At 70.4% G+C, this 57,671-nt stretch carries 44 protein-coding genes and 2 pseudogenes (1 of these 46 only partly in view); 22 read left to right on the top strand and 24 right to left on the bottom strand.

Going from position 1 to position 57,671, the window contains the following annotated elements; translation table 11 throughout:
- Positions 1-360 precede the first annotated feature (360 nt).
- Positions 361-1,119 (bottom strand): DUF6928 family protein, encoded by a 759-nt coding sequence (locus ABT114_RS24335; protein ID WP_351144959.1) that lies wholly within the window; start codon positions 1,117-1,119, stop codon positions 361-363.
- Positions 1,120-1,359: 240 nt separating this feature from the next.
- On the opposite strand from ABT114_RS24335, the gene rlmN reads away from it, so the two are divergent.
- The 5 genes from rlmN to ABT114_RS24310 all read left to right on the top strand — a co-directional run bounded on the left by rlmN (position 1,360) and on the right by ABT114_RS24310 (position 7,267).
- Positions 1,360-2,466 (top strand): dual-specificity RNA methyltransferase RlmN, encoded by a 1,107-nt coding sequence (gene rlmN / locus ABT114_RS24330; protein ID WP_351144958.1) that lies wholly within the window; start codon positions 1,360-1,362, stop codon positions 2,464-2,466.
- A gap of 221 nt (positions 2,467-2,687) precedes the next feature.
- On the top strand, positions 2,688-3,773 hold the full coding sequence (locus ABT114_RS24325) for a thiamine ABC transporter substrate-binding protein (protein WP_351144957.1): 1,086 nt from the start codon (positions 2,688-2,690) through the stop codon (positions 3,771-3,773).
- Positions 3,749-5,422, top strand: a complete 1,674-nt coding sequence (locus ABT114_RS24320; RefSeq protein WP_351144956.1) for an ABC transporter permease — start codon at positions 3,749-3,751, stop codon at positions 5,420-5,422. Before ABT114_RS24325 ends, ABT114_RS24320 begins: the two co-directional genes overlap by 25 nt.
- A complete protein-coding gene (locus ABT114_RS24315; protein WP_351144955.1) occupies positions 5,422-6,441 on the top strand; it encodes an ABC transporter ATP-binding protein in 1,020 nt (339 codons plus the stop codon). Before ABT114_RS24320 ends, ABT114_RS24315 begins: the two co-directional genes overlap by 1 nt.
- Positions 6,442-6,466: 25 nt before the next feature.
- A complete protein-coding gene (locus ABT114_RS24310) occupies positions 6,467-7,267 on the top strand; it encodes a maleylpyruvate isomerase family mycothiol-dependent enzyme (RefSeq protein ID WP_351144954.1) in 801 nt (266 codons plus the stop codon).
- A 62-nt stretch (positions 7,268-7,329) separates the two neighbouring features.
- On the opposite strand, the gene ABT114_RS24305 is transcribed toward ABT114_RS24310, so the two are convergent.
- The 7 genes from ABT114_RS24305 to ABT114_RS24275 all read right to left on the bottom strand — a co-directional run bounded on the left by ABT114_RS24305 (position 7,330) and on the right by ABT114_RS24275 (position 14,180).
- Positions 7,330-8,013, bottom strand: a complete 684-nt coding sequence (locus ABT114_RS24305) for an LAETG motif-containing sortase-dependent surface protein (protein WP_351144953.1) — start codon at positions 8,011-8,013, stop codon at positions 7,330-7,332.
- Positions 8,014-8,173: 160 nt separating this feature from the next.
- Positions 8,174-9,301, bottom strand: a complete 1,128-nt coding sequence (locus ABT114_RS24300; protein WP_351144952.1) for an LOG family protein — start codon at positions 9,299-9,301, stop codon at positions 8,174-8,176.
- Between the two features lie 46 nt (positions 9,302-9,347).
- Complete coding sequence (locus ABT114_RS24295) at positions 9,348-9,755, bottom strand: VOC family protein (protein ID WP_351144951.1); 408 nt, start codon at positions 9,753-9,755, stop codon at positions 9,348-9,350.
- Between the two features lie 77 nt (positions 9,756-9,832).
- A complete protein-coding gene (locus tag ABT114_RS24290; RefSeq protein ID WP_351144950.1) occupies positions 9,833-11,335 on the bottom strand; it encodes a hypothetical protein in 1,503 nt (500 codons plus the stop codon).
- Complete coding sequence (locus ABT114_RS24285) at positions 11,317-12,057, bottom strand: ABC transporter ATP-binding protein (protein WP_351144949.1); 741 nt, start codon at positions 12,055-12,057, stop codon at positions 11,317-11,319. Before ABT114_RS24285 ends, ABT114_RS24290 begins: the two co-directional genes overlap by 19 nt.
- Before the next feature lie 237 nt (positions 12,058-12,294).
- Complete coding sequence (locus ABT114_RS24280; RefSeq protein ID WP_351144948.1) at positions 12,295-13,677, bottom strand: aspartate aminotransferase family protein; 1,383 nt, start codon at positions 13,675-13,677, stop codon at positions 12,295-12,297.
- Complete coding sequence (locus tag ABT114_RS24275) at positions 13,662-14,180, bottom strand: Lrp/AsnC family transcriptional regulator (protein WP_351144947.1); 519 nt, start codon at positions 14,178-14,180, stop codon at positions 13,662-13,664. Before ABT114_RS24275 ends, ABT114_RS24280 begins: the two co-directional genes overlap by 16 nt.
- A gap of 176 nt (positions 14,181-14,356) precedes the next feature.
- Between ABT114_RS24275 and ABT114_RS24270 the strand changes: the two genes are divergently transcribed.
- Both ABT114_RS24270 and ABT114_RS24265 read left to right on the top strand, forming a co-directional pair.
- The gene (locus ABT114_RS24270) at positions 14,357-15,796 is read left to right on the top strand and encodes a gamma-aminobutyraldehyde dehydrogenase (protein ID WP_351144946.1); all 1,440 of its coding nucleotides are present in this window, start codon (positions 14,357-14,359) and stop codon (positions 15,794-15,796) included.
- A gap of 162 nt (positions 15,797-15,958) precedes the next feature.
- Entirely contained in the window at positions 15,959-17,140 is a 1,182-nt protein-coding gene (locus ABT114_RS24265; RefSeq protein ID WP_351144945.1) for an ABC transporter substrate-binding protein, read from the top strand.
- 225 nt (positions 17,141-17,365) lie between these two features.
- Here the strand turns inward: ABT114_RS24265 and ABT114_RS24260 are convergent, their stop codons facing one another.
- Positions 17,366-18,001 carry a TetR/AcrR family transcriptional regulator gene (locus ABT114_RS24260; protein WP_351144944.1) on the bottom strand — a complete coding sequence of 212 codons (636 nt, stop codon included), beginning with the start codon at positions 17,999-18,001 and terminating at the stop codon, positions 17,366-17,368.
- Positions 18,002-18,161: 160 nt separating this feature from the next.
- On the opposite strand from ABT114_RS24260, the gene ABT114_RS24255 reads away from it, so the two are divergent.
- Positions 18,162-19,718: an MFS transporter gene (locus tag ABT114_RS24255; protein WP_351144943.1), complete on the top strand. Its 1,557-nt coding sequence runs from the start codon at positions 18,162-18,164 to the stop codon at positions 19,716-19,718.
- Between the two features lie 87 nt (positions 19,719-19,805).
- Here ABT114_RS24255 and ABT114_RS24250 read toward each other — a convergent pair whose 3' ends face one another.
- From ABT114_RS24250 to ABT114_RS24235, 4 genes are read right to left on the bottom strand one after another with little or no spacing between them, the layout of a single operon-like run.
- Positions 19,806-20,675, bottom strand: coding sequence for a carbohydrate ABC transporter permease (locus tag ABT114_RS24250; protein WP_351144942.1), 870 nt, complete (start codon positions 20,673-20,675; stop codon positions 19,806-19,808).
- Positions 20,672-21,640 (bottom strand): carbohydrate ABC transporter permease, encoded by a 969-nt coding sequence (locus tag ABT114_RS24245; RefSeq protein ID WP_351144941.1) that lies wholly within the window; start codon positions 21,638-21,640, stop codon positions 20,672-20,674. Before ABT114_RS24245 ends, ABT114_RS24250 begins: the two co-directional genes overlap by 4 nt.
- Positions 21,634-23,040 (bottom strand): ABC transporter substrate-binding protein, encoded by a 1,407-nt coding sequence (locus tag ABT114_RS24240; RefSeq protein ID WP_351144940.1) that lies wholly within the window; start codon positions 23,038-23,040, stop codon positions 21,634-21,636. The genes ABT114_RS24245 and ABT114_RS24240 overlap by 7 nt, the downstream gene beginning before the upstream one ends.
- Positions 23,037-24,038 carry a GNAT family N-acetyltransferase gene (locus tag ABT114_RS24235; RefSeq protein ID WP_351144939.1) on the bottom strand — a complete coding sequence of 334 codons (1,002 nt, stop codon included), beginning with the start codon at positions 24,036-24,038 and terminating at the stop codon, positions 23,037-23,039. The genes ABT114_RS24240 and ABT114_RS24235 overlap by 4 nt, the downstream gene beginning before the upstream one ends.
- Before the next feature lie 232 nt (positions 24,039-24,270).
- Here ABT114_RS24235 and ABT114_RS24230 point away from each other — a divergent pair, with 232 nt between their 5' ends.
- Positions 24,271-24,798, top strand: coding sequence for a hypothetical protein (locus ABT114_RS24230; RefSeq protein ID WP_351144938.1), 528 nt, complete (start codon positions 24,271-24,273; stop codon positions 24,796-24,798).
- Here ABT114_RS24230 and ABT114_RS24225 read toward each other — a convergent pair.
- Positions 24,791-25,945, bottom strand: a complete 1,155-nt coding sequence (locus ABT114_RS24225) for a serine hydrolase domain-containing protein (RefSeq protein ID WP_351144937.1) — start codon at positions 25,943-25,945, stop codon at positions 24,791-24,793. The two genes, ABT114_RS24230 and ABT114_RS24225, sit on opposite strands and share 8 nt — an antisense overlap.
- 261 nt (positions 25,946-26,206) lie before the next feature.
- Here ABT114_RS24225 and ABT114_RS24220 point away from each other — a divergent pair, with 261 nt between their 5' ends.
- Positions 26,207-27,877, top strand: coding sequence for an RNA polymerase sigma factor (locus tag ABT114_RS24220; protein ID WP_351144936.1), 1,671 nt, complete (start codon positions 26,207-26,209; stop codon positions 27,875-27,877).
- A gap of 270 nt (positions 27,878-28,147) precedes the next feature.
- Here the strand turns inward: ABT114_RS24220 and ABT114_RS24215 are convergent, their stop codons facing one another.
- From ABT114_RS24215 to ABT114_RS24200, 4 genes and pseudogenes are all read right to left on the bottom strand, one after another.
- Positions 28,148-28,918 carry a D-Ala-D-Ala carboxypeptidase family metallohydrolase gene (locus ABT114_RS24215; RefSeq protein ID WP_351144935.1) on the bottom strand — a complete coding sequence of 257 codons (771 nt, stop codon included), beginning with the start codon at positions 28,916-28,918 and terminating at the stop codon, positions 28,148-28,150.
- Positions 28,919-29,067: 149 nt separating this feature from the next.
- Positions 29,068-30,387 carry a GH25 family lysozyme gene (locus tag ABT114_RS24210; RefSeq protein ID WP_351144934.1) on the bottom strand — a complete coding sequence of 440 codons (1,320 nt, stop codon included), beginning with the start codon at positions 30,385-30,387 and terminating at the stop codon, positions 29,068-29,070.
- A 197-nt stretch (positions 30,388-30,584) separates the two neighbouring features.
- On the bottom strand, positions 30,585-31,274 hold the full coding sequence (locus tag ABT114_RS24205; RefSeq protein WP_351144933.1) for a glycerophosphodiester phosphodiesterase: 690 nt from the start codon (positions 31,272-31,274) through the stop codon (positions 30,585-30,587).
- A 19-nt stretch (positions 31,275-31,293) separates the two neighbouring features.
- Positions 31,294-32,465: pseudogene (locus tag ABT114_RS24200) on the bottom strand (adenosine deaminase).
- 56 nt (positions 32,466-32,521) lie between these two features.
- Here ABT114_RS24200 and ABT114_RS24195 point away from each other — a divergent pair.
- Complete coding sequence (locus ABT114_RS24195) at positions 32,522-33,514, top strand: DUF4190 domain-containing protein (protein ID WP_351144932.1); 993 nt, start codon at positions 32,522-32,524, stop codon at positions 33,512-33,514.
- 142 nt (positions 33,515-33,656) lie between these two features.
- Here ABT114_RS24195 and ybiA read toward each other — a convergent pair whose 3' ends face one another.
- On the bottom strand, positions 33,657-34,259 hold the full coding sequence (ybiA, locus tag ABT114_RS24190; RefSeq protein WP_351144931.1) for a riboflavin biosynthesis intermediates N-glycosidase: 603 nt from the start codon (positions 34,257-34,259) through the stop codon (positions 33,657-33,659).
- A gap of 211 nt (positions 34,260-34,470) precedes the next feature.
- Here ybiA and ABT114_RS24185 point away from each other — a divergent pair, with 211 nt between their 5' ends.
- The 7 genes from ABT114_RS24185 (at position 34,471) to ABT114_RS24155 (ending at position 42,233) form a co-directional block, all read left to right on the top strand.
- Positions 34,471-36,012 (top strand): gamma-aminobutyraldehyde dehydrogenase, encoded by a 1,542-nt coding sequence (locus tag ABT114_RS24185; protein ID WP_351144930.1) that lies wholly within the window; start codon positions 34,471-34,473, stop codon positions 36,010-36,012.
- A 59-nt stretch (positions 36,013-36,071) separates the two neighbouring features.
- Positions 36,072-37,319, top strand: coding sequence for a polyamine ABC transporter substrate-binding protein (locus ABT114_RS24180; RefSeq protein WP_351144929.1), 1,248 nt, complete (start codon positions 36,072-36,074; stop codon positions 37,317-37,319).
- 5 nt (positions 37,320-37,324) lie between these two features.
- On the top strand, positions 37,325-38,476 hold the full coding sequence (locus ABT114_RS24175; RefSeq protein WP_502988375.1) for an ABC transporter ATP-binding protein: 1,152 nt from the start codon (positions 37,325-37,327) through the stop codon (positions 38,474-38,476).
- Entirely contained in the window at positions 38,476-39,405 is a 930-nt protein-coding gene (locus ABT114_RS24170; protein ID WP_351144927.1) for an ABC transporter permease, read from the top strand. Before ABT114_RS24175 ends, ABT114_RS24170 begins: the two co-directional genes overlap by 1 nt.
- Positions 39,406-40,206: an ABC transporter permease gene (locus tag ABT114_RS24165; RefSeq protein ID WP_351144926.1), complete on the top strand. Its 801-nt coding sequence runs from the start codon at positions 39,406-39,408 to the stop codon at positions 40,204-40,206. It abuts the gene before it with no gap.
- A 35-nt stretch (positions 40,207-40,241) separates the two neighbouring features.
- Positions 40,242-41,660, top strand: coding sequence for an NAD(P)/FAD-dependent oxidoreductase (locus ABT114_RS24160; protein ID WP_351144925.1), 1,419 nt, complete (start codon positions 40,242-40,244; stop codon positions 41,658-41,660).
- Positions 41,661-41,777: 117 nt separating this feature from the next.
- Complete coding sequence (locus ABT114_RS24155) at positions 41,778-42,233, top strand: bifunctional DNA primase/polymerase (RefSeq protein WP_351144924.1); 456 nt, start codon at positions 41,778-41,780, stop codon at positions 42,231-42,233.
- On the opposite strand, the gene ABT114_RS24150 is transcribed toward ABT114_RS24155, so the two are convergent.
- The 4 genes and pseudogenes from ABT114_RS24150 to gabT form a co-directional block, all read right to left on the bottom strand.
- Positions 42,157-42,900 carry a phosphatase PAP2 family protein gene (locus tag ABT114_RS24150; protein WP_502988374.1) on the bottom strand — a complete coding sequence of 248 codons (744 nt, stop codon included), beginning with the start codon at positions 42,898-42,900 and terminating at the stop codon, positions 42,157-42,159. The two genes, ABT114_RS24155 and ABT114_RS24150, sit on opposite strands and share 77 nt — an antisense overlap.
- Positions 42,901-42,957: 57 nt before the next feature.
- Positions 42,958-44,682 (bottom strand): glycosyltransferase, encoded by a 1,725-nt coding sequence (locus ABT114_RS24145; RefSeq protein ID WP_351144923.1) that lies wholly within the window; start codon positions 44,680-44,682, stop codon positions 42,958-42,960.
- A 196-nt stretch (positions 44,683-44,878) separates the two neighbouring features.
- A pseudogene (locus ABT114_RS24140) lies at positions 44,879-45,076 on the bottom strand (phosphatase PAP2 family protein); the annotation flags it as partial.
- Positions 45,077-45,226: 150 nt separating this feature from the next.
- Positions 45,227-46,561 carry a 4-aminobutyrate--2-oxoglutarate transaminase gene (gene gabT, locus ABT114_RS24135; protein ID WP_351144922.1) on the bottom strand — a complete coding sequence of 445 codons (1,335 nt, stop codon included), beginning with the start codon at positions 46,559-46,561 and terminating at the stop codon, positions 45,227-45,229.
- 266 nt (positions 46,562-46,827) lie between these two features.
- On the opposite strand from gabT, the gene ABT114_RS24130 reads away from it, so the two are divergent.
- From ABT114_RS24130 to ABT114_RS24120, 3 genes are all read left to right on the top strand, one after another.
- Positions 46,828-49,284, top strand: a complete 2,457-nt coding sequence (locus ABT114_RS24130) for an ATP/GTP-binding protein (RefSeq protein WP_351144921.1) — start codon at positions 46,828-46,830, stop codon at positions 49,282-49,284.
- A 151-nt stretch (positions 49,285-49,435) separates the two neighbouring features.
- On the top strand, positions 49,436-51,115 hold the full coding sequence (locus ABT114_RS24125; RefSeq protein ID WP_351144920.1) for a PucR family transcriptional regulator: 1,680 nt from the start codon (positions 49,436-49,438) through the stop codon (positions 51,113-51,115).
- 169 nt (positions 51,116-51,284) lie between these two features.
- Entirely contained in the window at positions 51,285-52,730 is a 1,446-nt protein-coding gene (locus ABT114_RS24120; RefSeq protein ID WP_351145035.1) for an aldehyde dehydrogenase family protein, read from the top strand.
- 87 nt (positions 52,731-52,817) lie between these two features.
- Here the strand turns inward: ABT114_RS24120 and ABT114_RS24115 are convergent, their stop codons facing one another.
- Positions 52,818-55,682, bottom strand: a complete 2,865-nt coding sequence (locus ABT114_RS24115; RefSeq protein ID WP_351144919.1) for a glycoside hydrolase family 3 C-terminal domain-containing protein — start codon at positions 55,680-55,682, stop codon at positions 52,818-52,820.
- Positions 55,683-56,051: 369 nt separating this feature from the next.
- Between ABT114_RS24115 and ABT114_RS24110 the strand changes: the two genes are divergently transcribed.
- A protein-coding gene (locus ABT114_RS24110) for an extracellular solute-binding protein (protein ID WP_351144918.1) crosses the window boundary here: on the top strand, positions 56,052-57,671 show its 5' portion. It continues 60 nt past the right edge of the window; 1,620 of the gene's 1,680 nt are visible here — the first part of the coding sequence; its start codon is at positions 56,052-56,054; its stop codon lies off the right edge, out of view.

The following is a 57,671-nucleotide window of genomic DNA, read 5'->3' as shown; positions in this document are numbered from 1 at the left end:
TGGCCCGTCAAATCGCCGACTACGAACGCCGGCTACGACGCGAAGCTCACGCCCGGAACACGGCAGCGAAGCGAGCTGCACAGCAGCGCGGTACCGCACCCCCAGCGACCGCCCCCGTCCGCCGTCCCGAAGCGACCGGAATGGCCGTTACTGACCGAACGAGCTAAAGCTACGGATAAGGCACTCCCATGCCACAAGCGCTGGCAGGACACAGCAGCCATGAGTGTCCAACTGCGTGACAACGCCGACGAACCCCGGCGAACAAGCACGGATGCCTGCAGACCATCAACACAGGTGAGAGGCGCTCCAGCCCAAGGCAGCGCCCCCACCCAAGTTGCTTCGGGACGAAGAGGTCGTGGGCTACAGGCCGTCGCGCTCGATCAGCGAGCCATCGGGGCCCAGCGTGTAGAAGCGCGGCGGTCCCATGGTTTCCATGATCCTCCGCAACTTCGCTTCTTCCTCCGCAGGGTCAGGCCCGTGGGGGTCCCGCACGTGGAATCCGTGGAGGTCGATGGCGTATGCGTCGATGTCGTCAGGTTCGGGGCGGCCCTCCTGGACGAAGCCGCAGAGCGCACGCAGGGCGTCTTCGCCCAGGTCCAGCGGGTGAAAGGGCAGGGGGTACGGCTCTTCTTCCTGATCGGGCCAGGGGATGATGTCCGCAGGACGGTCCCCGGCCCAGTAGGGCAGCTCGAAGGGGAGCGGTTCGCCGATGTTCTCGATGATGCCGCTGTCCGGCGACAGACTCAGCGAGCGGACCAGGCGCCCGTCCTCCCACACAGCGAACGCGAGCCAGTCGACGACACTGTGCATGGCGTGCAGGACGAGCCGTCGGCCGGCGCTTGCCGCGACGAGGTGCTCGGGAAGCTGGGACGGGAAGTCGATCATCACCCGTTGGTCGCAGACGATCTCCAGACCCGGCCAGCTTGCGGCGTACGCCCTGTCTTTCGGGGGGTACAAGCCGCTGCCCAGTGCCGAGCCCGCGAGCTGCTCGATCTCCCAGCCTGGGTAAAGGCGCCGCATCATCTCGGACGTCCGCGGCAGGTCCGCCGCCTTCACCTGTCTCAGCAGACCCGGCACCTCGCCGTCGGCATAGATGAGCAGTCCCGTCTTGGCTCCCACAGCCCCTCCCCGATGTGTCGCGCTCGATGGCCGTCGCACCATAGCCACCGGCACTGACATCGCCCCTGACGCACTGACATCGCCCCTGACATCGCCAGGGGGGGTCCGACCGAGTGCCGCCCCGGGCCGTCCCTGGGCTGTACGAGGTCGACCGACGGTGACAGTCGGCGCCCACGGGTGACCACCCCCACCCCGCTCTGGCCTGGGCCACCCGAGTCGATCTGCGACACTGGACGTGTTATGCCTGCACCCGGAGAACTCACTTTCGTCGCCCCGCGCGGAGCCAAGAAGCCGCCGCGGCACCTTGCCGACCTAACGCCCGCGGAGCGCAAGGACGCCGTGGCCGAGATCGGTGAGAAGCCGTTTCGTGCCAAGCAGCTCTCGCAGCACTACTTCGCGCGGTACGCGCACGACCCGGAGGAGTGGACCGACATCCCCGCCGGCTCGCGCGGCAGGCTGCAGGAGGCGCTGCTTCCCGAGCTGATGACGGTCGTACGGCATCTGTCGACCGACGAGGGCACCACGCGCAAGACGCTGTGGCGGCTGTTCGACGGGACGCTCGTCGAGTCGGTGCTCATGCGGTACCCGGACCGGGTCACCATGTGCATCAGCTCGCAGGCCGGCTGCGGTATGAACTGCCCGTTCTGCGCCACCGGGCAGGCCGGACTGGACCGGAACCTGTCCACCGCGGAGATCGTGCACCAGATCGTGGACGGGATGCGGGCCCTCAGGGACGGTGAGGTGCCCGGCGGTCCGGCGCGGCTGTCCAACATCGTCTTCATGGGCATGGGTGAGCCCCTCGCCAACTACAAGCGGGTCGTGGGGGCCGTCCGGGCGCTCACCGACCCCGCGCCGGACGGGCTCGGCCTGTCGCAGCGCGGCATCACCGTGTCGACGGTCGGACTCGTGCCCGCCATCCACCGGTTCGCCGACGAGGGCTTCAAGTGCCGCCTGGCGATCTCGCTGCACGCGCCCGACGACGAGTTGCGCGACACCCTCGTCCCCGTGAACACGCGGTGGAAGGTGCGCGAGGTCCTCGACGCCGGGTTCGAGTACGTCGAGAAGTCCGGCCGCCGGCTGTCCATCGAGTACGCGCTGATCCGGGACATCAACGACCAGGCCTGGCGCGGCGACCGGCTCGGACGGCTGCTCCGGGGCAAGCCGGTGCACGTCAACCTCATCCCGCTGAACCCGACGCCGGGCTCGAAGTGGACCGCTTCCCGGCCCGAGGACGAGAAGGCGTTCGTCGAGGCCATCGCGGCACACGGGGTGCCCGTCACCATCCGGGACACCCGTGGGCAGGAGATCGACGGGGCGTGCGGTCAGCTGGCCGCCACCGAACGGTAGTCTGGCCCGCGTAGGTACATCTTCATATTCCGACAGGGGAGCGCCACAGCGCTGAGAGTGCGGCAACCGGGCCGCAGACCCTCTGAACCTCGCCCAGGTCATTCTGGGTAGGAAGTTCGGTCATCACTCAAGCTGTTGCGCCCTGCCCGGGAGCCGACGGATCCGTCCGAGGCCCCCGGGCAGGGCCGCGTCTCTTCCTGGTCACCTCCAGGAGGAATTCAGTGCACAAAAAGACGTACGTGGCCGTGGCGATCGGGCTCGGCCTGGTCACGCTGTCCGCCTGCGGGTCGTCCGCCGACGCGGGCTCGGGGAACGGGTCGGGGAACTCCAAGACCGTCACCCTCGTCAGCCACGACTCGTGGGCCGTCTCCAAGAGCGTGCTCGCGGACTTCGAGAAGCAGTCCGGGTACAAGGTGAAGGTCCTCGAGGACGGGGACGCGGGGCAGGCCGTCAACAAGGCCATCCTCACCAAGGACAACCCGCAGGGCGACGTCTTCTTCGGCGTCGACAACACGTTGCTGTCCCGGGCCCTGGACAACGGGCTGTTCCAGTCGTACGAGGCCAAGGGCCTGGACCAGGTCGGGACCGAGTACCAGCTCGACCAGGGCAAGCACCGGGTCACGCCGATCGACTACGGCGACATCTGCGTCAACTACGACAAGGCCTGGTTCAGCAAGCACAAGCTGACCCCGCCTACCTCCCTGGACGACCTGACGAAGCCCGCGTACAAGAACCTCCTCGTCACCGAGAACGCCTCCACCTCTTCGCCCGGCCTCGGCTTCCTGCTCGGCACGGCCGCGAAGTACGGCGATGACGGCTGGACGGGCTACTGGAAGAAGCTCAAGGCCAACGGCGTGAAGGTGGTCGACGGCTGGGAGCAGGCCTACAACGAGGAGTTCTCCGGTTCCGCCGGTGGCAAGAAGGCCAAGGGCGACCGGCCGCTCGTCGTGTCGTACGCCTCCTCGCCGCCCGCCGAGGTGATCTACGCCGACCCGAAGCCCACGACCGCGCCCACCGGTGTCGCGGACGGCACCTGCTTCCGGCAGATCGAGTTCGCGGGGCTGCTGAGCAACGCCAAGAACACCGAGGGCGGCAAGGCGCTCATCGACTTCCTGGTCTCCAAGGAGTTCCAGGAGGACATGCCGCTGAACATGTTCGTCTACCCCGTGGTCGAGGGCGCGAAGGTGCCCGCCGAGTTCACCGCGTACGGGCCCGCGGCCAAGGATCCCGAGACCATGGCCCCCGACAGGATCGCCGCCAACCGTGACCAGTGGGTCAAGTCGTGGACCTCGCTCGTACTGAAGTAGCCCCCCGCAAGGGCCGGAAGGGGAACGCGGCGCGGCTCGGGCTCATGGCCCTGCCCGTCGCGTTCTTCGGCGTCTTCTTCGCCTACCCCGTCGCCGCGATCGTCGCCCGCGGTCTGAAGGTCGACGGGGCCTGGCAGTTCGGGCGGATCGGGGAAGTGCTCGCGCAGTCCGACATCCGGCACGTCCTGTGGTTCACCAGCTGGCAGGCGCTCGCCTCCACCGCGCTCACCCTGCTCGTCGCGCTCCCGGGCGCGTACGTCTTCGCCCGCTTCGACTTCCCGGGCAAGCAGATCCTGCGGGCGGTGGTGACCGTCCCGTTCGTGCTGCCGACGGTCGTCGTCGGTACGGCGTTCCTGGCGCTGGTCGGGCGCGGCGGGCTGCTCGACGAGCTGTGGGGCGTACGGCTGGACACGACCGTGTGGGCGATCCTGCTCGCGCACGTCTTCTTCAACTACGCGGTCGTCGTACGGACGGTCGGCGGCCTCTGGGCGCAGCTGGACCCCCGGCAGGAGGAGGCGGCGCGGATGCTCGGCGCCTCCCGGTTCACGGCCTGGCGCACGGTCACCCTGCCGGCGCTCGGGCCCGCCGTGGCGGCCGCCGCGCTCATGGTCTTCCTCTTCACCTTCACCTCGTTCGGTGTGGTGCAGATCCTGGGCGGACCGACCTTCTCCACCCTCGAAGTGGAGATCTACCGGCAGACCTCCGAGATCTTCGACCTGGCCACGGCCGCCGTGCTGACGATCGTCCAGTTCGTGGCGGTGGGCGCGATCCTCGCCGTGCACGCCTGGACCGTACGGCGACGGGAGACCGCCCTGCGGCTGGTGGACGCGTCCGGGACGGCGCGGCGGCCGCGCGGGACCGGGCAGCGGGCGCTGCTGGCCGGGGTCCTCGGCACCGTCGTCGTCCTGATCCTGCTGCCGCTCGCCGTGCTGGTGCAACGGTCGCTGGACGCGCCCGGCTTCGGCTACTACCGGGCGCTGACGTCGTCCGACGGGGGCGCCTTCCTGGTGCCGCCGATCGAGGCCGTCGGCAACTCACTGACGTACGCCGTCGCCGCCACCGCCATCGCCGTGGTGATCGGAGGTCTCGCCGCCGCGGCCCTCACCCGGCGCGACGCCGGGCGGCTCGTGCGCGGCTTCGACGCGCTGCTGATGCTGCCGCTCGGGGTATCCGCGGTGACGGTCGGCTTCGGGTTCCTGATCGCGCTCGACGAGCCGCCGCTCGATCTGCGCAGCTCCTGGATCCTCGTACCGCTGGCGCAGGCGCTGGTGGGCGTTCCCTTCGTCGTACGGACCATGCTGCCCGTGCTGCGGGCCGTGGACGAGCGGCTGCGGGAGGCGGCGGCCGTGCTCGGGGCGTCGCCATGGCGGGCGTGGCGCGAGGTCGATCTGCCGCTGGTGCGGCGGGCGCTGCTGATCGCGGCCGGGTTCGCCTTCGCGGTGTCGCTGGGGGAGTTCGGGGCGACCGTGTTCATCGCACGGCCCGACAACCCGACGCTGCCGGTCGCCGTGGCGAAGCTGCTGGGGCGGGCCGGTGAACTCAACTACGGCCAGGCGATGGCCCTTTCGACGATTCTGATGGTGGTGTGCGCCGCGGCCCTGTTGGTACTGGAGGGGCTTCGGGGCACGGATCGGACGGGGGAGTTCTGATGTTGCTGAGTCTCGCGAGCGCGACCGTGCGGTTCGGCGGGCGGGCCGTGCTCGACGCCGTCGATCTGGACGTCGCCGAGCACGAGGTGGTGTGTGTGCTCGGGCCCAGCGGGAGCGGCAAGTCGACGCTGCTGCGGGCGGTGGCCGGACTTCAGCCTCTGCACGGCGGGCGGGTGTCGCTGGCCGGACGCGACCAGGTGGGGGTGCCCGCGCACAAGCGGGGCGTCGGGCTGATGTTCCAGGACCATCAGCTGTTCCCGCAGCGGGACGTGGGCGGCAATGTGGCGTTCGGGCTGCGCATGCACGGTGCGTCGCGCGGTGAACAGGACGCCCGAGTGGGGGAGTTGCTCGACCTGGTCGGGCTGCCGGGGGCCGCGCGCCGGGCCGTCGCCGCCCTGTCCGGCGGTGAGCAGCAGCGGGTGGCGCTCGCCCGGGCGCTGGCGCCCCGGCCGCGGCTGCTGATGCTGGACGAGCCGCTGGGCCAGCTCGACCGGTCGCTGCGGGAGCGGCTGGTGGTCGAACTGCGGGAGCTGTTCGGCCGGTTGGGTACCACCGTGCTGGCGGTCACCCATGATCAGGGCGAGGCCTTCGCGCTCGCCGACCGGGTCGTGGTGATGCGGGACGGGCGGATCGCCCAGTCCGGCACGCCTCTTGACGTGTGGCAGCGGCCGGCGGACGCGTTCGTGGCACGGTTCCTCGGTTTCGACAACGTGGTGGAGGCGACGGTCTCCGGGGCGGCCGCGGACACGCCCTGGGGCAAGATCCCGGTGGACGAGGGCGCACCGCAGGGGACGCGCACGGTGCTCGTCCGCCCGGGCGGCGTACGGCTGGTGTCGGCGGACGAGGGCCTGCGCTGCACGGTGACCGCGCGCACCTTCAAGGGCACTCATGTCGCCGTGCACCTCCAGCCGGAGGGCGCGCCGCGGCTGGAGGCGGCGTGCGCGCTGCGGGAGGCGCCGGAGGTCGGGGACGCGGTCGGAGTGGAGTTCGACGCGGCGGAAATCGTCGTGCTCGACTGACCGGAGCACCGCTACGGTGTGACGTATGACGCTGCTCGCACATGACCGGTACTGTGACGAAATCGCCCACCAGGTAGGTCAGTTGAGAGCGGTGGTGACCTCCGGCGCGGATCTGTCCGCCACCGTGCCGACCTGCCCGGACTGGACGCTGGAGCAGCTCGTACGGCATGTGGGTGGCGCCCTGCGCTGGGTGGAGCTGACGGTGCGCACGCGCGCGCAGGAGGAGATCCCGGAGGAGAAGGTGCCGGGCCACGACGGACCGGACGCCGAGGGCGACCCCGCCTCCCTGGACGCCTGGCTCGCGGAGACCGGCGACATGATCGGCGGCACGCTCCGGGAGGCCGGCCCGGACGCGGCGGTCTGGGCGTGGGCCGGAGTCCTCAACGCCGGCTTCTGGGCCCGCCGGATGGCCCATGAGATCACCGTCCACCGAGCGGATGCGACGCTCGCCGCCGGACTGCCCTACGAGGTCGCGGCCGACGTGGCCGCCGACGCGATCGACGAGTGGCTGGGGATCATCGAGTTCGTGCAGCGCACGGTGCCGGAACGGGTGGCGGACGATCTGCGCGGACCCGGCGGCCGGAGTATCCATCTGCACGCGACGGACACCGCGCCCGAGCTGAACGCCGAGTGGCTCGTAGAGCTCACCGAGGAAGGGGTGGCCTGGCGCCGCGGCCACGAGAAGGCGACGGTCGCTCTGCGCGGTCCGCTCACCGAGGTGCTGCTCGCCTTCTACCGTCGGCTGCCGCTGGACAGCCCGGGGCTGGAAGTGCTCGGCGAGCGGGAGCTGCTGGAGTTCTGGCTGGAGCGGTCGTCGTTCGGCTGACATGCGAGTGGCCCGCCCCGGTGCGGGGCGGGCCACGGGCGCGTACGCGGTGGGAGGCGGGATCAGCGGTCGCTGTTCGCCCCGCGACGGCGCATGCCGAAGAACACGGCACCGCCACCGACGACGACCAGGGCCGCCGCGACGCCGGCGATCAGACCGGTGTTGGAGTTCGCACCGGTCTCGGCGAGGTTGGAGTCACCGGCCGCGGGGGACGGCGCGTTGCTCGCGGCCTCGGCGGGCGCGGTGGTGGACTCCGACGCCGACGGGGTCGGAGTCTTGGTCTCGGCCGGCGCGGAGGGGGTCTCCGAAGCGGGCGGGGTGACCGGCGGTGTCGAGGTGTCCTCGGTCTTGCAGGCCGTGGACGGTGTGGTCAGGTTCTGCTTGATGTCCTCGTCGACCTGGTTGCCGGCCTTGACGTGGATGCGGTAGACGGCGTTCGGCGCCCAGTCCTCGTCAAAGGTGATGGTGACCCCTGCGGCCGACCCCTTGACCTCCTGCTGGCCGATCTTCTTCTCGTCGGCGCCGTTGCTCTCGAGGAACACGGAGACGACGGCCGAGGTGCGGGAGGCGTCCTTGTCGGTGACGGTGATGACGCCCTTGGTGCCGTCGCACTTGGCTTCGGCGGAGAACTCACTGATGTTGCAGGCGAGCGCGGTGCCCGCGACGCCGAGCGCGAGCGCGGCCGAGGCGGAGGCAACACCGAGGATGCGCACGGAACGACGTGCGGTGCGGCGAGTTATGGACACGTTTGCCCTTCACGGGATGCACAACTGCGGGGGGTTGAAGGGGGAGATGAGGCAACCCCGAGGCGAGTCTCACCACCCCCAGGAGACTCACAGGTTTATAAGCGGTCTGTAAGTAGTGTCAATGCATATGCGCGTCAAGGGCACTTGCTTTGCCTGCCCATTACCCGCCGAGGTGTTTCAACGCCTCCGGAGCCTGCTCGATCCGGTCAACCAGGGCGATTCGGGACTCCATCGACCGCTCCCGCGCGAGTGCCTGGAGGAGGGGCCACGTGGGCAGCTTCTCCGTCCAGTGCCCCCGGTCCACGAGCACCATCGGAGTGGGCTCGCCGCGTGACTCGTAGTAGTTCGGCGTCGCGTTGTCGAATATCTCCTGTACGGTCCCGGCGGCGCCCGGCAGGAACACCACGCCCGCGGTCGAGCGGGCCAGCAGCCCGTCCTCGCGGGTGGCGTTGGCGAAGTACTTGGCGATGTGCGCGGCGAAGGCGTTGGGCGGCTCGTGACCGTAGAACCAGGTCGGGATGCCGACCGAGGAGCCGCCGCCCGGCCAGCGGTCGCGCACCTCGAAGGCGGCGTGCGCCCAGTCGGTGACGGAGGGCCTGAACGAGGGTGCCTTGGCGAGGATCCGGAGTGCCTCGGTGAGCATCCCGTCGTCGAACGGTGCCGCGTACGCACCGAGGTTGGCGGCCTCCATCGCGCCGGGTCCGCCGCCCGTGGCCACCGTGAAGCCGGCTCGCGCCAGCTCCCGGCCGAGCCGGGCGGCACCGGCGTACTCCGCCGTGCCACGCGCCATCGCGTGTCCGCCCATGACCCCCACCACCCGTGCGTCGACGAGGAGTTCGTCGAGGGCGTCGGAGACGGCGTCGTCGTGGATCGAGCGCAGCATGGAGGCGAAGATGTCGCCGTCCGCCTTCGTCCGCTGGAACCAGGTGTACGCCAGCGCGTCCGGTGTCGCCTCGTAGCCCTCGTCGAGGGAGTCGAAGAGCTCGTCGGGGGTGTAGACGAAGCCGCGGTACGGGTCGAAGGGAAGGCCCGGGACGGGTGGGAAGACGAGCGCGCCGGCGGCACGCACCTGGGCGGCCGCTTCCGGGGCCATCGGGCAGCCGAGGAAGACGGCGCCGGCGGTGTCCAGGGTCAGCAGGGTGTCCGTACGGTCCGTCAGGTCGACTGCCTGGACGCGGTAGTGGGACAGGGTGCCCTGCGCGGAGACCACCTCGTCGAACTCGGCGAGGGACTCGATCTCGAGGTCGTGGGAGCCGTCGAACGGCTGGGCGGGTGTCGTCGGATGCACCCGCCCATGCTAGGGCGGCCCTGAGCACGTCCGTCCGGCGGGCGGGTCAGCCCTCGATCGCCGACGGGTCCATCCAGACGATTTCCCAGGTGTGGCCGTCGAGGTCGTCGAAGGCGCGGCCGTACATGAAGCCGTGGTCCTGTGTCCGACCACTGGTCGTGCCGCCCAAAGCGAGCGCCCGGTCGACCAGTTCGTCGACCTTCTCGCGGCTCGGAGCGCTCAGGGCGACCAGGACCTCGCTGGTCTTCGTGGCGTCAGCGATCTCCTTCTGGGTGAAGGTCGCGTAGAACGGCTTGGTCAGCAGCATCGCGACGATGGTGTCGCTGATCACCACAGAGGCCGCGTTGTCGTCGCTGAACTGCGGGTTGATCGTGTAGCCGAGTTCCGTGAAGAACTTCTTCGAGGCGTCGAGGTCGTTCACGGGCAGGTTCACGAAGATCATCTGCTGGTACATGCGGGGTCTCCCCTGAGTCATCGGGTCGGACATCGGTTCCTGATGTTCGGTGGGTAGACCGGGAGGCGCCGCGAAACTCATCGGTGCGAGAGCGGCAGCGCCGCCAGCTCCGCCACGATCAGGGTGAGCGGGGCGAACAGGGCCAGGAGCGCGCCGGCGCGGACGGCGGCTGCACCGCGCAGCATCGTGGCCGGGGCGCCGAGGCGCACCAGCGCGGCGGTGGTGTCGGAGCGGGCCTGCCTGGCCTCGACGGCCGCGGTGAGGAGCGTCGCCACCGTGCAGCCCACCACGAGCAGTGCGCCCAGGGTGGTGAGGGGGGCGAAGGACGGGCCGTTCGGGTCGTACAGCGGTGTGGTGGCGTACATGGCCGACAGTACGGCGCAGACCACGCCGAGGGGGCGGCCGATGCGGGAGGCCTCGTCCATGAGGACGCGGCCGGCCAGCAGGCGGAGGGCGCCGGGGCGGGCCGCTTGCAGGAGGAGTCCGCAGAAGTGGGTGAGGCCCGGGCCGGCCAGGGCGAGACCGAGGGCGGTCAGGAGCCAGCCGACCAGGATGCCTGCGGGGCCGGTGGCCAGGTCGGTGGGGAGTTCTGGGCCGGTGGCGGCGGTGGATCGGCTTGCGTATGCCTCCACGGCGAGTCCGGCGGCGAGGACGGCGACGCCCCACGGGAGTGCGGAGGGGGCTGGGCGGGGGGCCGGGGGGCGGTGCGGGTCGGAGTCGGGGTCGGATGCGTGGTCCGTGGTGCGGTGCGGGTCGGGGTCGGCGTCGGGGGCGAGTGCGTGGTCCGTGGTGCGGTGCGGGTCGAGGTCGCGGACGAGTGCGTGGTCCGGGGTCTGCGGGGCGCCGTCCGCTGCGGCTGAGGGGGCGGTCGCGCGGCCCGGCGCTGACGGGGTGCCGTTCTTCCGTGGGACGCCCGTGTCCGGACCCGCCCCCGCGCCGGCGGCGGAAGCCCGCAGGCGTGCCCCGAATCTGCCGTACGCGCCGAACGTCTCCCGTGCGCTCGCGTAGCCGTACGCGCCGAAGCGGCCGTACCCCCTGGGCGATGTCCGGGTCGGGAGGGGCCGGTGGCCCTTCGGGCGCAGGGCGAGCGCCGTTGCCGTCGAGGCGATGGTCGGGAGGAGGGCCAGCAGGGTGAGGGCGGCCGGGAGGGGGAGGGGGGCGTCCGCGGCCAGGAACTCCACGGCCGCGCCGTCGAAGGGCATGCCCCTGAGATCGCCGCGCAGGTGGAGGAAGACGAGGAGCGCCAGCATCGAGCCGAGCGTGCAGGACAGGGCCGTCGTCGTCGCCGAGATCGCCATCAGCCGGGCCGGGCCGAGCCCGATCGCCGAGAGGCCGGGGCGGGGTTTGGTGGCCGGGTCGGTGCGGGCGACGGCCACCGCGAGGTAGACCGTGGCGGCCAGCGGCACCGCGCACCAGGCCAGCCGCAGCAGGAGCGAGGTGGCGGGGGTGCCCGGGTGGCTCATCGCGTAGCCGAGGGTGCACAGGAGCAGGAAGCCCGTGCCCGCCGACGCCGCCGCCACCAGGAGGCGGCGCAGCTGGACGGCCGCGTGGGCGACGAGGGTCAGGCGGAGAGCGAGCACGCGGCCCGGCCTTCCGTCTCGGCGACCGGAGGCAGGTGCACGGTGTTCACGCACCGCCCGTCGAGCAGCGACACCGTGCGGTCGGCGAGAGCAGCGGTCTCCGCGTCGTGCGTGGCCAGGACGACGGTAATGCCGTGCGAGCGGGCCGCCGTGGTGAGGGTGCGCAGGACGTGGCCGCGGTCCGCGCGATGCAGAGGGGCCGTCGGCTCGTCCGCGAACAGGACCGTCGGGGCGGGGGCGAGGGCGCGGGCGATCGAGACTCGCTGGCGTTCGGCCTGGCGCAGTTCGTGCGGGCGTTTGCGGGACTTGTCGCCGATGTCGAGGCGCTCCAGCCACTCCAGGGCGGCCACCTTGGCCCGGCGGCGGCTGGTGCCGCGCAGCATCAGGGGGAGCGCGGCGTTCTCCCAGGCGTTCAGCTCCGGGACGAGCACCGGTGCCGGGTCGATCCAGCCGAAGCGGTCGCGGCGCAGCCGTTCCCGGGTGACGGGGCCCATGGTGTGCACGGGGACGCTGTTGAACCACACCTCGCCGTGCCGGGCCTGCACCAGGCCGGACAGACAGCGCAGCAGCGTCGTTTTGCCGCTGCCGCGCGGGCCGTTGACGGCGAGGATCTCGCCCTCCCGGACGCCGAGCGAGACGCCGCTGAGCGCGGGCGAGCCGTCGTCGTGCGTGAAGTGCAGGGAGCGTGCCCAGAGCACGTCGTCGTCCGGCTGGGCCTCCATGGGCGTACACCTCGGTTCAGATCCGTAATTCCCTTGCCGTTCCCCCGTCCGGGGGAACGAAGGCAGGGCCGATCGGTCACTGGCACGCTAGGCAGGCGACGGCGGGAGGCCGGACAGCACGCGGCCCCGGGCCGCCGTTTCTCACTCGAACGGTCGACACCGGGGCCGGTGTTGATCATCCCAAAGGAAGATCAACAGGGGAGATCCGCAAGCAACGGGGAAGCTCCACAAGCAGGGTCACAGCTTCGTCCACGCCTCCGTCAGCGTCGCGCGCAGGATCTGCTCGATCTCGTCGAACGTCTCCTGGTTGGAGATCAGCGGCGGGGCGAGCTGGATGACCGGGTCGCCGCGGTCGTCGGCACGGCAGTACAGGCCGTTTTCGAACAGTGCCTTCGACAGGAAGCCGTACAGGACGCGCTCGGTCTCCTCCTCGTTGAACGATTCCTTTGTCGCCTTGTCCTTCACCAGCTCGATGCCGTAGAAGAAGCCGTTGCCGCGGACGTCGCCGACGATCGGCAGGTCGTGCAGCTTCTGGAGGGTGGAGAGGAACGCGCCCTCGTTGTCGAGCACGTGCTGGTTGAGGTCCTCGCGCTCGAACAGGTCGAGGTTGGCCAGGCCCACGGCCGCCGACACCGGGTGGCCGCCGAAGGTGTAGCCGTGCAGGAAGGTGTTGTCGCCCTTGTAGAACGGCTCGGCCAGCTTGTCGCTGATGATGCAGGCGCCGATCGGGGAGTAGCCCGAGGTCATGCCCTTGGCGCAGGTGATCATGTCCGGGACGTAGCCGAACTTGTCGCAGGCGAACATCGTGCCCAGGCGGCCGAAGGCGCAGATGACCTCGTCCGACACGAGCAGCACGTCGTACTGGTCGCAGATCTCGCGCACGCGCTGGAAGTAGCCGGGCGGGGGCGGGAAGCAGCCGCCGGCGTTCTGGACCGGCTCCAGGAAGACCGCGGCGACCGTGTCCGGGCCCTCGAAGAGGATCTGCTGCTCGATCTGGTCGGCGGCCCAGCGGCCGAAGGCCTCCGGGTCGTCGCCGAAGAGCGGCGCGCGGTAGATGTTGGTGTTCGGGACCTTGTGTGCGCCGGGCACCAGCGGCTCGAAGGGGGCCTTCAGCGCGGGCAGGCCGGTGATGGACAGGGCGCCCTGCGGGGTGCCGTGGTAGGCGACCGCGCGGGAGATGACCTTGTACTTGGTCGGCTTGCCCTTGAGCTTGAAGTACTGCTTGGCGAGCTTCCAGGCGGTCTCGACCGCCTCACCGCCACCCGTGGTGAAGAAGACCTTGTTCAGGTCGCCCGGCGCGTAGTCGGCGAGACGCTCCGCCAGCTCCACGGCCTTCGGGTGGGCGTAGGACCACACCGGGAAGAACGCCAGCTCCTGCGCCTGCTTGAAGGCGGTCTCGGCCAGTTCCGTGCGGCCGTGACCGGCCTGGACCACGAACAGACCCGCGAGACCGTCGAGGTAGCGCCTGCCCTTGTCGTCGTAGATGTAGGTGCCCTCGCCCCGGACGATGGTGGGGACGGGTGCGTTCTCGTACGAGGACATGCGGGTGAAGTGCATCCACAGGTGGTCGTACGCGGTTCGGCTGAGGTCCTTGGTACTCACGGTTATCGGGTTCCCCACATGTAGGTCTGCTTCTTGAGTTTCAGGTAAACGAAACTCTCGGTGGAGCGCACGCCGGGCAGGGCCCGGATGCGTTTGTTGATGACGTCCAGCAGGTGGTCGTCGTCCTCGCAGACGATCTCGGCGAGGATGTCGAACGAGCCCGCGGTCATCACCACGTACTCGACTTCCGACATGCCGGTCAGCGCGTCGGCCACGGGGTCGAGGTCGCCCTCGACGTTGACACCCACCATCGCCTGTCGGCGGAAGCCCACGGTGAGCGGGTCCGTGACGGCGACGATCTGCATCACGCCCTGGTCGAGCAGCTTCTGGACGCGCTGGCGCACGGCCGCTTCGGAGAGGCCGACGGCCTTGCCGATCGCGGCGTACGGCCGACGGCCGTCCTCCTGGAGCTGCTGGATGATCGCGAGGGAGACGGCATCCAGGTGCGGGGTGCCGTTCCTGGGCTCGCGGGGCGAGTCCCTCTGGTCTGCGCTTCGACTGGCCACGACCTCACTGTGCACGACGTCTCGACAGTTCCGCAAGGCTGGAGCGATGAAATTCGTTGTTTACGGGACCGAGACTTGCGGATTTCGCAGCCACGATGGGCGTAGGGGTGTTGAAAACGTGGGGCGGCGGATTAGGGTGGGGTGTCTCAGTGAGTGGACAACCGACAGTTCGACCTGACAGGAGGCCGGCAGTGAGCACCGAGCTGCGTCGTCTGCGCAACTACATCGATGGTGAGTTCCGGGAGGCCGCCGACGGACGGACCACCGAGGTGGTCAACCCCGTGACGGGCGAGGCGTACGCGACCGCGCCGCTGTCCGGAGAGGCGGACGTGGACGCCGCGATGGCCGCCGCCGCGGCAGCCTTCCCCGCCTGGCGCGACACGACCCCCGCCGAGCGACAGAAGGCCCTCCTCAAGATCGCGGACGCGTTCGAGGAGCGCGCCGAGGAGCTCATCGCGGCCGAGGTGGAGAACACGGGCAAGCCCGTCGGGCTCACCCGGTCCGAGGAGATCCCGCCGATGGTGGACCAGATCCGCTTCTTCGCGGGCGCCGCGCGCATGCTCGAGGGCCGTTCGGCCGGCGAGTACATGGACGGCATGACGTCGATCATCCGCCGCGAGCCGGTCGGCGTCTGCGCCCAGGTCGCGCCGTGGAACTACCCGATGATGATGGCCGTGTGGAAGTTCGCCCCGGCGATCGCGGCGGGCAACACGGTCGTTCTCAAGCCCTCGGACACGACCCCCGCTTCCACCGTCCTGATCGCCGACATCCTCGGTTCGATCCTGCCCAAGGGCGTCTTCAACGTCGTCTGCGGCGACCGCGAGACCGGCCGCGCGATGGTCGAGCACCCGACCCCGGCGATGGCCTCCATCACCGGCTCCGTGCGCGCCGGCATGTCGGTCGCCGAGTCCGCCGCCAAGGATGTCAAGCGCGTCCACCTGGAGCTGGGCGGCAAGGCGCCGGTCGTGGTCTTCGAGGACACCGACATCGCCAAGGCCGTCGAGGACATCTCCGTGGCGGGCTTCTTCAACGCCGGCCAGGACTGTACGGCCGCGACCCGCGTCCTCGTCCAGGAGGCCATCCACGACGAGTTCGTGGCGGCGCTGGCGAAGGCGGCGTCCGAGACCAAGACCGGGCAGCCGGACGACGAGGACGTCCTGTACGGCCCGCTCAACAATCCCAACCAGCTCAAGCAGGTCGCCGGCTTCATCGACCGTCTGCCCGCCCACGCCAAGGTCGAGGCCGGTGGCCGGCAGGTCGGCGACAAGGGCTACTTCTACGCCCCGACCGTCGTCTCGGGCCTGAAGCAGGACGACGAGATCATCCAGAACGAGGTCTTCGGCCCGGTCATCACCGTCCAGTCCTTCACCGACGAGGACCAGGCGGTGGAGTGGGCCAACGGCGTCGAGTACGCCCTCGCCTCCTCGGTGTGGACCAAGGACCACTCCCGCGCCATGCGGATGTCCAAGAAGCTCGACTTCGGCTGTGTGTGGATCAACACCCACATCCCGCTGGTCGCCGAGATGCCGCACGGCGGCTTCAAGAAGTCCGGCTACGGCAAGGATCTGTCGGCGTACGGCTTCGACGACTACACCCGCATCAAGCACGTGATGACGTCGCTCGACGCGTAGGCCCCGGCGCTCCGGCGCACACTCGCGGCCCCCTGACGGGACATCTCCCGTCAGGGGGCCGCGCTGTCACAGGTGAGCGATCGACAAGGTGTCCGGTCCACCCGGGCCCGCTCGACGCAGCGTCGATTGTCCGGCCACAGCGCGGCACGGCATGCTGCCCACGTGCCCTCTTCCCAACTGCCCTCCCGCCGCTCCCTGCTGCGCGCGCTCGGCGGCACCGCCGCCCTCGGTGCCCTCGCCGGCTGCGGGGTGCCCGCCGCCTACGTACAGCCCGGCGACCGTGCCGCCGCCGATCTGTCCGCCCGTGACAAGCGGCTGACCTGGGCGAACTGGCCGCTGTACATCGACACCGACGACGATGATCCCAACCGGCGGCCCACGCTGGACGCCTTCGAGAAGCGCACCGGCATCTCCGTCGACTACGTCGAGGAGATCAACGACAACGACGAGTTCTTCGGCAAGATCAGCCCCGCCCTGATGAACCACCAGTCGACGGGCCGCGACCTGATCGTCATCAGCGACTGGATGTGCGCGCGCTTCATCCGCCTCGGATGGGTCCAGGAGATGGACCGGGCCAAGCAGCCGAACGTCACCAAGTACCTTGACCCGCTGCTCCGTTCGCCCGCCTTCGACCCGGGGCGCAAGTCCTCCGTGCCCTGGCAGTCGGGGATCACCGGCATCGCGTACAACCGCCGCAAGGTCGGCCGCGAGATCAGGCACGTATCCGACCTGTGGGCCGACGACCTCAAGGGCCGGGTCACCCTTCTCTCCGGCCTGGACGAGGCGTTCGCGCTGCTCATGCAGGGCAATGGCGTCGACATCACCCAGTGGAAGGCCGACGACTTCCACAAGATCTGCGACCAGGTCGAGCAGTACGTGCACAGTGGCCGGATCCGGCGCTTCACGGGCAACGACTACATCAAGGACCTCTCCAGCGGTGATGTCCTGGCCTGCCAGGCCTACTCGGGCGACGTGATCCAGCTTCAGGCGGACGACCCCGACATCGAGTTCGTCGTCCCCGAGGAGGGGGCCGAGCTGTGGGCGGAGTCGCTGATGATCCCCAACCTGGCCCGGCACAAGGCCAACGCGGAGAAGCTCATCGACTACTACTACGAGCCGCAGGTCGCCGCCGAGCTCGCCGCCTGGGTCAACTACGTCTGCCCGGTTCCCGCAGCCCGTGACGTCCTCGCCTCTTCCAAAGACAAGGACACCGCCGCCCTCGCCGAGGACCCGCTGATCTTCCCCGACGCCACCATGCGCAAGCGGCTGGCGATCGCCCGCGACATCACCTCCGGCGAACGATCGGAGTTCGCGAAGCGCTGGAACGCGATCGCGGGGCTCTGACCCGCCGCTCGGCCGATGGTGACGAGGACTTTTGGTCGGCACAAAAGAGGGATGGCCGGCATCAAGATCGCTGTTCTCCTCTGTGCTCCGGCATGTGCCCGCGTCGTCGCCGCGACGACCTCCACGCACCACTCCCCGGCATGCCGTGAGGCGCATCCTCGACCAGCCACTGGCCGCCCTGGAAGGTGATCGCGATGCGACCACAAGCACAGCGGTGGCGAGTGGTCAGACGCGTGTGGCGTCGTTCTCCAGCGCGGGGGCGAGGAGGTGGCAGAGGGAGTCGGCCAGCAGGTGGAGGGGGTCGGCGGTGTCCAGCGGCCAGCCGACGGCGATCCATGCGGAGAAGAACGACTCGGTCTGCAGAACGGCCATCAGTGCCCGCTGGCGAGCCTCCGCAGGGGGGACGCCTCGCCAGCGTTCGGAATGGCTGACAAGCATGCCGACATAGCGCTCGTGCGCCTTGATGTACTGCACGCGGCTGTCGTCGAGGCTGCGGAGCGCAGCCGGAGATGCCGCGTTGGCGACCCGGCGGATGGGCGCCATCTCCCGCCAGCGGGCCTCGGCGCCGTTGAGCCACGTCCGGATGTCGGTGCGGGTCCAGCGCGGAAGCGCGGTCAGGTCGGCGTACGCCTCTTCCCTCAAGCCGTACACGCGGTCCACGAGTGCGTCGACGATCTCGGCCTTGCCGGGGAAGTGGGCGTAGACCGTGGCCCGTGTCACCCCGGCGGTCTGCGCGATGTCCTCCATCCGCGCGTCGAGAAAGGACTTCTCGGCGAACACCGTGACGGCCGCGTCGAGCAGTCGGCGGTGCGTGAGGCTCTTCTGCTCTTCACGCAGGTTCTTGCGGGGTGTGGCTTGCATCCGTCCAGTCTCTCCCGCCGTCGCATCAGCAGGGGGAGCCGCGTCCCGGCCGACGGCCCCTGCACGCTGGGACGAAACATGACTTCACTATACGCGGTGTATGGTAAGCCGATGTCGCTATACGTGGTGTATGGCGAACCGGTGGCTTGGAGCCCGTTTGATGAGTGCCGCAGTGAACGAGTCGAGTTCCACGGACACGACGCCCACGTCCCGCCGACAGGTGCTGAAGGCGCTCAGCGGCCTGTTCATCGCCCTGTTCGTGTCGACCCTCAGCAGTACGGTGGTATCGAGCGCGCTGCCGAAGATCATCGGGGCCGTGCACGGGTCGCAGACCCAGTACACGTGGGTCGTCACCGCCACCCTCCTCACCACCACGGCGACGACCCCGATCTGGGGCAAGCTCGCCGACCTCTTCAGCAAGAAGACCCTCGTACAGGCGGCCATCGCCATTTTCGTGCTGGGCACCCTGGCCTGCGGAATGAGCCAGACCGCCGGGCAGCTCATCGCCGCGCGAGCCCTGCAGGGCGTCGGCGTCGGAGGTGTGCAGGCCCTCGTCCAGATCACGCTCGCGGCCATGATTCCGCCGCGGGAGCGCGGCCGTTACAGCGGTTACCTGAGCAGCGTCACAGCGACGTCGACCATCGGCGGGCCGTTGCTCGGCGGCGTCATCGTCGACACCTCATGGCTGGGCTGGCGGTGGTGCTTCTTCATCGGCCTGCCGATCGCCGCCGTCGCGCTCTTCATGCTTCAGCGGACGCTGAAACTTCCCCTCGTCCGCCGCGAGAATGTGAAGATCGACTACTTGGGGGCCACCCTGATCGCCGCGGGCGTCAGTGTGCTGCTCATCTGGGTGTCGTTCGTCGACGACTCCTTCGCCTGGGCGTCGTGGCAGACCGCGGTCATGGTGGGCGGCGGGCTGGCCCTGATCGCCGCGGCCGTGTGGGTGGAGTCACGCGCTTCCGAGCCCGTCGTACCGCTCGCCATCGTGAAGCAGCGCACGACCGCCCTGGCGATTGTCGGCAGTCTCTCCGTCGGTACCGCCATGTTCGGCGCCGCGGTGTTCCTGAGCCAGTACTTCCAGGTCAGCCGCGGCCACAGCCCGACGGAGGCAGGCCTTATGACGATTCCCATGATGGCCGGCATTCTGGTCGCCTCCACGGTCGCCGGCCGGCTCATCAGCCGAACCGGGAAGATCAAACCGTTCGTCATCCTCGGCACCTGCCTCCTCCTGGTCGGATTGGCGGGCCTCGGCACGATCGACGACAAGACGCCCATGGTCTTCCTGAGCGCGTCGATGCTGTGTGTCGGGATGGGGGTCGGCATGACGCTGCAGAACTTCGTGCTCGTGGTGCAGAACGCCGTACCACTGAAGGACGTAGGAGCGGCCAGTTCCACGGTGTCCTTCTTCCGTTCCCTCGGTGGCACGATCGGTGTCTCGGTTCTCGGCGCCGTCCTCGCCCGCCACGTCCAGGACCAGGTCGCGCGGGAGATGGCTTCCGCGGGGCTGTCCGGCGGAGGCGGCGCCGCACAGTCTCCCGCGGTGCAGGAGATCACTCGCGTGGCCTATGGCGACGCGACGGCGCAGATCTTCCTCCTGTCGGCCGCCGCGGCCGTGCTCGCCGTCGTCGCGGCCGTGCTGCTGAAGCCGGTCAGCCTGCGCAGCAGCCTCGATCTGCAGAGGCCGTCAGCTGAAAAGCCGACAAAGGCGATCGGGTGACAGCCTCTGTCATGAGCCCGGGCCGCGTCCGATCGGCCCCGGGGGTACGCGGCCCTGAGCGTTTTCGCGCCGGTCACGGATTCGCTCTTACTTGAGGCCGCTGAGCATGACACCGCGGATGTAGTACTTCTGCAGCAGCAGGAAGAGGACCAGGACCGGCAGGATGCTCAGAACGAGGCCGGCCATGACGATGGGCATCGTGCGGGTCGGGTCGACGTAGTCCTGCAGAAGCTGGATGCCGACGGGCAGGGTCATCACCTCCGGGTTCGCGGTCGAGACGAGCAGCGCCCAGACGTACTCGTTCCAGGCGTCGACGAAGGTCAGCAGCCCGAGCGTCACCAGGACCGGCTTGGTCTGCGGCACCACGATCCGCCACCACACGGCGAACTCGCCGGCCCCGTCGATGCGCGCGGCCTCGAGGACCTCGTCCGGGATCGAGACCATGAACTGGCGCATCAGGAAGATTCCGAAGCCGTTGACGAGGAACGGCATGGCGAGCGCCGTGATGCTGACAGTCAGGCCCGCGCCGCCGCGCCCGAACAGGTCGTTGCCGCCCGCCAGCGGCCAGTGCACCAGGATCAGGAAGTGCGGGATGAAGAAGAGGAACGGGGGGAACATCATCGTCGACAGCACGAGGCGGAAGATGAAGTTCCGGCCGGGGAAGCGGAGTTTGGCGAGCGCGTAGCCGGCGAGTGACGACGTGAGCAGCACCGATCCGGTGATCAGGACGGTGGCGATGACGCTGTTGCGGAAGAGCACCGGCAGATCGAGCTGGTCCATCGCCGCCCGGTAGTTGGACAGGTCGAACGCCTCGGGCAGGAACCGGTACGGCAGCGTGCCGGCTTCGCCGGGCCCCTTGAAGGACGTCATCACCATGTCGAGGAACGGCACCACGGTGAGCACGGCGCCGGTCACGACCACCAGATACGACAACCACGGGAAACGGCGGCGGATCATGCGTCCTCCCCCTTGCGCCGGAAGATCCACAACTGCACCAGGGTGACCGCGAGGACCACCACGAACAGCACGAAGGCGGCGGCGCTCGCCGTGCCCCAGTCGCCGTATCTGAAGGCCTGCCGGTACATCTCCAGTGCGGCCACATTGGTCGCGTCACCCGGCCCGCCCTTGGTCATCACGATGATCAGCGCGAACGACTGCAGGCCGGTGAGGAACTGGGTGATGCACACGAACAGCAGGGACGGCCGCAGCAGCGGCAGCGTGATCTTGAAGAAGACGGTGACGGGCCCGGCGCCGTCGAGCGCGGCGGCCTCGTAGTACGACTCGGGAATCGACTTCAGCCCGGCGGTCAGGACGAGGATCGCCGAGCCGAGCGAGGCCCAGGCCTGTACGACCACGACCGAGGGCAGCGCGGTGTCCGGGTCCTGCAGGAACGCCACCGAACCGAGCCCCAGGGCGTTGAGGACGCCGTTGACCAGGCCGCCCGGCTCGTACATGTACTTCCATACGTTGCCGACGGCGACGACGGTCGTGACGATCGGCAGGAAGTACAGGGTGCGCCACAGCCCCTGGAACCGCAGCTTGCCGATGCAGGTGGCGACGACCACGGAGCCGGAGAGCGCGAGGGCCACGGTGCCCAGGGCGAAGAGCAGCGTATTGGTGAGGATCGGCGCCAGGAACGTCGATCCGTCCGCGAAGAGGCCGGTGAAGTTGTCCGGGCTGACCGGATCGATGTCGCCGAGGTCGAACCCGGACCAGCGGGACATCGACAGCAGCAACGCGAAGCCGAGCGGCAGGATCAGGAAGATCGCGAAGAACAGCAGCGTCGGCGCCAGGAAGAGATAGGCGACGACGGCCTGGCGGCGCCGGCGCCGATTCCGGCTGCGGACGCCGATGGCGGGCTCGGCGGACCGCGGGCTGTGCGCCGCCCGCTCGGTCGTCTCCGGCACCAGGGCGTTCACCATGAGCGTGACATCTCCTGATCGACCTGGCGGCGGGTGGTGCGCAGTGCCTCGTCGACCGACTGCTGACCGGTCCACAAGGCCTCGATGTTCTTACGCAGCAGGGACTTGGCCTGCTGCGCGCCCGGCACGTTCGGCTCCGGCACCGCGTACGCCAGCGCGTCCAGGAACGGGCGCAGGTTCGGATCGCTGCCCGCGCCCAGGAGCGTCCGCATGTCGTCGGCGCGGCCGGTCAGGGAGCCGACCGACACCTGCAGGGAGCTCATCCGGGTCGCCGTCGCGCCCTTCTTGGGACTCTTCACCTTCTCGGTGTTGAGCCAGCGCAGGAACTCCCAGGCCTCGCGCGGGTGCTTGCTGGCCGTGTTGATCCCGAGCATGAAGCCGGTGGAGAGGGTGGCGCGCTTGTCGTCGGCCTCGGGGACGGGCACCGGCGCGACGCCGACATCGCGGTAGTCCTTGCCCATCTGGGCCTTCAGGCTCCCGGTCCACCAGCCGGCGCTGACCACCATGGCCACCTGCCCGGACTGGAACGCCTTGTAGACGTTGATGCCGGGGGCGCTCGCGCCTTTGACGACGAGGCGGTGCTCCAGGTCGAACACGACCCGGCCGGCCGGCGAGTCGATGGCGGTGCTCCTGCCGTCCGCGGAGACGAACCTTCCGCCGGCGGCGTTGAGCAGCGCAAGGGTCTGGCCGACGGTGGTGGAGTCGTCGTAGGTCGACAGTCCGAACCCCTGGACCAGCGTGTTGCCGTACCGGTCCCGCTTGCTGGTGCGGTAAGCCGTCTCCTCCAGTTCCCGCCAGGTGCGCGGCGGGCCGTCGATGCCGGCCTCGCGCAGCAGCCGCTTGTTGTAGTAGAGGGCGTACGTCTGCACCTCGGTGGGGTAGCCGTAGACCTTGCCCCCCACCGACGCGGCGCCGACCGCGGCCTCGCCGTAGCCGCGCGTGATCTCCTCGGCGTGCTCGGACGGAGCGGGCCGCAGGACGCCGGCCTGGACGAGCTGGCCGTTCCACAGGCAGTACGGGTGGATGATGTCGGCGCCCTGGCCCGCGGCCTGCCGGACCATGAACGTGGTCAGCAGGTCCGTGAACTCGACGGCCTTCGTCCGCACCTTGACCCGGTCGTGAGTGGCGTTCCACTCGTCGACCGGGCCCCGCAGGGCCTCCTTGAGTACCCCGCTCGCGTAGTGGGAGAGCAGGGTGAGAACGATCGGATCCCCGGGCCGCCCGGTGCCCTGGTGCGGCGCGGCGCATCCGGAGGCGAGCAGCGCAGAGGGGAGCGCGAGCGCGAAGTGGCGGCGGCTCAGGCCGTCGGTGCGGCGCGGTGGCTGACTGAGGCTCGGGCTGTCGGTGCGGCGCGGTGGCTGACCGGGGCTCGGGCCGCCGGTGCGGCGTGACGGCGTCATCGGGCGGCTTCCCGGCGCATCACGCGGAACACCCGGGTCGTGGTGAAACCGGTCTTGCGGTACAGATGGCCCGCCGGGGACTGCTCGCCGGTCCACAGGAACCACGCGGAGTGCGCACGGCGCGCCCGCATCCGCTCCAGGACCAGGTGGAGCAGGACCTTGCCGAGTCCGGTGCCGCGCATCTCCTCCAGCACGCCGAGCGGGCCGAACCGCTCGTCCACCGATTCGAACGTGCCGTGCATCGCCCAGCCGACCAGGCGGCCCGAGGGGTCCCGGGCGACAACGATCCGGTCGAGCGGCGTGCCCGCGGCCAGACAGTCCCGGATCATGCACGCCCAGTCCGGGCCGAAGTGGTTCCCGGCGAGCGCGAACAGGTCCACCAGGTCGTCGTCGCACGGGGTGGCGAACCGGTAGCCCTGCGCCGTCAGTTCGGCCGAGCGGCGCGCGACATCCTCCGGGATGCGATAGCCGACCAGGCCGCGGTCCATCGCCGTCGCCTCGTACAGCGTGCGAAAGCCCAGGGACTCAAGGAGCCCGGCCGCTTCCGGGTACGCCTCGGCGTCCAGGCCGGGCAGGACGTAGTTCGGGGTGTACGAGGAGAAGTCCACCCGGGTGCGGCCGTGGCCGTGCAGCCAGTCGAGGGCCTCGGTCAGCAGCCGACGGCCGAGGCCGCGTCCGCGGGCGGCCGGGTCGACGAAGAAGAACGGGATCCAGCCCTGCTCCGGCTCCAGGTCGGTGCCGGTCATCGGCGTCAGACGGCGCACCGCGTAGGCGGCGCCGACGACACGGTCACCGGCGACGGCGACCCGGAGCCCCTCGGGATCGAAGTTGGCGTCGAGCAGCACCAGGGAGCGGAAGCGGTCCGGGCTGATGGGGTCGGCCGGCGCACTCCGGCGCCACGTCTCCACCAACTGCGGGCCGTCGCCGGTGCGGAAGCCACGAGTCCCGGCCGGTCGTGCGATCCCGGTCGTCACTGCGACGCGGTCGTCCGTGCTCATCCTTTGCCCCCGTCTGCCGGTGACATCTCGAAGCGGCAGACGGAAATTTACTTGTATGTCCTGGAATTCCGAAACTTCCGTCCGGCGCGGCGCATCTCCCGTGAGCAGGTGCCGCATGGGGCGCATGGGGGCGCGTGGTGACAGCCCACCCGGACCCGACCCGGGAAACGCATTTTGAACATGTTCAGGAAAAGGTTTTGAACATGTTCAACTGTGGGCGTACGCTGCCGCCATGAGCGACAGAGCCGCCCTTCTGAAGGGCATCCGCGCCTGGCTGGCCGCCTTCGTCGTCTGCCTGGTGCTCAGCGGCGCCACGGCCTTCCCCCTGGTGCACGAACTGCGCTGGACCGAGGACCTGTTGCGGGCCCTGTCCGTGCCGGAGCACCTGCCCGGCCTCATGGACTGGATCGAGCGCGTCCGGCACGGGGTCGACGTCGCCGACGCCGAGTACCCCTTCCTCCTCTACGGCACGGACTGGCTGGCCTTCGCCCACCTCGTCATCGCCGTCGCCTTCTACGGGCCCTATCGCGACCCGGTCCGCAACGTATGGGTCGTCGAGTTCGGGATGATCGCCTGCGCCGGGATCATCCCGCTCGCGCTGATCTGCGGACCGGTCCGGGGGATCCCCTTCTGGTGGAGCGTGATCGACATGTCGTTCGGGGTGTTCGGGGTGATCCCGCTGTATGTCGTACGGAAGAAGATCAAGCGGCTCGAGGCGATGACGACGACCCCCGATGCCCTCGCCGTGGCGGCTACTTGAGCGCGGCCATCGCGATCCGCTGGGCCACCGGGTTCATGTCCTCGCTCTTCGCGTCCGTGGAGTTGACCGAGTAGACGAGGGTGCGGCTCAGGTCGCGGGTCCCGGCGATGACCGCGTTGTAGCCGTACCGGCCGCCCGTCTTGAGCCAGTACACCTTCCCCTCGAACTCGAACCGCTGGAGACCCGCGCTGTAGGTGGCGCCGTCGATGCCCGCCGGGACCGTGAACATCTCCCGCAGTTGCGGCTGCGGGACGATGCGGCCCCGGAAGAGGGAGGTGAGGAGCCGTTCCAGGTCCGCGGTCGTGGAGATCATGTCGCCCGCCGCGAACCGGTCCGCCTGGTTCCACTCGGTGACGTCCACGAACTCCGTCGTCTCGTCCGCCTTCTTGACCACCTGGTAGCCGTGGTTGTGCGGGCCGATGATGCGCGGGTCGGTCCCGGGGAAGTACGTGTCCCGCATGCCGGCGGGCGCGAGTACGAGCCGGGTGGCCGCGGTGGCGTACGGCTGCCCGGTCACCTTCTCGATGAGCAGGCCGAGGATCGTGTAGTTGATGTTCAGGTAGTGCTGCCGCTTGCCGGGGCAGAACTCGGGTCCCTTGGCCGCCGCCGACGCCACGACCTGCTGCGGGGTGAGCGTGTCGAAGCGGTGCGCGTACAACTCCTCGAAGGTGTTCCCGAGACCGTCGCCCGCCGGGATGCCGCTGGTGTGGTTGAGCAGCTGCCGTACGGTGATCGGCCGGAAGTCCTTGCCGAGCAGCCCCGGCAGATAGTGCTGGACCGGCTTGCTCAGGTCGATCTTCCGGTCGGCCGCCAGTCGCAGCACGGCCGCCGCCGTGACGACCTTCGTCGTCGAACCGGCCCGGAAGCGGGCGTCGGGGTCCGCCGCCGCACCGCTCGCCAGGTCGTGCACACCCGCACTGCCGCGCCAGCTGCCGTCGGCGCCGCCCACCCGCACGAGGGCCGCGGTCGCGTCGGTGTCCGGGAGGCCGGCGAGCGCGGCGCTCAGGGCCTCGGTGTCCAGGACGTTCGCCTGGTGGGCGGAGGCCGGTGCGGGGGCGGCGAACGCGGGGGCGGCCAGCGGTCCGGCCGCCGTGAGGGCGAGCATGAGAGAGGCGGCGAGGACGGTGGTGCGGCGGCGAGCGCGCATATGAGGGCTCCGGTGGAGGTCGGGTCGGTCGTCGGACGGTTCGTCATGATCTTCCGACGGTGCGCGAACCACCGGATCGTCGGCGAGGAGGGTGTCCGCCCCTGGCTTGACCCCGATCAAATGCCTTACCCAATAAGGGAGTTGCTGGGGGTATCCCCTACGGGTGCCGAAAAAGTGTTATCCAGCGGCCGGCCCGGCCGTCCCCACAGGTGTGATCTCCGACATTGCCGGCAGCGGGGGCGCGGCTGAGAGGGTGCGCGCATGGGAACGGATGTGGACTCGCGGCACTGGCGTGCCACCATCGCCGCAGCGCAGGCCGGGGACCGGCACGCGCTGGACGAACTGGTCGCGGGCTGGCTGCCGCTGGTCTACAACGTCGTCGGCCGCGCTCTGAACGGACACGCCGACGTCGACGACGTCGTCCAGGAGACCATGCTGCGCGCCGTCGACAACCTCGGCTCGCTGCGCGACCCCGACAGCTTCCGTTCCTGGCTGGTCGCCATCGCCATGCGGCAGATCCGCGACCGGGCGCGGCGCAGGACACCGCAGCGCCTCGACGAGAGCGTGCCGCGGAGCGAAGCCGCCGACTTCGCCGAACTCGCCGTGCTCAAGCTCCAGTTGGCGGGCCAGCGGCGCGAGGTCGCGGAGGCGGTGCGCTGGCTGGACGACGAGGACCGGCAGCTGCTGTCCCTGTGGTGGCTGGAGGTCGCGGGCGAACTCACCCGTCGTGAGCTGGCCGCCGCCCTCGGCATCAGCAGGCAGCATGCCGCCGTGCGTGTCCAGCGGGTGAAGGAGCGCCTGGAGGTCTCCCGCGGCATCGTGCGCGCCCTCGACGGCGCCTGCCCGGAGCTGCGCGAGCTGACCGCCCGCCGGCACGGCCGCGTCGACTCCGTCTGGCGCAAACGGCTGGCCCGGCATATCCGGGGCTGCGGATACTGCGGCGACAACCGTGAGTCCGTCGTGCCGGCGGAGCGCCTCCTCGTCGGCATCGCGCTGGTCCCGGTCCCCGTCGGCTTCACTCTCTCCCTCGCCCTCGGCGGCAAGACGGCAGTGGCCGCGACCTCGGTCGGCTGGTCGGCGAAGGTGCTGGGCGCGCTGACCAAGCCGGCCGTCGCGGTGACGGCCGGCGTGACCCTGGCCGCGGGCGGCGCCTACGTCGTCGTACAGACCCCCGACGACCCGCCCCCGCGCGCGGCGGTCGTTCCCACGGCGGCGAGCACCCCCTTCACGCCGTCGGCCACCCCTTCCGTGTCCGCCTCGCCGTCTCCGTCCCCCTCCCCGTCGGGGACCGAGAAGAAGACCACGCTGTACGGCAGTGTCGTCGACGCCGTCGACAAGGCGCCCGACCCGGACACCCGTCCGGCGGCCCTGCCGCGCCGACCCGCGTCCGGGATCACCAGCAGCGGCGGCGCGCACGCCACCATGAACCACCGCGGGGACGGCGTGACACTCAGCGGCCAGGGCTACGTTCTGGTGCGCTGGCAGATCTCGCCGCAGTACCGGGCAGGCAGCCTGGTCATGCCGAGCTGGACCAGCCTGAAGGGCAAGCTCTTCCACGTGGCCTCGGCCGGCGGCCGCCGCATGGACGACCCCGTCAGCACCACCGACGGCTCCGCCACCGGCATGGGCAACGCGACCACCGGCTACGCCGTCCTGCCGTCCGGCACCCAGCAGATGTGGCAGAACGAGTACTTCTACGTCGACGGCAGCGTCACCCTCACCGTGAACGAGCGGGGCGCCGACTACGGCCTCAACGTCTTTCCGACCACCTGGGACGCCGTGACGAAGGACGTCACGACCGGCCCCGACCAGGGCGCGATCCGCTACGGCCTCGTCCGCGACACCGGCGACGACAGCACACCGGTCCCGCAGTACGTCACCCGCGCGACCCCGGCCGACCCGGCGACGGTGGCTCAGCGCTCGCGCGTGTAGCGGTGTAGCGGTCCTGCGCGGCCGGGTGCTGATCGACTGCACCAATCCGGTGGGGCCCGGCTTCCGACCCGGCGGCCCCCGACGGGATCTCGCGGGCCCGCAGCCGTGCGCTGACGGCCTGCCTGCGGACCGTCACCTCGGTCGAGCACCTGGAGAAGGCCGCAGTCGGCCGCGCCGCCTGACCCCGGACGCCCGCGCCGGCCCCCGTCCACCGTGGACGGAGGCCGGCGCGGGCGTGGTCCGGGCCCGGTGAGGGATCGGGCGGGTGGCTCACACCACCCCGTCCTCCCACCACCAGAACTGCGACCCGTAGGCGTACTGGATACGGCTGTCCACGTGCTGCCAGGAGACCGAGTACGTCTCCAGGCCGGAGAAGCCGCAGGTCTCGGCGAGCTTGTAGACCGAGAGCGTGGACAGCCCGGAGACCACCACGTCGGCGGCGACGCCGTAGGTGTGCATGCTGTTCGAGGCTCCGCCCACCGAGGCGTTGTACGAGGTGCTGCGGAAGCCGGAGTTGATGGTGACGGCCTTGTCACCGGCCTTCTTGCGCAACGCCTCCAGCTTGTACATCAGGCGCCGGACGTTCTCCTTGACCTGTGTGGAGGAGACGTTGCCGCCGGTGAAGCCGGCGCCGTCGTGCGAGGAGAACTCGCTGAAGTCGAAGTGGGCGGTCGAACCGTCCGAGGACTCCAGCGCGTTGAGCGCCGACTGGGTGGCCGGACCGGCGATCCCGTCGGCGCTGAGACCGTACGCGCTCTGGAAGCGCTTGACCGCGGCAGTGGTGCCGGAACCGAAGGCGCCGTCGACGGCCACATAGGTCTGCTGGGCGCTGCCGGCGGCCCAACCGGCCACCCGGATCTGGAGTTCGGTGACGTCGGCGCCACTGGAACCCTGGGAGAGCGTCCTGGACCAGCTGTAGGCGGAGGCCGGGGCGGCAGCGGACAGGCCCAGGAGACCGGCGGTGCCGGCCGCGGCGGAGATCCCGAGCGCCCGCCGCAGCACGGCGCGGCGGTCGGGATGCGGACGGGGTGCGATGGTCATGACTGACTCCTCACGGGACGTGGACGGAAGTCGGTGGAAGAAACCAGGAGGAGGAACGCGGGGACCCGAGCGGGACGGCACCGAGCCGGACCGGCCGCTCGGCCCCTCGGCCCGGAAGCAGGTGTGACTCCGCTCGGGCCTCGTCGGGTTCAGGAGGTGACGAGGGCGCGCCAGGTGAGCGGTCCCACGATGCCGTCGGCGGTGAGCCCCTTGGCCGACTGGAAGGAGACGACGGCGTTGTAGGTGTTGGTCCCGAAATCGCCGTCGACGGTCAACGAGGATCCGCCGGCGTTGAGTTCGCTCTGTACGGCGGAGACGGCCGAGCCGGTGCTGCCCTTCTGCACGGTGACGATCAGTTCGGCCCAGGTGAGCGGGCCGACGACGCCGTCCGCGTCGAGCCCGTTGGCCGACTGGAAGGAGACGACGGCGTTGTAGGTGCCGGTGCCGAAGCTGCCGTCGACGGTCAACGCGGCGCCGTGCGCGTTGAGCAGGTACTGGATCGTCTTCACCGTCTGCCCGGTGGTGTCCTTCTGCACCGTCGGCCACGCCGTCGACGTGGAGGTGCCGGTGCCCAGGGCGAGGGCCTGGAGCTGGGCGGTGGTGCCGTTGAAGACGTCCTGGTCACCGGGGAAGGTGCCGGAGTCGGCGTACTGCCAGATGCTCTGGGCGCTCCAGCCGGCCGGCAGGGTGCCGACGCTGGTCGAATAGCGCGCGACCCACAGCGGGTTGGTGGTGGCGAAGGCGCTGCTGTTGCCGGTGCAGGTGGTCCACCAGGAGGTGGTGGTGTAGATCATCGGGTAGCGGCCGGTGAGCGAGTGCATCTCGGTGCTGAACGCCTTGATCCAGGAGACCATGGCGCTTGTGCTGAGCCCGTAGCAGGTGGCGCCGTACGGGTTGTACTCGATGTCGAGGGCCGGCGGGAGGGTGGTGCCGTCGGCGGACCAGCCGCCGCCGTGGGTGAAGAACCAGTCGGCCTGGGCGGTGCCGCCGGAGACGTCGGGCAGCGCGAAGTGGTAGGCGCCGCGGATCAGCCCCGCGTTGTGGGCGCCGTTGTACTGCTGGCTGTAGTAGGGGTTGGTGTAGCTCACGCCCTCGGTCGCCTTGACGTAGGCGAAGGAGGCGCCGTCGTCGGCGACCGACGCCCAGTCGACGCTGCCCTGGTACGAACTGACGTCCAGGCCCAGGGGGTTGGTCGAGGCGGCCGCGGCGGCCTCGACGGTGTCCACGGTGGCGGCCTCGGTCGTGGCCGAGACCGTTCCTTCCAACGAGATGCCGGCGCGGGCGTTGCCGTGGCGGGGGGTGGGCGGCGCGGACCCGGGTCCGGCGGAGCCCGCGGCGAGGGCGGACCCCGGCATGGCGAGCACGAGCAGCAGCACGCCTGCCGGAAGGGCGAGCAGCGCCCCGGGGCGGCGGAAGAGGTCACGGATTCGGAATCGGGCGGTGAGACGAACCTGTCTGTTTCCGGGCAAGGGAATCTCCGAGATCGGCGAGACAGATGTCCTGGCGTTGCACAGACGCATGTACCGTACATGACAGATCGCCCGTGAATCTACGCGCAGAGACAACGGCGGGGAACTGCCGCGGAACCACTCCCCGGCCATGGCGGCACGGCGGAACGCGCACACCGACACTCCGCGAACACGTGCGTTCGCGGAGTGGCCAGGCCCTAACGAGCCCTGTGGCGCAGTGAGTCGAGCAGGTCGACTCGGTTGGTGGTGATGGAGTCCACGCCGATGTCCAGGAGGCGGCGCATGGAGCGGCGGGTGTCGGGGGTCCAGACGGAGAGGAGGTAGCCGTCGTGGTGGACGCGGGCCGCGAGGTCGTGGCCGACCAGCGTGAAACGGTAGTTGAGCCAGCGGGGGCGTACGGCGGCCAGCAGCGCGGGGCGCGGCGGCGCCAGGGTCGTCCAGGTCAGGGCGATCTCGGCGGACGGGTCGGCCGCGCGCACGGCGAGCATGGCCGAGGCGTGGGCGCAGTAGTACACCCGGTCCTGCGCCCCGGCCTCGCGTACGGCGTCCACCACCCGGCGGGCCGCCCGCACGTCCGACGTGCCGGGCAGGTCGACCATCACCCGGCTGTCGCCGGTCGCGGCCAGCGCCTCGGCCAGCGTCGGCACCCCGCCTGCCGTCAGCCCGCGCACCTCCTGTGCCGACAGTGAGCGCAGCGGCCGGTCCTGCTCCCACAACCGCTTCAGCGTCTCGTCGTGCAGCAGCACGGGCACGCCGTCCTTGGTGAGCCGTACGTCGATCTCGACCGCGTCCGCGCCCTGTTGGAGCGCGGAACGCAGCGAGTCGGTCGTGTTCTCACGGAAGCGGTAGGGGTCGCCGCGATGGGCCACGGCCGTCAGGGTCTGCATGGGCCCATTGTGGTCCGTGTCAGGGGGCGAGCCACCCCGAGGTGTACGTCTCGATCTCGGCGGCCAGCTTCGCCTTGCCGGGCTCGTCCAGGAAGGACGCCTCGACCGCGTTCCTGGCCAGTTCGGCCAGGCCCCGCTCGTCGAGGTCCAGCAGCCGGGCGGCGACCGCGTACTCGTTGTTGAGGTCGGTGCCGAACATCGGCGGGTCGTCGGAGTTGATCGTGACCAGGACCCCGGCCCGCACGAACTCCTTGATGGGGTGCTCGTCGAGCGTGCGGACCGCGCGGGTGGCGATGTTGGAGGTCGGGCACACCTCCAGCGCGATGCGGTGCTCGGCGAGGTGGGCGAGCAGCCGGGGGTCCTGGGCGGAGCTGGTGCCGTGGCCGATGCGTTCGGCGCCCAGGTGGGTGAGGGCGTCCCACACCGTCTGGGGTCCGGTGGTCTCGCCGGCGTGCGGCACCGAGCGCAGCCCCGCGGCGATCGCCCGGTCGAAGTACGGCTTGAACTGCGGCCTCGGTACGCCGATCTCGGGCCCGCCGAGTCCGAAGGACACCAGGCCCTCGGGCCGCACCCTGTCGTCGGTGGCGAGCCGCGCCGTCTCCTCGGCGGACTCCAGACCCGCCTCGCCGGGGATGTCGAAGCACCAGCGCAGTACGGTCCCGAACTCGGCCTCGGCCGCCTTGCGGGCGTCCTCGATCGCGGCCATGAAGGCGAGTTCGTCGATGCCGCGGCGGGTCGAGGAGAACGGAGTGATGGTCAGCTCGGCGTAGCGCACCTGCTGCCGGGCCAGGTCCCGGGCCACCTCGTAGGTCAGCAGCCGTACGTCCTCCGGGGTGCGGATCAGGTCGACGACGGACAGGTACACCTCGATGAAGTGGGCGAAGTCCGTGAACGTGAAGTAGTCGGCCAGGGCCTCCGGGTCGGTGGGGACCTTGGAGTCGGGGTGGCGGGCGGCCAGTTCGGAGACGATGCGCGGGGAGGCGGAGCCGACATGGTGCACGTGCAGTTCGGCCTTGGGCAGTCCGGCGATGAAGGCGTGCAGGTCGCGCGGGGTGCGCGGGGCGCGCTCGGCGTCGGCGTGAGCGGTCATGGGGTCCTCCCCGGGACGGGCGTCCCGGGCGCTGTGGCGGCCGAGCGGGACGCGGTGATCGGCTGATCGGTGACTCGGGGATCATCGTAGGCCGGGCCCACGGCGGAATGGTCTGGGCCTTAGCATGACGGCACGTACGACAGAGGGGATCCCGCGCATGTCCGACGACGCGCCGACGCCGGAGGCACCGGAGAACGCGGCCACGCACCGGCCGGCTCCGACCGGCGACGCGGCTCCCCCGGTGTCCTACGGCAAGGAGTCCGCGGACACCGAGTCGGCAGACAAGGTCTCCTTCGACAAGGGGACGGCTCCGCAGGCGCCGTCGGTGCAGGAGACGGCTTCCGAGACTGCCGGGGCGAGCCCCTGGGCGCCGCCGGCGGACGCGGCTCCGGGCGACGGCCCCGGCCACACCATCGCCTCGGGCGTCTCGATCGCCTCGAACGCCTCGGGTATCTCGCCGGCTCCCGCACCCCCGTCCGGCCACCACCAGCAGACGGGCGTGTCCATGCCCGGCGCGGACAACGGGGCGGACAACCGGGCAGACAATGGCCAGATCTACGGCGCGAACAACGGCGGCGCGCCGGCTCAGCCGTGGGCCAGCCCGTTCGCCGCGCCGAACCCGGGCGGTCAGGGCGGTCAGGGCGGCCCGGGCGGTGGCTTCCCGCCGCCGCACCACACGGTACCGGCAGGCAGCCCGGCCGACCCCGGTAACCCCTTCGCACCCCCGGCCCACGGCGGCGCCGAGCACGTCCCCCCGCCGCCCATCGCACCCGACGGCCCCGGACAGATGCCGTACGGGTACCCCGGCGGCTACGCCTATCCGGCACGGCCGGGCTACGGCGGCGCCCACGGCCCGCAGGCCCCTGGTGTGCCCGGCTACTACGGCTGGCCCGGTATGCCGCCGATGGCGAACAACGGGATGGGCACGGCCGGCCTTGTGCTCGGCATCCTGTCGGCCATCGTGTTCTGCCTCTGGCCGATCGCCATCATCATGGGCATCCTCGGCGTGATCTTCGGCGCGATCGGCCGCAAGAGGGCCAACCGGGGCGAGGCCACGAACGGGGGCCAGGCCCTGGCCGGCCTCATCTGCGGCGCCGTGGGCATCGCCCTGGGCATCGGAATGATCGTCCTGTTGATCGTGGCGCCCTGAGACGAGGTGAGGCGAGCGGCGGCGCGGGGGCTTTGTCCGGCTGACCGGCCTTCGTCCGCGGGGGCTTTGTCCGGCTGACCGGCCTTCGTCCGCGGCGGCTTTGTCCGGCTGACCGGCAGCCGCCCGCAGCCGTTTCGTCCGGCTAACCGGCCGCCGCCCGCAGCCGCTCCCGTGCCTCCATCAACGCGAACCCCAGCAGGTTCGGCCCCCGCCACCGCTCCGGATCAGCCGCCGCCTCGTCGTCCGCGGCGAGGCCGATGCCCCACACCCGGTCGACGGGGCTCGCCTCCACCAGGACTCTCCCCCAGCCTTCGGCCGGGGGGACCCCCATCTCGCTTCGCTCGCCCGTGCCCAGCAGGAAATCCCGCAGCGCGGCGTCGGCCGTGAACTTGTGGACGCTGCCCTCGACCACGATCCGGAACCGCTCTCCTTCCCATATGGCCTCGTCGAAGCCCCGCACCAGCCGCCCGGCCTTCTTCGCCTGTGACGGGTGGCCCGCGACCAGCACGCGCCGCTCCCCCTCCTCGTCGCCGAAGAGTCGTGCCTTGCCGGCCATCATCCAGTGCTCCGCCGTGGCGTATGCGACACCATCGACCACGAACGGTGACGGCCACCACTGGCTCAGGCAGCTCGCGCCGACCTGGCCGTCGGGCCGCGGACGGTGTCCCCAGAAGTGCAGGTACTTGATCCTCGCCCCCGCGTGGACCTCCCTGACCAGGGCTTCCCAAGAATCGATCTTCCCCATGCACGCGAGTCTGGCACGCACCACTGACACCTCGTCCTTCCTTTTCCATGTCGACTCGACACCTGGTCGACAGATTCCGTCGCGTAACCAAAAGGCAACAACGGAATCACTTGTTGGAGTCCCCTTGCTCTGTCAGGATCGGCACTCAAATCGAGCTGGAGCTACGCCACCCGCCCCCGACGCAAGCGGGGCGACGGCGGAGGAGAGCGACATGCAGAACCCGGGCACAACGGGCGCCACGCCGGACCGATTTCCCGCCCAGGAGCGTTTCGGGGACAGCGCGCAGTTCATCGCGGGCCGTCTGACGAAGGGCACTTCCGGTCGCACCCACGCGGTCGTCGACCCGGCCACCGGCGAGGAGGTCCACACCTACGAGCTGGCCGGCCCCGACGACGTGGACGCGGCCGTCGCCGCCGCCCGCGAGGCGTTCCCCGGCTGGTCCGGTGCCACGCCGGGCGAACGCTCCGACGCGCTGCACCGCTTCGCCGCCGTGCTCGCCGAGCGCGCGGAGGAATTCGCACGCGCCGAGTCGCTCCAGTGCGGCAAGCCGCTGAAGCTCACCCGCGAGTTCGACGTCCCGGGCACGATCGACAACACCGCCTTCTTCGCGGGTGCCGCCCGGCACCTCCAGGGGCAGTCCGCGGGCGAGTACTCCGGCGACCACACCTCGTACGTCCGCCGTGAGCCCATCGGCGTGGTCGGCTCCATCGCACCCTGGAACTACCCCCTCCAGATGGCCGCTTGGAAGATTCTCCCGGCGATCGCCGCGGGCAACACGATCGTGCTGAAGCCCGCCGAACTCACCCCGCTCACCTCCCTGCTCTTCGCCCAGGCCGCGACCGACGCCGGAATCCCGGACGGTGTCATCAACATCGTCACCGGCACCGGCAGGGAGGCGGGCGAGCACCTGGTCGGCCACCCCGACGTGGCCATGACCTCCTTCACCGGCTCCACCGCCGTCGGCAAGCGTGTCGCCGAGATCGCGACCGCCACCGTCAAGCGGATCCACCTGGAGCTGGGCGGCAAGGCCCCGTTCGTCGTCTTCGACGACGCCGACCTGGAGGCCGCCGCCAACGGCGCCGTCGCGGGCGCGCTCATCAACACCGGCCAGGACTGCACGGCCGCCACGCGCGCGTATGTGCAGCGGCCCCTCTACGAAGCGTTCGTCGCACGGACCGCCGCCCTCATGGAGAGCGTCCGGCTCGGCGATCCCTTCGCCCCCGGTACCGACCTCGGTCCGCTGATCTCGCACGTCCAGCGCGACCGCGTCGCCGGTTTCGTCGACCGGGCGCGTGCCTACGCGCGCGTGGTGACCGGAGGCGAGGCCCCTCAGGGAGATCTCAAGAACGGCGCGTACTATCGCCCCACCCTGATCGCGGACGCCACCCAGGACAGCGAGATCGTGCAGTCGGAGATCTTCGGGCCGGTGCTGGTCGTTCTGCCGTTCGACAGTGATGGTGAGGGAATCCGGCTGGCCAACGACACCCCGTACGGCCTCGCCGCCTCCGCGTGGAGCCGGGACGTCTACCGGGCCAACCGCGCGACCCGCGAGATCAAGGCGGGCTGTGTGTGGGTCAACGACCACATCCCGATCATCAGTGAGATGCCGCACGGCGGCTACAAGTCGTCCGGCTTCGGCAAGGACATGTCCGCGTACTCGTTCGAGGAGTACACCCAGATCAAGCACGTCATGTTCGACAACACCGCGGTGGCCCGCAAGGACTGGCACCGCACCATCTTCGGGGACCGATAGAGCGACGACCGGCCGCCGACCACGGTCGGCCCGACCCCTCCCGAAAGGGCACTACGCGCATGGAGCAGTACGAGCCAGACCGCTTGACCCCGGCCCAGACGGCCGCCATGCGGCGCAGCTTCCGCAACGGCAGGGCAGCCATGACTCGCCGGTCGCTGCTGCGCGCCTCCGCGGGCGGCGCGCTCGCGGTCGGCGGACTCGGGGCGCTGAGCGGCTGCGGGATCCCCGCGGGCGGCAAGACGCAGGGCGGCACCTCCGCAGAGGACCACTCGGCCAAGGAGAAGACCGTCAACTTCTCCAACTGGACCGAGTACATGGATGTCGACGACAGCGGCAAGCACCACCCCACGCTCGACGCCTTCGCCAAGCGGACCGGCATCACGGTCAAGTACACCGAGGACATCAACGACAACAACGAGTTCTTCGGCAAGATCAAGCCGCAGCTCGCCGCGGGCCAGGACACCGGCCGGGACATCGTCGTCCTCACCGACTGGCTGGCCGCCCGCCTGATACGCCTCGGGTGGGTCCAGAAACTGGACCCGTCCAACCTGCCGCACGCCTACACCAACCTGTCGGCGCAGTTCCGCGACCCCGACTGGGACCCGGGCCGCGCCTACTCCTACCCCTGGCAGGGTATTTCGACCGTCATCGCCTACAACAAGAAGGCGCTCGACGGCGTCGAGGTGAAGTCGGTCTCCGACCTGCTCGACAACCCCAAGCTCAAGGGGCGCGTCGGCTTCCTGTCGGAGATGCGCGACAGCATCGGCATGACGCTGCTGGACATGGGCAAGGACCCGGCGAAGTTCACCGACGACGACTTCGACGCGGTGATCGCCCGCCTCCAGAAGGCCGTCGACAAGGGCCAGATCCGCCGCTTCACGGGCAACGACTACACCTCCGACCTCACCTCGGGCGACTTCGCCGCCTGCCTCGCCTGGGCCGGCGACGTCGTGCAACTCAAGGCGGACAGCCCGGACATCGACTTCATCATCCCGGACACCGGCTACCTGACGTCGACCGACAACCTGCTGGTCCCCAACAAGGCGCGCCACAAGACGAACGCCGAGCGGCTCATCGACTACTACTACGAGCTCGAGCCGGCCGCGGAGCTCGCCGCGTACATCAACTACGTATGTCCGGTCGACGGAGTGAAGCCCTACCTCGCGAAGATCGACGAGGACGCGGCGGACAACCCGCTGATCATTCCTGACAAGGCCATGGCCGCCAAGTCCCGTGCCTTCCGCTCGCTGAACAGCAAGGAAGAGACGGCCTACGAAGGTAAGTTCGCGAAGCTCACAGGGGCGTGACCACGATGACGAATGACAGCAGCGGCGACGTCCGCCTCTCCGGGATCAGCAAGACCTACGGCTCCTTCACCGCCGTACACCCGCTCGACCTGACCGTGCCGCAGGGCTCCTTCTTCGCCCTGCTCGGCGCCTCCGGCTGCGGAAAGACCACCACTCTGCGCATGATCGCCGGTCTGGAGGAACCTTCCTCCGGCACCGTCTTCCTCGGCGACCAGGAGGTGACCCATCTGCCGCCGTACAAGCGGCCGGTGAACACGGTCTTCCAGTCCTACGCCCTCTTCCCGCACCTCGACATCTTCGAGAACGTCGCCTTCGGTCTGCGCCGGCGCGGCATCAAGTCGGTGAAGAAACAGGTCGAGGACATGCTGGAGCTCGTACAGCTCGGAGAGCAGGCGCGCAAGAAGCCGCACCAGCTCTCCGGCGGCCAGCAGCAGCGCGTCGCCGTGGCCCGCGCACTGATCAACCACCCCAAGGTGCTGCTCCTCGACGAGCCGCTCGGCGCCCTGGACCTCAAGCTGCGCCGTCAGATGCAGCTGGAGCTCAAGCGCATCCAGACCGAGGTCGGCATCACCTTCGTCCACGTCACGCACGACCAGGAGGAGGCCATGACGATGGCCGACACGGTCGCCGTGATGAACGCGGGCCGGGTCGAGCAACTGGGCTCGCCCGCCGACCTCTACGAGAACCCCAGGACCACCTTCGTCGCCAACTTCCTCGGCACCTCCAACCTCATCGAGGCCGAGGTCGACGCCAAGAGCGGCGACGACATCGTCCTGAAGGCCGGCGGCGGCAAGCTCGTGCTGCCCGGGGCACGATGTTCCGCGCCCACGACGACCGGCGGCAAGGTGCTGGTCGGCGTCCGCCCGGAGAAGATCTCCCTCACCCACGCCGACGAGGCGGGCGAGATCCCCGCGGGCCGTAACCGCATCACCGGCAGGATCGCCGACTCCAGCTTCATCGGGGTCTCCACGCAGTACGTCATCGACAGCCCCGTCTGCCCCGAGTTCGAGGTCTACGCCCAGAACATCGACCGCGACTCCCGGCTGATACCCGGGGCCGAGGTCGTCCTGCACTGGAACCCGGCGCACACCTTCGGTCTGGACGCCGCTCAGGACATCGACGCGGGCGTCGAGACAGTCGGGGAAGAGGCCGCCTGATGTCGACGCTCACCGAGGCGCCCCCGCCGCTCGCCCCCGAGGCGCCCGTGACGAAGCCCTCGCGCAAGCGCGGCCGCTGGACCCCGTACTGGCTGCTGCTGCCCGGCATCCTGTGGCTGATCGTCTTCTTCGCGCTGCCGATGATCTACCAGGCCTCCACGTCCGTGCAGACGGGCTCCCTGGAGGAGGGCTACAAGGTCACCTGGCACTTCGCGACCTACTGGGACGCGCTGAGCGAGTACTGGCCGCAGTTCCTGCGCTCGGTCCTCTACGCGGGCGCCGCCACCGTGCTGTGCCTGGTGCTCGGCTACCCGCTCGCGTACCTGATCGCCTTCCGCGCGGGCCGCTGGCGCAACCTGATCATGATCCTGGTGATCGCGCCGTTCTTCACCAGCTTCCTGATCCGCACCCTCGCCTGGAAGACGATCCTCGCGGACGGCGGCCCGGTCGTCGGCGCCCTCAACACGCTGCACGTCCTGGATGTCACCAGCTGGCTCGGCTGGACCTCGGGCGACCGTGTGCTGGCCACACCGCTCGCGGTGGTGTGCGGTCTGACGTACAACTTCCTGCCGTTCATGATCCTGCCGCTGTACACCTCGCTGGAGCGCATCGACGGGCGGCTGCACGAGGCGGCGGGCGACCTGTACGCCAAGCCGTTCACGACCTTCCGCAAGGTCACCTTCCCGCTGTCCATGCCGGGCGTGGTCTCCGGCACCCTGCTGACGTTCATCCCGGCGGCCGGCGACTACGTGAACGCCGAACTGCTCGGCTCCACCGACACCCGCATGATCGGAAACGTCATCCAGACGCAGTTCCTGCGCATCCTCGACTATCCGACGGCCGCGGCGCTGTCCTTCATCCTCATGGCCGCGATTCTCTTCATGGTGACTTTCTACATCCGCAGGTCCGGGACGGAGGATCTGGTCTAAATGCCCTTCGTCAACTGGCTCAAGCGCCATTTCGTGGTCATCGCGGGACTGCTGACCCTCGCTTATCTGCTGCTGCCCAACATCGTCGTCACGGTGTTCTCCTTCAACAAACCGAACGGGCGCTTCAACTATGCGTGGCAGCAGTTCTCCACGGACGCCTGGAAGGACCCGTGCGGCGTCGCCGACATGTGCGGCTCGCTGTCGATCAGCCTCCAGATCGCGTTCTGGGCGACGATCGGCGCCACCGTCCTCGGCACGATGATCGCCTTCGCGCTGGTCCGCTACCGCTTCCGCGCGCGCGGCGCCATCAACTCGCTGATCTTCCTGCCGATGGCGATGCCCGAGGTCGTCATGGCCGCCTCGCTGCTCACCCTGTTCCTCAACATGGGCGCGCAGCTCGGCTTCTGGACGATCCTGATCGCCCACATCATGTTCTGCCTCAGCTTCGTCGTCACCGCGGTCAAGGCGCGCGTGATGTCGATGGACCCGCGCCTGGAGCAGGCGGCCCAGGACCTCTACGCCGGACCGGTGCAGACGTTCCTGCGTGTCACCCTGCCCATCGCGGCCCCCGGAATCGCCGCGGGCGCGCTGCTCTCCTTCGCGCTCTCCTTCGACGATTTCATCATCACCAATTTCAACGCGGGCTCGACCGTCACCTTCCCCATGTTCGTCTGGGGCTCGGCACAGCGCGGAACGCCCGTTCAGATCAATGTCATCGGTACGGCCATGTTCCTCGTCGCCGTACTGTTCGTCCTGGTCTCCATGATCATCGGCAACCGCCGAAACAAACAAAAGGCATAAGCCTTTCAGTAAACCCTTGGTAGGGAGTTGAAATCATGGCCCCAAGCGCCATGACCCGGTGGATCAAGTCTCTTTCCGAAGCACAGCCGGTCCCGTACTGGCTCGAAGACCCCGGCAAGCCCCACCCCGAGCCCGCGCTCACCGGCGCCGAGACCTGCGACCTGCTGGTCGTCGGCGGCGGATACAGCGGACTGTGGACCGCGCTGATCGCCAAGGAACGCGATCCGCAACGCGATGTGGTGCTGCTGGAAGGCCGTGAGGTGGGCTGGGCCGCCTCGGGCCGCAACGGCGGTTTCTGCGCCGCCTCCCTCACGCACGGCCTGCCCAACGGCCTCACCCGCTGGCCGGACGAGATCCACAAGCTCCAGGAGCTGGGCGCCCGCAACCTCGACGAGATCGAGAAGGCGGTCGCCCGCTACTCCCTCGACTGCGACTTCGAGCGCACCGGCGAGATCGACGTCGCCACCGAGACGTACCAGGCGTGGGAACTGCGCGACTGGTACACGGAGCTGGAGGAGAAGGGCCTCGCCGACGGCATCGAGTTCCTGGACGCCGACGCCGTGCGCGAGCAGGTCGACTCGCCCACCTTCCAGGCGGGCCTGTGGGACCGCCGGGGCGTGGCCATGGTCAACCCGGCCAAGCTGGCCTGGGGCCTGAAGAAGGCCTGCCTCGACCTCGGCGTACGCGTCCACGAGCACACCCCCGCCCTGACCCTGAAGCCGTACGGCGCCGGCATGGCCGTACGCACCCCGTACGGCGAGGTCCGCGCCCGCCGGGTCGCGCTCGGCACGAACATCTTCCCGAGCCTGGTCAAGCGGGTACGGGCGTACACCGTCCCGGTCTACGACTACGCGCTGATGACCGAGCCGCTGACCGCCGGGCAACTGGCGTCGATCGGCTGGAAGAACCGGCAGGGCCTGGGGGATTCGGCGAACCAGTTCCACTACTTCCGGCTGAGCGCCGACAACCGGATCCTGTGGGGCGGCTACGACGCGATCTACCCGTACGGCGGCCGGGTGCGCGCCGAGTACGACGACCGCCCGGAGACGTACGCCAAGCTCGCCGGGCACTTCTTCACCTGCTTCCCGCAGCTGGAGGGAGTCCGCTTCACGCACACGTGGGGCGGGGCGATCGACACCTGCTCGCGCTTCTCGGCGTTCTTCGGCACGGCCCACCAGGGGAAGGTCGCCTACGCGGCCGGCTTCACGGGCCTGGGCGTCGGCGCGACGCGCTTCGGCGCGGACGTGATGCTGGACCTGCTGGCGGGGGAGCGGACCGAGCGCACCGAGCTGGAGATGGTGCGCAAGAAGCCGCTGCCGTTCCCGCCCGAGCCCTTCGCCTGGACCGGCATCGCGCTCACCAAGTGGTCGCTGGCCCGGGCGGACGCCCACGGCGGCCGGCGCAACCTGTGGTTGAAGACGATGGACAAACTGGGCCTCGGATTCGACAGCTGACCGCCGGGTGTGATCCGGTTCACTCCATCGAGGGGCCGGAACCCGCGTAATGCCGCGGAGGGACCTCCCTCTCCCTCGTGACGCGACAGCGTCCACGAGAGACGGGGAGGTCTTCTCATGACTGGGGCGAAGACGGCGGTCGACTGGCTCGCATCCGTCGCACCGGATCCCGGGGCCTGCCGCCGGGCGTGGGAGCGCGACTCCCGCGCGGTCGCCCTGTTGCCCGCCGGCAAGGCCTGGGACGTACTGATCCTGCCGGCCGAGCTCGGCTGTCCCACGCTCGACGTGCTCACCCGCATCCTCGACCGGACCGGGCCCGTACTCGTCGACTTCGGTGACGCGCGCATGGGCTTCTTCGTGCCGCCCGGCACCGCGGCCCGCTGGCTCGGCACCGGCATCCGTTCGGTCGGCGCCGGCACCTGGATCGTCGTGCCGTACCCGGGCCGCTCGACCGGCGCAGTCCGCTGGCTGGTCTTGCCGGACGGCTCCGGCACCCTCACCGATCCGGCACTTCTCGAACTGGCGATGCACGAGGCGGCGGCGGATCTGGCCACGAGGGAGGACGGCCAGTGACTCCGACGCGCTTCAGAAACCTCCACAGCGCGAAGAGCAGCACCGCACACAGACACCAACTGGCCACGACATCGAGCGGCCAGTGGTAGCCGTGCCTGACCAGGCCGAAGCTGACGCCGAGTACGAGGGCGAGGCAGCCGGCGACGAGCAGACGGCGGGACCGGGCCGAGCGGAGCAGGGGGAGGAGCAGCAGGGTCGCGGAGCCGTAGGCGATGGCGGCGGTGGCGGTGTGACCGGAAGGGTAGTAGCCGACCCCGGGCGGCACGGCGGGGGTGCCGTGGCGGGCGGTCCACTCCTTCAGGGGCACGACGATCGCCGGCACCAGAGCGAGCAGCACGGCCGCGGAGAGGGGCGGCAGCCACCAGCGGCGCGTCCTCGCGGCCCGGCCCAGCCGGGCGACCCACCCCGCGACCAGGGCCAGGACGGGCACCGCGACCGCGGCGCCGCCGAGGTCGGAGAGCAGCTCGGAGGCCCGGTCGGGGTGGACCAGGGCGCGGCTGACCCGTTCGTCCACGCGCAGGAGCGGGCCGTCGGCGACGATCTGCCAGGTGACGAGCGCGAAGAGGAGCGCCGGCATTCCGGGCAGGAGCAGGAGGAAGGACGCCGGTCGTTCGGCGGTCGGCGGCGCGGGAGCGCCCTCGGCCTGCGGGTCAGGGCAGCTCGGCATGGGCCAAGCCTGCCAGGTACGGCCGGACCCGCGCACGGTCCCCCAGGCCCGGTCGGCCTACCCGCGCGGCGCCGCGCCGCGCCCGCTGGGCCGGGCGGCGCCGGACAGGCGGCTGAGTCTCTTGAATTTTCTGAGGCCTCTCTTGCCGATGCGCCTGCCGAGGCCGGTGAACCCCCCGCGCCCGTCCTGCTTGCTCCCCTTCGGCTTCTCCTGAGCGGCGGCGGTGACGTCCAGGCTGAGATTGGCGTACCCCTGGGTGTAGTACGGCTTGACGGCGAGGCGTCCGCTCCGGCCGCCGCGGGCCGGAGCCAGGTCGTCCGCCTTGCGGGCGCCGAACCTGCGCCTGGTGCTCAGACCCTGGGTGAGGACATTGAGGTACACGTCCCAGATACCCGTCGGCAGCGGGGCGCCGCCCATGGCCCTGGTGATGTCGATGTCGGCGGTGAAGCCCGAGAGCCTGTGGTCGAAGGCGTGGCCCTGTTCGGGGGTGAGAGCGGGCAGCGCTGTGCGGCGGGTGGGGACGCGTACCTCGCGGCCGTCGTTCCGCAGCCGCAGGACCAGTTCGGTGGCCGGCTTCCGGGTGTCCACGTGCTCGATGTAGCCGTAGCCGCGCAGCCGTAGTACGCCGCGTCGCCGGGCCTCGTGCCACTCCACGGCGTCCAGCCGGTCGTTCTGCTGGAGTTCGTCGGTGATGTCGTAGCAGGAGTCGGGGATGCCGGCCTTCTCGTCGCGGAAGTACGGGTAGACGGCGTAGGCGCGCCCGTTCTCGACGACCGTGCCGTACGGGGGCTGTCGCTTGCGGCTCGCCGCGGTGCGGAAGTCGATGATGTCGATCAGTTCCTGCTGCAGCCCGTGCTGGGCGCAGTGGGCGAACAGGCGGAGCCACGCGGTCATCTGGGCGTCGAGTTCCGGGGTGTAGAACGCGTCCAGCTGCTCCTTGGCGATCCCCATGGCCTTCAGCCGGTCGCTCTCCTCCATCAGTGGGAAGCGCCAGGAGAAGGAGTCCAGCAGGCCACCCCTGAAGTGCCGCAGCAGCGCGGCGTCGCGAACGGGCCCGGGTTCGCTGTACGCGGTGATCGCGGTCATCAGGCGCCGGGCGACCTCGAAGCGCTCCATCAGGTCCCGGTAGTTGCTGGTGATGTTGCCCTGGTCGTCGCGCTTGACCTTGAAGTAGCAGTCCTCGTCGGCGACCACCGAGATCGCGGAGGCCAGCAGATAGGCCTTGGTGACGAAGATGCGGTCCTCGCCTATGTAGACGTCCTCGTCGAAGCGCAGCCGGTGCTCGTCCAGGAACGAGCGCCGGAAGAGCTTGTGCGGGGTCAGGGCGTACCAGACGCGGGAGGTCGCCAGATCGACGACTTCCTGGTTGGCCTCGAACATGGAACGGGGCACCGTGCAGTTGATGCCGACGTACTTGCCCAGCGTCACATCGGAGCTGTTGCGCTCGGCCATGTCGATCATCCGGCGCAGGGCGTCCGGGCCGAGGTAGTCGTCGGCGTCCAGGAAGAAGACGTAGCGGCCTCGGGCGAGTCCGAGGGCGACGTTGCGCGGGCCGCTCGGCCCTCCGGAGTTCGGCTGGTGGATGACGCGCACCGTGCCGGGATGCTTCGCGGCGAAGCGATCCAGCTCTTTCCCCGTGCCGTCGGTCGACCCGTCGTCGACGGCCAGGCACTCCAGTTCGTATGTGCCCAGCGACTGCTCGACCACCGACTCGATGCAGCGGGTCAGATAAGGCATGGCGTTGTAGGCGCCAATGACGACTGTGACCGTCGGGTCCGACACCAATTCCCCCCCGGGAACTATTCATGAAAACTTCAGCCACAGTTTTACCTGCTGTTTACTGCTTATGCAAAGACATGTCCTGTTGCTGGCGTGTCAACAGTTGATTTCCGGCCTCGGCGGGTCATGGCGGCACTTTCTCTCGCGACAGCAAAACGCCGCCCCGCTCACGAGGGTGAGCGGGGCGGCGTGGGTGGCAGAACGCAGGTCGGCCGCCCCGGAACAAGGGGGGATTGGTTCCGAGGCGGCCGTCCAGATCGGAACGCCGCGCGCCCCGGGGGGTTTGGGGCGGGCGACCGTCCGATCGGTGAGGAAATCCGGAGCCAGAGGCCCCGGTTGTGTGCGCGAGGGCACGACCAGGTCGAAGCTGGGGAGGCCCCGGCCTGATGTCACCCACAGTCCCCTGTGGGTGAGGGTGTATCTCTCATCCCGGTAGAACCTACGGCAGGGGACCCCCGTAAGACAGGCGGAATCGAGTCCTGCCATCTACCTCGCACACGTTCTTCACACGCCCTGCCGCTCCCCTGTCAGGTTGCGGAAGGGCTGCTCAAATGCGTGCGAAAGCCTGCTCGATGATGTCGAGGCCCTCGTTCAGGAGGTCCTCGCCGATGACCAGCGGGGGCAGGAAGCGGAGCACGTTGCCGTAGGTGCCACAGGTCAGGACCAGCAGGCCCTCCTGGTGGCAGGCCTTGGCCAGGGCGGCGGCCGCCTCCGGGTTCGGCTCCTTGGTGGTGCGGTCCTTGACGAGCTCGATGGCGATCATCGCGCCGCGGCCGCGGACGTCACCGATGACGTCGAACTTCTCGGCCATGGCGGCGAGGCGCGCCTTCATGATCGCCTCGATGTTCTTCGCCTTGGCGTTGAGGTCGAGCTCCTTCATCGTCTCGATCGCGCCGAGGGCACCCGCACAGGCCACCGGGTTGCCGCCGTAGGTGCCGCCCAGGCCGCCCGCGTGCGCGGCGTCCATGATCTCGGCGCGGCCGGTGACGGCGGCGAGCGGCAGACCGCCCGCGATGCCCTTGGCGGTGGTGATCAGGTCCGGGACGATGCCCTCGTCCTCGCACGCGAACCACTGGCCGGTGCGGCAGAAGCCGGACTGGATCTCGTCGGCGACGAAGACGATGCCGTTGTCCTTGGCGAACTTGCTGATGGCCGGAAGGAAGCCCTTCGCCGGCTCGATGAAGCCACCCTCACCGAGCACCGGCTCGATGATGATCGCGGCCACGTTGTCCGCGCCGATCTGCTTGTTGATCATGTCGATGGCCTGGGCGGAGGCCTCGGCACCGGCGTTCTCCGGGCCGGTCAGCCAGCGGTAGCCGTACGCCACGGGCACGCGGTAGACCTCGGGCGCGAACGGGCCGAAGCCCTGCTTGTACGGCATGTTCTTCGACGTCAGGGCCATCGTGAGGTTCGTGCGGCCGTGGTAGCCGTGGTCGAACACGACGACCGCCTGGCGCTTGGTGTACGCGCGCGCGATCTTGACGGCGTTCTCGACGGCCTCGGCGCCGCTGTTGAACAGAGCGGACTTCTTGGCGTGGTCACCCGGGGTGAGCTCGGCGAGGGCCTCGGCGACCGCCACGTAGCCCTCGTACGGGGTGACCATGAAACAGGTGTGGGTGAAGTCGGCGAGCTGCGCGGAGGCGCGGCGTACGACGGCCTCGGCGGAGGCGCCGACCGAGGTCACGGCGATGCCGGAGCCGAAGTCGATGAGGCGGTTGCCGTCGACGTCCTCGATGATGCCGCCGCCCGCGCGGGCCGTGAACACAGGGAGCGTGGAACCCACACCGGCCGCGACCGCGGCGATACGGCGGGCCTGCAGCTCCTGCGACTTCGGGCCGGGGATGGCGGTGACGACGCGGCGCTCCTGCGGAAGGGCGGTCATGGGGGCTCCCTGATGATCTTGCGGACCGGAGATTCCGGGTGGGCGTTTTCGGACGCTTACCTTCTTTTCTCGCAGGCTAGGACGGGGAGGGAGGGGTGGGCATGCTCCATGTGGGCGTTTTCGGCGGCTCCGGTTGTCCGTCGTGGACATAGAGGAGCGGCGGTGTGTCACCGCGGGCCCGGCCGCGTAAGCGGTGAACTCCCCCTGCGGGGGCATTAGATTGGCTCGCTGACGGTGGACGGAGCGGCTGGTCAGGGGGCAGGGCGATGGACAGCGACGGGACGCAGGACGCGCGGAGTACGCATGCGGGTCCGGTGCCGCGCCCGGCCGGGCCACCGGACGTGCCGGCTACGCCGAAGGCGCCGGGGGTGCCGCCACCGCCTGCGCGCGCCCCGGAGGTGCCGCCACCGCCGTCTCGCGCCCCGGGGGTGCCGCCCCGGCCGGCCGTCGCCGACTGGCTGAACGAACCCCGACCGGAGGCCCGGCCCGGGATCTGGCGGTTCGGATACCGCCTGCCCAGGGCCGCCCGGGCGGCGGAACGGCTCGCCCCGGTCACCATCGTCGGCGTGCTGGTCCCGTTGGTGGTCGCGCTGATCCTGTGGTCGCTGTGGCGCCGCGGCAGCGTCCCGTACCAGTGGGCTCTGCTGCGGCTGTTCACCCCGGACGACTGGTGGTGGGGCGGCACACTGGCCTCTCCCAAGGGCATGCAGGGCGCCGAGGCCAGGGTGGTCTACGACGGCGTCTTCTTCGCCGTGCTGGTGTACGCCATGGGCCGCCTGGGCAGCTGGGGCGACATCGTCCGGCACGTGGTCACCCGGCGCGAGCAGCCCGCGCGTGCCTTGATCGCGGCTCTGGGCGCCCTGGTCACGCTGAGCTTCGTCTTCCCGAGTGCCTTCCCCGGCGTCGGCTGGGACGCCCTGCCCGTCGTGGACCCGCTGTTCTCCCTCGTCGTCCTGATCACCGGCGGCTACGACGTCTTCACCTCGGCGTTGACCACGGACGCGCTCTACGCCCTGATCACCCTGCTCGTCCTGTGGCCCTTCGCCAGGATCGGCGGCTGGTGGCCCCTGGCGCGGACCTGGCTCGCCGCACGCAGCCGCGGGGCGGCGGACCGGGCCCCGCAGCCGGCTCCCGACGAACCCCGGGCGCGCTGGCCCGAGCTGCGCGAGGCCGGGCAGCACGAAGCGGCGGACGTCCTGACCGCCGAGGTGCTCGCCGGCCGTATGAACGACGTGGACTGCGCCCGGGTGGAGCACGCCTGGAAGCAGGCCAGGAGCCAGGCGCGGCCGACGGCCTTCACCGACGCCGTGCTGCACCAGGGCGCCGCCGCGCTCACCCACCCCTCCGGCGCCCGCGACCTGCCCGGCCGCGGCGCCCGGCACGACCTGCTCGCGGGGCAGGTGCGCATCGGGCGGTGGGCGAGCGGGGACCGTACGCCGCTCGCGTACGGCGGGGTGGGTGCGGCGCTCGGGCCGGAGACGCTCGGCACGTCGCTGCTCGTCGTGGGGCCGTCGGGGGCCGGCAAGACCCGGCACGTGATCGCCCCGGTGGTCGAGTCCCTCGCCCTCCAGGCGCTGACCGGCCGGTGCGCCGTGGTCGCCGTCTGCGCCGCCGGGACGGCACTCGGCCCGGACTCGGCGTTCGACGTCGTGGTGCGCGTCGGCGACCCCAGGTCCGTCCACGACCTGGACCCGTACGCCGAGTCCGACGATCCCGACGAGGCGGCCGCCTTCCTCGCCGAGGCGCTGGTCGGCGACCTCGACACCGTGGGCGCCCAGCGGGCGGCGACGGCGCTCGCCCAGCTGCTCGGCCCGTACCGGGCGGCGTACGGCGCGTTCCCGTCCCTGCCGGTCCTGCGGGAGCTCCTGGAGGGGGAGCCGGCGGTGCTGTCGGCCCTGCGCGACGCCCTGGTGGACGAGCGGCACGCCGCGATGCGCCGGGAGCTCGAGGCCCGGGTCCGGCAGACCGGCACCCCCGCCGACCCCGCCCCGGCCCTCGCCGACCGGCTCGCCCTGCTGGACCGGCCGGCCTTCGCCGACTTCTTCGGCGCGGGCGACGACACGATCCGCCCGTTCTCGCTGCGCGCGGTGGCCCACCACCCCCTCCGCGTCCGCATCGACCTCCCCGAGCACGGCCATGAGGAGGCGTCCCGGCTGATCACGCGGCTCGTCCTGGCCCAGTTCGCCGCCGTCGCCCGCGACGGCGACCGGGCGCACTTCGCCGGACTCGTCCTCGACGACGCCACCGGCACGGTCACCACCGAGTCCGTGCGCCGGATTCAGCGCCTGCGCTCGCAGAACGCGGGCGTCGTGCTCGCGCTGCGCACCGTCGCCGACGTCCCCGAGGCCCTGCACGGGCCGCTGTACGGGGCGGTCGGCTGCCGCATGGCCCTCTCCGGGGTCACGACCTGGGACGGCAGCCGGTTTGCGTCCGCCTGGGGCACCGAGTGGGTGGAGACGCGGGACGTGGCCAAGCACACCGTCTTCGCGGACCAGCCGATGACCCGCGCCATCCACGCCCTGCGCAAGCTGGTGACGGGCAAGGCGGTGACCACGGAAGCGGTGACGGTGCGCCAGGTCGAGCGGGAGCGCTGGTCGGCGTCCGAACTCGCGCACGGGGTGCCGCCGGGGCACGCGGTGCTGTCGCTGACGACGGTGCGGGGCGACCACGCGCCGCCCCTGCTGGTGGATCTGAGTGACGGACGGGCAGCTCGGGGCCACTGAGCTGCACGTCCGTACGTACGGTCACGCAGTGACCGTACGGTGAGGCAGAATCGGCATAGGTTGTTCATACGTAGCGGCCAAAAGATCGCAATGATCACATGGACCACACGGACCACACCGAACACACCGAACACACCGACCTGAAGGCCTCATGCCCCCCACGCTCGCCTCGCTCGTCCACCACTCCGCGCTCAAGCTGACCGTGCGGGCGGGCGAGGACCGCCTGGACGTGCCCGTCCGGTGGGCGCACGTCAGCGAACTCGCCGATCCCGTCCCCTACATGGAGGGCGGAGAACTGCTGCTGATCACCGCGCTGAAACTGGACGCGGAGGACCCGGAGGCGATGCGGCGGTACGTGAAGCGGCTGGTGGGCGCCGGGGTGGTGGGGCTCGGCTTCGCCGTCGGGGTCAACTACGAGGAGATCCCGAAAGCGCTCGTCGACGCGGCCGGGCAGGAGGGGCTGCCGCTGCTGGAGGTGCCGCGCCGCACGCCGTTCCTCGCGATCAGCAAGGCCGTCTCCGCCGCGATCGCCGCCGACCAGTACCGCGCCGTCACCGCGGGCTTCGCCGCCCAGCGCGAACTGACCAAGCAGACGCTGAACTCCGGCCCCGAGGGCCTCCTCGCCGCGCTCGCCGCACAGGTCGACGGCTGGGCCGCGCTGTACGACGCCTCGGGCGCTGTCGTCGCGACCGCGCCGGAGTGGGCGCTGCGGCGGGCCGCGCGGCTCACGGCGGACGTGGAGCGGCTGCGCGAGCGGCCCGCCCCGGCCTCGTCGGTGGTCGGCGGCCCCGGGAACGAGGACCGGGTCGAGCTCCACTCCCTCGGCACCGGCAGACGTCCGCGGGCGGCGCTCGCCGTGGGCACGGCCGCGACCCTCGGCACCGCCGAGCGGTACGCCGTCCACTCGGCCATCGCGCTGCTCACCCTGACCACCGAACGGTCCCGGTCGCTGCACGCGGCGGAGCAGCGCATCGGCGCCGCCGTGCTGCGCATGCTCCTGGCCGGGGAGCCGGACCACGCCCGGGCCGTCGCCGGGGACCTCTACGGCGGGCTGCTCGACGCGCCCTTCCGGGTCATCGTCGCCGAGTCGGCGTCCGCCTCCGCCGCTGCCGCACGCGCGCACGCCGACGCGCACGCGCGCGTGGCCGCCGGCAAGCCGTCCGCGGCCGCGCTGGCCGCCGCCGAGGCGAGCGGTGATCCTCTTGCCGGGCTGGCCGAGACCGCCGAGTCCGCGGCGGCGCGGTCCGGGGAGGCCGTGCTCGTCGTCCCGGAGGGGGAACGGCTGGTCGTGCTCGCCGTGGACGGCGGCGCGGCCGTGGCGGCGTGCGGGGAGTACGCGACGGCGCTGGAGGCGGCGCGAGCCGCGGGCGCGCGGGAGCATGCGGCCGGCGGCGAGGAGGACGAGCTCGTCGTGGGGCTGTCCGCGCCGGCCGGGCCGATCGCGGCCGCGGCGGCGTACAAGCAGGCCGAGCAGGCGCTGTCCGTGGCCCGCCGGCGCGGGCGGGTGTTCGTGGAGCACGAGCAGCTCGGCGCGGGGTCCGTGCTGCCCCTGCTCGCCGACGACGCGGTGAAGGCGTTCGCGGACGGGTTGCTGCGGCCGCTGCAGGAGCACGACGCGACCGGGCGGGGTGACCTCGTCGCCTCGCTGCGAGCGTGGCTGTCCCGGCACGGGCAGTGGGACGCCGCGGCGGCGGACCTGGGGGTGCACCGGCACACCCTGCGGTACCGGATGCGGCGGGTGGAGGAGATCCTCGGACGGTCGCTGGACGATCCGGACGTACGGATGGAGCTGTGGCTGGCGCTGAAGGCGACGGCGGGGGGCGGGGAGTGAGGGCAAGCGCGGAGGGGCTGGATTTGGCCCGTCCGTAGCGTCCCGGCCCTGCACCACTCCTACTCGGACAAACGACCCCCCGACCGCCCGGCCCTACCGTGGACGACGAAAGCCAAGAACATCCCCTACGCGGAAGGGCCGGGACTCGCACATGCCCCAGAACAAGAATGTGGGGGCCACCCACGCCTTCTGGCTCGCCGGCCGCCAGGTCACCGGCGAGGACAGCTTCGACGTCACGTCCCCGTGGGACGGCCGCCTCGTCGGCAAGGTCAGTGTGCCGACGGACGCCCAGGTCGAGGAGGCCGTGGCCGCCGCGTACGCCGTCCGCGAGGACTTCTCCGCCACCCCGGCCCACGTGCGCGCCGCCGCCCTCGACCACGTCAGCAAGCGCCTGGTCGAGCGCACCGAGGAGATCGCGCAGCTCATCTCCGCCGAGAACGGCAAGCCGATCAAGTGGGCCCGCGGCGAGGTCGGCCGCGCCGTCTCCGTGTTCCGGTTCGCCGCCGAGGAGGCCCGCCGCTTCAACGGTGGCGAGGCCCAGCGCCTCGACACCGACGCCGGCGGCCAGGGGCGCCTCGCCCTCACCCGCCGCTTCCCGAAGGGCGTCGTCCTTGGCATCGCGCCCTTCAACTTCCCGCTGAACCTGTGCGCCCACAAGATCGCCCCGGCGATCGCGGCCGGCGCGCCGATCATCCTGAAGCCGGCGCCGGCCACCCCGCTCTCCGGCCTCATCCTCGGCGACCTGCTCGCCGAGACCGACCTGCCGGCCGGCTCCTGGAGCATCCTCCCGGTCTCCAACGACCGTATGCCCGCCCTCGTCCAGGACGAGCGCCTGCCGGTGATCTCCTTCACCGGTTCGGAGAAGGTCGGCTACGCGATCATGGACTCGGTGCCGCGCAAGCACTGCACCCTGGAGCTGGGCGGCAACGGCGCCGCCGTCGTCCTCGGCGACTTCGCGAGCGACGCGGACCTCGACTGGGCCGCGACCCGTATCGCCACCTTCTCCAACTACCAGGGCGGCCAGTCCTGCATCTCCGTGCAGCGGGTCATCGCGGACGCCTCCGTTCACGACCGGCTCCTGCCGCGCATCGTCGCCGCCGTCGAGGCGCAGGTCACCGGTGACCCGAACGACGACAAGACGGACGTCGGGCCGCTGGTCAGCGAGGACGCCGCCAAGCGCGTCGAGTCCTGGGTCGACGAGGCCGTCGCCGCCGGTGCCGCCCTCCTCGCCGGTGGCAAGCGCGACGGTGCCTCGTACGCGCCGACCGTCCTCACCGACGTACCGTCCGACGTCACCCTCTCCTGCGAGGAGGTCTTCGGGCCGGTCCTCACCGTGCAGAAGGTGGACGGCGAGGCCGAGGCGTTCGCCGCCGTCAACTCGTCCAAGTACGGCCTCCAGGCGGGCGTGTTCACGCACGACCTCCAGGCCGCCTTCCGCGCCCACCGCGCCCTGGAGGTCGGCGGTGTCGTCGTCGGCGACGTGCCCTCCTACCGTGCCGACCAGATGCCGTACGGCGGCGTCAAGCAGTCCGGTGTGGGCCGCGAGGGCGTGAGGTTCGCGATGGAGGACTACACGTACGAGCGCGTGCTGGTGCTCACGGGCCTGGCCCTCTGATCCACCTCGCACACACCCCGAAGGGGCCCGGCACCGACCCATTGTCAGGTGCCGGGCCCCTTCTCTGCGTCAGCTTCGTCCGGACCCTCAGCCGGAGAAGCCGACGTGCGCGAGCCGCAGCGGGCCGCGCAGCCTGAGGTGCAGGTCGTGCACGCCCTCGGCGGCGATTCCGGCGCTGAGGGTGGTGTAGTCGTACGGGCCGGACGTGGGCGTCGCCGGCGTCAGGACGGCGAGCGGTGTGGTGCCGTCGAGGGACAGCTCGACCACGCCCTCGCCCGCCACGGTCACCGACACCTCCGTGACGCCGTTTCCGAAGTCGCAGTCGCGGTAGACCAGTTCACCGGTACCGGCCGTCGTGGGCGTCACCGCGTCGCCGGACGCCTTCGTGCGGTCGACGATCTCGATGCCGCTCTGCTCGTCGAAGTCGGCCGCGGCCAGACCACGTTCACGCACCCGGCGTGATGCGGCCGGCTCGCCGTCGAGTGTCACGGTCGTACGGAGCCGGACGTCCTCGCTGGAGGCGCCGACGAGGAGCTCGTACGGGCCCGGTTCCAGGCGCCACCGGCCCTGCGCCACGTCCCAGAACTCGAAGGCGGAGGAGGGGGCTTCGAAGGTCACCTCCGTCGTCGCGCCGGGGGCCAGCGTGACCCGGCGGTGTGCCGCCAGCGCGCGGCGCGGGCGGACCACCGACGGGTCCGCGGCGCGGACGTACAGCTGGGGGACCTCGTCGGCGGTGACATCGCCGGTGTTGGTGACCGTGAAGGATACGTGGACTGCGCCGTCGGTTCCGTCCGTGACGCTCGCCGACAGGTCCGCGTACGAGAAGGACGCGTACGACAGGCCGTGGCCGAAGGGGAACAGCGGGGTGCCCTCGAAGTACAGGTACGTCTGGCGGGCGCCGATCACGTCGTAGTCGAGGAGCCCGGGCAGGTCGGCGTCGTCGGCGTACCAGGTCTGCGGCAGGCGGCCCGCGGGGGAGACGTCGCCCGCCAGGACCCGGGCCAGGGCGGTGCCGGCGGCCTGGCCGCCGTGCGCGGTCCACAGCACGGCGGACAGGGCGTCCGGTTCGACCGCGTAGGGGTACGCCGAGACCAGGGCCAGCACCGTGCGCGGGTTGGCGGCCCGGGCGGCGCGCAGCAGCCGCTCCTGGTGGGCGGGGAGGCGCAGCGTCGTACGGTCCTCGGTCTCGCGGCCGTTGATGTGCGGGTCGTTGCCCGCCACCACCAGGACGGCGTCGGCTTGCGCGGCGGCCCGGGCCACCGCGTCCTCGCCGCGCTCGACGACCACGAGCTCCCAGACTTCCGGCTCCGCCTCGAGTTCCGGATTCTCGTCGGCAACCTTCACGCCGTCGGCGGCGACAGAGACGTGCCGACCCGTACCGATGTGCTTCAGGAGGTGACCGTTTTCATGGGGTTCGAGACGGAACGTCTCCTGGACCACCCAGCCGCCGGGTTGGTCGGCGGCGGCGCGGACGTAGCCGTCGTCGGCGACCGAGAGATAGCGGCCGTCGGGGGCGCGCAGGGTGAGGACGCCCTCGCCCCAGTCGATCAGCGCCAGCTCCGTGCCGGTGGCGTCGGTGGTGAGCGGGGGCAGGTCGGTGCGGCCCGCGAGCAGGGCCGGGTCCAGGGCGCCCTCGGCGCCACGTACCTCGTCGTCGGCGCCGTCGGCGGCCTGGACGTGCAGGAACGTCCCCGCGGAGGTCTTCAGCAGCACCCGGTCCACGCCCTCGGCGAACTCGACGCGCTCGGCGCCGAACCGCTCGTACAGGGCCTCCAGGGGAGTGGAGCGGTGGATGAGTGTGCCGCTGTACCAGTCGAGCTTGCACTCGTCGGCGAGCAGGCCGACCACCGCGAGGCGGGTGTCGGGGGCGAGGGGCAGCACGCCGTCGTTCCCGAGCAGCACGATCGCCTGCTCGGCGGCCTCCTGGGCCAGGGCGCGGTGCGCCGGGGTGTCGAAGTCCCCGGTGTCCGCGTGCGGGTCGTGGTGCGGGTCGAACTCGCCGAGGCGGAAGCGGACGGAGAGCTGGCGGCGCACGGCGGTGTCGACGTCCGCCTCGGTCAGCAGGCCCTGCTCCAGGGCTCCCCGGACCCGGGCGGTGATCTTCGAGCCGTCGGTGCCGTGGTCCGTGAAGCTGTCGACGCCGGCGAGGACCGCGGCGGCGGTCGCCTCCTCGTGGGTGTCGAAGTAGTGCTCGGAGTCGACCAGGTTGGACGGGGCGCCCGCGTCCGAGCAGACCAGGAGGTCCTCGTCGGTCCAGGCGCGCAGATGCTCGCGCAGGTACGGCGAGACGTGGTTCGGGCGGCCGTTGACCAGGTTGTAGGCGGGCATCACGCCGGCCACCGCGCCCGCCTCGACCGTCTCGCGGAAGGCGCGCAGGTCGTACTCGTGCAGCACGCGCGGGCGCACGGAGCTCGACGAGGTGTCCCGGTCGGTCTCGTTGTTGTGGGCGAGCCAGTGCTTCAGGACGGGTGCGGTGCGCCAGTACGTCGGATGATCGCCGCGCAGACCGTGCGTGTACGCCGTGGCGATGGCCGAGGTCAGCTTGGGGTCCTCCGAGTAGCCCTCCTCGTTGCGGCCCCACAGGGGGTGGCGCAGCAGGTTCACGGTCGGGGCCCAGACGTTCAGGCCCACGCGGTCGTCGCGGGACCGCATCGCGCGGGTCTCCTTGGACACCGCCTCGCCGACCCGGCGTACGAGCTCGGTGTTCCAGGTCGCGCCGAGGCCGACCGCCTGCGGGAACACCGTCGCCGGGCCCATCCACGCCACGCCGTGCAGGGCCTCCTGGCCGGTCCGGAACGCGGCGATGCCCAGACGCTCCACGGCCGGCGCGAACTGGTGCAGGAAGGAGACCTTCTCGTCGAGGGTGAGCCGTCCCAGCAGGTCGTCGATGCGCTTCGCGAACGGCAGTTGCGGATCGCGGAAAGGCGGCGTAGGCGGCGTTTGTGCGGACACGTGGGGATCCCCTTGCGATGGAGCGGTGAGGCGCTTTCGAAGCGCTTCGATGCTCATTCGACCGAGGGGTGGGTGTCAAGACACTTCGAGGCAACAAGTCCGACTCGCGGCCGACATGGCAAGCGGCATATGAACGTGAACGAACGCCGGATACCTCGGAGGAATCTTGGATGCGACCCTTGTGCGCCCCCTCACCTTCACTTAACCTCGCAGCAACATCGAAGCGCTTCGACTACGAGGACGCCGCCGAGAGGCGCGTCTTCCTCGGTCAATGGTCGGAGGACCGCTTCAGCTCAGCCAGTTCCACACAAGACACCACAGCCGACGGCCACCGCCGGGTGTCCTGGTGCGCCATGAAGGGTTGACGCAATGACGCCGAACGCCGCTTCCGCTTCCTCCGCTCCCAGCCGGAGAAGCTTCCTCGCCTCCACGGCGGTCGCCACTGCCGCGGTAGCGGGAGGGATGCCGCTGCTCGCCGCCTGTGGGGGTTCGGACAGCGGATCGCGCGAGGGCACCACGTCGGGCAAGAAGGCCGACAAGATGCTGCCGACGTACGTCGCCAGCACGGTCGCCCAGCCGGACCTCCCGTCGAAGAACGGTTCGGCGGCCGGCTACACCAACAAGGTCGACCTCGCGGCCCTCGCCACCTCGGTCCCGGACAAGCTCGGCACCGGCGCCTCCTTCAAGATCATGTCTCCGTTCTGGGGCACCCCGCCGAAGGCCGGCTGCGCCTACTACACGGCGCTCGACGCCGCGGCGGGCACCAAGGTCACCTGGCAGAACCAGGACGGCAACACCTACGGCCAGAAGCTCGGCGCCGTCCTCGCCTCCAGCGACATACCCGACATGGTGGTCGTGCCGAGCTGGGAGCTGGTCGGCAAGATCTCCAACGCGGTCTCCGCGAAGTTCATGGACCTCGGCCCCTACCTGGCGGGCGACAAGGTCAAGAAGTACCCGAACCTGGCCGCGATCCCCTCCGACTCCTGGCGCATGGGCATCTTCGGCGGCGCGCTGCGCGGCATCCCGATGCCGACCGCGAGCGCGACCTTCAACCCTGCGTACTACCGCAAGGACATCTTCGACAAGAAGGGCTACAAGGTCCCCACCTCGCCCGACGAGTTCATGAGCTGGGCCAAGGAGGCGACCAGCGCCAAAGCCAAGGTGTACGCCTGCGCCGACATGTCGTGGGCCGCGTTCAACATCTTCGGCGTCCGCTCCTCCGGGACGCTCGGCTGGAACATCGGGTCCGACGGCAAGCTGACGTACCGCATCGAGCAGCCCGAGTACCTGGAAGCCCTGGAGTGGGTCCGCAAGCTGTTCGACGCGGGTGTCGTGCACCCCGACGACAAGGCGCGCTCGGGCGACGCGGGCCAGCGCTTCACCGCGGGTCAGATCCTTATGTACAACATGGACATGTCCCAGTGGTACGGGAAGACCGCCGAACAGGCCGCGTCCAACCCGGACTTCGAGATCGAGGCCATGGACTACTTCGGCGCCGACGGCGGCGACCCGCAGCTGTGGGCGAGCCAGCCCGCCAACATCTGGTCGCTGATCCGCAAGGGCGCCTCCAAGGAGACGGTCGAGAACGCGCTGGCCGCCGCCAACTTCGCCGCCGCGCCCCCGAACACCAAGGAGCGGATGTCCGTCGACTACGGCGTCGAGGGCACCCACTACACGGTGAAGGACGGCGTCCCGGTCAAGAACGACCTGGGTAACTCCGAGGTGATCAACGCCTGGGTGATGCTGGCCGCGCCGGCTCCGTACTTCGCCCACCCCGACTACCCCGACATCGCCCGCAAGCAGGTCGAGTGGGAGCAGCGGATGGGTGCCTTCATGAAGAAGACGTCCACGTACGGCATGAACATCGTTGAGCCGACCCGCTACGCGAACCTCTCCAGCCAGTTCGAGCAGCTGGAGATCGACTACGTGCGCGGCAACAAGAAGCTGTCCGACGTGCAGGCCGCCATCTCCACCTGGAAGTCCTCCGGC

The sequence above is a fragment of the Streptomyces sp. NPDC002088 genome, from assembly GCF_040296605.1.
GTDB lineage: Bacteria > Actinomycetota > Actinomycetes > Streptomycetales > Streptomycetaceae > Streptomyces.
This window is presented reverse-complemented; position numbering and strand designations above follow the sequence as displayed.

What these genes read in the sequence shown, in the direction of transcription:
- ABT114_RS24220 (WP_351144936.1), top strand. Translation starts at nt 26,207, where the DNA reads ATGGGAACGGATGTGGACTCGCGGCACTGGCGTGCCACCATCGCCGCA.
- ABT114_RS24225 (WP_351144937.1), bottom strand. Translation starts at nt 25,945, where the DNA reads ATGCGCGCTCGCCGCCGCACCACCGTCCTCGCCGCCTCTCTCATGCTC.
- ABT114_RS24235 (WP_351144939.1), bottom strand. Translation starts at nt 24,038, where the DNA reads ATGAGCACGGACGACCGCGTCGCAGTGACGACCGGGATCGCACGACCG.
- ABT114_RS24170 (WP_351144927.1), top strand. Translation starts at nt 38,476, where the DNA reads ATGTCGACGCTCACCGAGGCGCCCCCGCCGCTCGCCCCCGAGGCGCCC.
- ABT114_RS24260 (WP_351144944.1), bottom strand. Translation starts at nt 18,001, where the DNA reads ATGCAAGCCACACCCCGCAAGAACCTGCGTGAAGAGCAGAAGAGCCTC.
- ABT114_RS24165 (WP_351144926.1), top strand. Translation starts at nt 39,406, where the DNA reads ATGCCCTTCGTCAACTGGCTCAAGCGCCATTTCGTGGTCATCGCGGGA.
- ABT114_RS24160 (WP_351144925.1), top strand. Translation starts at nt 40,242, where the DNA reads ATGGCCCCAAGCGCCATGACCCGGTGGATCAAGTCTCTTTCCGAAGCA.
- ABT114_RS24250 (WP_351144942.1), bottom strand. Translation starts at nt 20,675, where the DNA reads ATGATCCGCCGCCGTTTCCCGTGGTTGTCGTATCTGGTGGTCGTGACC.
- ABT114_RS24155 (WP_351144924.1), top strand. Translation starts at nt 41,778, where the DNA reads ATGACTGGGGCGAAGACGGCGGTCGACTGGCTCGCATCCGTCGCACCG.
- ABT114_RS24130 (WP_351144921.1), top strand. Translation starts at nt 46,828, where the DNA reads ATGGACAGCGACGGGACGCAGGACGCGCGGAGTACGCATGCGGGTCCG.
- ABT114_RS24125 (WP_351144920.1), top strand. Translation starts at nt 49,436, where the DNA reads ATGCCCCCCACGCTCGCCTCGCTCGTCCACCACTCCGCGCTCAAGCTG.
- ABT114_RS24180 (WP_351144929.1), top strand. Translation starts at nt 36,072, where the DNA reads ATGGAGCAGTACGAGCCAGACCGCTTGACCCCGGCCCAGACGGCCGCC.
- ABT114_RS24255 (WP_351144943.1), top strand. Translation starts at nt 18,162, where the DNA reads ATGAGTGCCGCAGTGAACGAGTCGAGTTCCACGGACACGACGCCCACG.
- ABT114_RS24230 (WP_351144938.1), top strand. Translation starts at nt 24,271, where the DNA reads ATGAGCGACAGAGCCGCCCTTCTGAAGGGCATCCGCGCCTGGCTGGCC.
- ABT114_RS24175 (WP_502988375.1), top strand. Translation starts at nt 37,325, where the DNA reads ATGACGAATGACAGCAGCGGCGACGTCCGCCTCTCCGGGATCAGCAAG.
- ABT114_RS24315 (WP_351144955.1), top strand. Translation starts at nt 5,422, where the DNA reads ATGTTGCTGAGTCTCGCGAGCGCGACCGTGCGGTTCGGCGGGCGGGCC.
- ABT114_RS24150 (WP_502988374.1), bottom strand. Translation starts at nt 42,900, where the DNA reads ATGCCGAGCTGCCCTGACCCGCAGGCCGAGGGCGCTCCCGCGCCGCCG.
- ABT114_RS24310 (WP_351144954.1), top strand. Translation starts at nt 6,467, where the DNA reads ATGACGCTGCTCGCACATGACCGGTACTGTGACGAAATCGCCCACCAG.
- ABT114_RS24295 (WP_351144951.1), bottom strand. Translation starts at nt 9,755, where the DNA reads ATGTACCAGCAGATGATCTTCGTGAACCTGCCCGTGAACGACCTCGAC.
- gabT (WP_351144922.1), bottom strand. Translation starts at nt 46,561, where the DNA reads ATGACCGCCCTTCCGCAGGAGCGCCGCGTCGTCACCGCCATCCCCGGC.
- ABT114_RS24215 (WP_351144935.1), bottom strand. Translation starts at nt 28,918, where the DNA reads ATGACCATCGCACCCCGTCCGCATCCCGACCGCCGCGCCGTGCTGCGG.
- rlmN (WP_351144958.1), top strand. Translation starts at nt 1,360, where the DNA reads ATGCCTGCACCCGGAGAACTCACTTTCGTCGCCCCGCGCGGAGCCAAG.
- ABT114_RS24185 (WP_351144930.1), top strand. Translation starts at nt 34,471, where the DNA reads ATGCAGAACCCGGGCACAACGGGCGCCACGCCGGACCGATTTCCCGCC.
- ABT114_RS24205 (WP_351144933.1), bottom strand. Translation starts at nt 31,274, where the DNA reads ATGCAGACCCTGACGGCCGTGGCCCATCGCGGCGACCCCTACCGCTTC.
- ybiA (WP_351144931.1), bottom strand. Translation starts at nt 34,259, where the DNA reads ATGGGGAAGATCGATTCTTGGGAAGCCCTGGTCAGGGAGGTCCACGCG.
- ABT114_RS24285 (WP_351144949.1), bottom strand. Translation starts at nt 12,057, where the DNA reads ATGGAGGCCCAGCCGGACGACGACGTGCTCTGGGCACGCTCCCTGCAC.
- ABT114_RS24195 (WP_351144932.1), top strand. Translation starts at nt 32,522, where the DNA reads ATGTCCGACGACGCGCCGACGCCGGAGGCACCGGAGAACGCGGCCACG.
- ABT114_RS24240 (WP_351144940.1), bottom strand. Translation starts at nt 23,040, where the DNA reads ATGACGCCGTCACGCCGCACCGGCGGCCCGAGCCCCGGTCAGCCACCG.
- ABT114_RS24245 (WP_351144941.1), bottom strand. Translation starts at nt 21,640, where the DNA reads ATGGTGAACGCCCTGGTGCCGGAGACGACCGAGCGGGCGGCGCACAGC.